This window comes from Acidovorax sp. GW101-3H11 (assembly GCF_001633105.1).
Lineage (GTDB): Bacteria > Pseudomonadota > Gammaproteobacteria > Burkholderiales > Burkholderiaceae_C > Acidovorax.
On sequence record NZ_LUKZ01000002.1, the window covers coordinates 87,678 to 141,338 of the forward strand.

At 67.7% G+C, this 53,661-nt stretch carries 55 protein-coding genes (1 of these 55 cut by a window edge); 35 read left to right on the plus strand and 20 right to left on the minus strand.

Annotated features, from left to right (window positions below; translation table 11 throughout):
• The 10 genes from narJ to A1D30_RS02600 all read left to right on the plus strand — a co-directional run.
• Nucleotides 1-158, plus strand: the 3' portion of a protein-coding gene (gene narJ, locus A1D30_RS02555; protein ID WP_063459407.1) for a nitrate reductase molybdenum cofactor assembly chaperone. 544 nt of this gene lie to the left of the window's left edge; the window shows 158 of its 702 coding nt (coding positions 545-702); its start codon lies off the left edge, out of view; the stop codon is at nt 156-158.
• A complete protein-coding gene (gene narI / locus A1D30_RS02560) occupies nt 155-886 on the plus strand; it encodes a respiratory nitrate reductase subunit gamma (protein WP_063459246.1) in 732 nt (243 codons plus the stop codon). Before narJ ends, narI begins: the two co-directional genes overlap by 4 nt.
• Before the next feature lie 210 nt (nt 887-1,096).
• Nucleotides 1,097-1,873: a peptidylprolyl isomerase gene (locus A1D30_RS02565; RefSeq protein ID WP_242421771.1), complete on the plus strand. Its 777-nt coding sequence runs from the start codon at nt 1,097-1,099 to the stop codon at nt 1,871-1,873.
• A 38-nt stretch (nt 1,874-1,911) separates the two neighbouring features.
• Complete coding sequence (locus A1D30_RS02570) at nt 1,912-2,589, plus strand: carbonic anhydrase (protein WP_063459248.1); 678 nt, start codon at nt 1,912-1,914, stop codon at nt 2,587-2,589.
• 99 nt (nt 2,590-2,688) lie between these two features.
• On the plus strand, nt 2,689-6,276 hold the full coding sequence (locus A1D30_RS02575; RefSeq protein WP_063459249.1) for an LAGLIDADG family homing endonuclease: 3,588 nt from the start codon (nt 2,689-2,691) through the stop codon (nt 6,274-6,276).
• Complete coding sequence (locus tag A1D30_RS02580) at nt 6,273-7,607, plus strand: NnrS family protein (RefSeq protein ID WP_063459250.1); 1,335 nt, start codon at nt 6,273-6,275, stop codon at nt 7,605-7,607. The genes A1D30_RS02575 and A1D30_RS02580 overlap by 4 nt, the downstream gene beginning before the upstream one ends.
• Nucleotides 7,608-7,628: 21 nt before the next feature.
• Nucleotides 7,629-8,306, plus strand: coding sequence for a nitroreductase (locus A1D30_RS02585; RefSeq protein WP_063459251.1), 678 nt, complete (start codon nt 7,629-7,631; stop codon nt 8,304-8,306).
• Between the two features lie 41 nt (nt 8,307-8,347).
• Nucleotides 8,348-8,761: a hypothetical protein gene (locus A1D30_RS02590; protein WP_063459252.1), complete on the plus strand. Its 414-nt coding sequence runs from the start codon at nt 8,348-8,350 to the stop codon at nt 8,759-8,761.
• Nucleotides 8,762-8,849: 88 nt separating this feature from the next.
• Nucleotides 8,850-9,326, plus strand: a complete 477-nt coding sequence (locus A1D30_RS02595) for a hemerythrin domain-containing protein (RefSeq protein ID WP_242421772.1) — start codon at nt 8,850-8,852, stop codon at nt 9,324-9,326.
• A gap of 291 nt (nt 9,327-9,617) precedes the next feature.
• Nucleotides 9,618-10,700 (plus strand): AbrB family transcriptional regulator, encoded by a 1,083-nt coding sequence (locus A1D30_RS02600; RefSeq protein WP_063459253.1) that lies wholly within the window; start codon nt 9,618-9,620, stop codon nt 10,698-10,700.
• 147 nt (nt 10,701-10,847) lie between these two features.
• Here A1D30_RS02600 and A1D30_RS02605 read toward each other — a convergent pair whose 3' ends face one another.
• From A1D30_RS02605 to A1D30_RS02615, 3 genes are all read right to left on the minus strand, one after another.
• Nucleotides 10,848-11,147: a DUF3567 domain-containing protein gene (locus A1D30_RS02605; protein ID WP_063459254.1), complete on the minus strand. Its 300-nt coding sequence runs from the start codon at nt 11,145-11,147 to the stop codon at nt 10,848-10,850.
• 264 nt (nt 11,148-11,411) lie between these two features.
• Nucleotides 11,412-12,578, minus strand: a complete 1,167-nt coding sequence (locus A1D30_RS02610; protein WP_063459255.1) for a DUF3108 domain-containing protein — start codon at nt 12,576-12,578, stop codon at nt 11,412-11,414.
• Nucleotides 12,579-12,599: 21 nt separating this feature from the next.
• Nucleotides 12,600-13,382: an IclR family transcriptional regulator gene (locus tag A1D30_RS02615; RefSeq protein ID WP_063459256.1), complete on the minus strand. Its 783-nt coding sequence runs from the start codon at nt 13,380-13,382 to the stop codon at nt 12,600-12,602.
• A gap of 102 nt (nt 13,383-13,484) precedes the next feature.
• On the opposite strand from A1D30_RS02615, the gene A1D30_RS02620 reads away from it, so the two are divergent.
• Both A1D30_RS02620 and A1D30_RS02625 read left to right on the plus strand, forming a co-directional pair.
• Nucleotides 13,485-14,498 (plus strand): fumarylacetoacetate hydrolase family protein, encoded by a 1,014-nt coding sequence (locus tag A1D30_RS02620; protein WP_063459257.1) that lies wholly within the window; start codon nt 13,485-13,487, stop codon nt 14,496-14,498.
• A 97-nt stretch (nt 14,499-14,595) separates the two neighbouring features.
• Nucleotides 14,596-15,573: a tripartite tricarboxylate transporter substrate binding protein gene (locus tag A1D30_RS02625; protein ID WP_063459258.1), complete on the plus strand. Its 978-nt coding sequence runs from the start codon at nt 14,596-14,598 to the stop codon at nt 15,571-15,573.
• A gap of 101 nt (nt 15,574-15,674) precedes the next feature.
• Here the strand turns inward: A1D30_RS02625 and A1D30_RS02630 are convergent, their stop codons facing one another.
• From A1D30_RS02630 to A1D30_RS02640, 3 genes are all read right to left on the minus strand, one after another.
• Entirely contained in the window at nt 15,675-16,067 is a 393-nt protein-coding gene (locus A1D30_RS02630; protein WP_063459259.1) for a hypothetical protein, read from the minus strand.
• 305 nt (nt 16,068-16,372) lie between these two features.
• Nucleotides 16,373-16,786 (minus strand): VOC family protein, encoded by a 414-nt coding sequence (locus tag A1D30_RS02635; protein ID WP_063459260.1) that lies wholly within the window; start codon nt 16,784-16,786, stop codon nt 16,373-16,375.
• Nucleotides 16,787-16,928: 142 nt separating this feature from the next.
• Nucleotides 16,929-17,951 carry a zinc-binding alcohol dehydrogenase family protein gene (locus A1D30_RS02640; protein WP_063459261.1) on the minus strand — a complete coding sequence of 341 codons (1,023 nt, stop codon included), beginning with the start codon at nt 17,949-17,951 and terminating at the stop codon, nt 16,929-16,931.
• A gap of 128 nt (nt 17,952-18,079) precedes the next feature.
• Here A1D30_RS02640 and A1D30_RS02645 point away from each other — a divergent pair, with 128 nt between their 5' ends.
• From A1D30_RS02645 to A1D30_RS02660, 4 genes are all read left to right on the plus strand, one after another.
• A complete protein-coding gene (locus A1D30_RS02645) occupies nt 18,080-19,003 on the plus strand; it encodes a LysR family transcriptional regulator (protein WP_063459262.1) in 924 nt (307 codons plus the stop codon).
• Nucleotides 19,004-19,203: 200 nt separating this feature from the next.
• A complete protein-coding gene (locus tag A1D30_RS02650) occupies nt 19,204-19,929 on the plus strand; it encodes an alpha/beta fold hydrolase (RefSeq protein ID WP_063459263.1) in 726 nt (241 codons plus the stop codon).
• A gap of 122 nt (nt 19,930-20,051) precedes the next feature.
• Nucleotides 20,052-21,215: an iron-containing alcohol dehydrogenase gene (locus A1D30_RS02655; RefSeq protein ID WP_063459264.1), complete on the plus strand. Its 1,164-nt coding sequence runs from the start codon at nt 20,052-20,054 to the stop codon at nt 21,213-21,215.
• Between the two features lie 162 nt (nt 21,216-21,377).
• Nucleotides 21,378-22,454, plus strand: a complete 1,077-nt coding sequence (locus A1D30_RS02660; RefSeq protein ID WP_242421761.1) for a hypothetical protein — start codon at nt 21,378-21,380, stop codon at nt 22,452-22,454.
• Between the two features lie 97 nt (nt 22,455-22,551).
• Here the strand turns inward: A1D30_RS02660 and A1D30_RS02665 are convergent, their stop codons facing one another.
• A complete protein-coding gene (locus tag A1D30_RS02665; RefSeq protein WP_063459265.1) occupies nt 22,552-24,645 on the minus strand; it encodes a molybdopterin oxidoreductase family protein in 2,094 nt (697 codons plus the stop codon).
• 134 nt (nt 24,646-24,779) lie between these two features.
• Between A1D30_RS02665 and A1D30_RS02670 the strand changes: the two genes are divergently transcribed.
• Nucleotides 24,780-25,928, plus strand: coding sequence for an ABC transporter substrate-binding protein (locus A1D30_RS02670; RefSeq protein ID WP_063459266.1), 1,149 nt, complete (start codon nt 24,780-24,782; stop codon nt 25,926-25,928).
• A 149-nt stretch (nt 25,929-26,077) separates the two neighbouring features.
• Here A1D30_RS02670 and argE read toward each other — a convergent pair whose 3' ends face one another.
• The gene (gene argE, locus A1D30_RS02675) at nt 26,078-27,238 is read right to left on the minus strand and encodes an acetylornithine deacetylase (protein ID WP_063459267.1); all 1,161 of its coding nucleotides are present in this window, start codon (nt 27,236-27,238) and stop codon (nt 26,078-26,080) included.
• Nucleotides 27,239-27,315: 77 nt separating this feature from the next.
• Between argE and A1D30_RS02680 the strand changes: the two genes are divergently transcribed.
• The 4 genes from A1D30_RS02680 to A1D30_RS02695 all read left to right on the plus strand — a co-directional run bounded on the left by A1D30_RS02680 (nt 27,316) and on the right by A1D30_RS02695 (nt 32,838).
• Nucleotides 27,316-28,527, plus strand: a complete 1,212-nt coding sequence (locus A1D30_RS02680) for a M20 aminoacylase family protein (RefSeq protein ID WP_063459268.1) — start codon at nt 27,316-27,318, stop codon at nt 28,525-28,527.
• A 99-nt stretch (nt 28,528-28,626) separates the two neighbouring features.
• A complete protein-coding gene (locus tag A1D30_RS02685; protein ID WP_063459269.1) occupies nt 28,627-29,724 on the plus strand; it encodes a M14 family metallopeptidase in 1,098 nt (365 codons plus the stop codon).
• 238 nt (nt 29,725-29,962) lie between these two features.
• Nucleotides 29,963-30,982, plus strand: a complete 1,020-nt coding sequence (locus A1D30_RS02690) for a helix-turn-helix transcriptional regulator (protein WP_063459270.1) — start codon at nt 29,963-29,965, stop codon at nt 30,980-30,982.
• A 212-nt stretch (nt 30,983-31,194) separates the two neighbouring features.
• Nucleotides 31,195-32,838 (plus strand): tannase/feruloyl esterase family alpha/beta hydrolase, encoded by a 1,644-nt coding sequence (locus tag A1D30_RS02695; protein WP_109790879.1) that lies wholly within the window; start codon nt 31,195-31,197, stop codon nt 32,836-32,838.
• A 66-nt stretch (nt 32,839-32,904) separates the two neighbouring features.
• Here A1D30_RS02695 and A1D30_RS02700 read toward each other — a convergent pair whose 3' ends face one another.
• On the minus strand, nt 32,905-33,372 hold the full coding sequence (locus tag A1D30_RS02700) for a nuclear transport factor 2 family protein (protein WP_063459271.1): 468 nt from the start codon (nt 33,370-33,372) through the stop codon (nt 32,905-32,907).
• A 103-nt stretch (nt 33,373-33,475) separates the two neighbouring features.
• Between A1D30_RS02700 and A1D30_RS02705 the strand changes: the two genes are divergently transcribed.
• On the plus strand, nt 33,476-34,060 hold the full coding sequence (locus A1D30_RS02705; protein WP_063459272.1) for a TetR/AcrR family transcriptional regulator: 585 nt from the start codon (nt 33,476-33,478) through the stop codon (nt 34,058-34,060).
• A 27-nt stretch (nt 34,061-34,087) separates the two neighbouring features.
• Here the strand turns inward: A1D30_RS02705 and A1D30_RS02710 are convergent, their stop codons facing one another.
• Complete coding sequence (locus tag A1D30_RS02710) at nt 34,088-34,468, minus strand: tautomerase family protein (RefSeq protein WP_063459273.1); 381 nt, start codon at nt 34,466-34,468, stop codon at nt 34,088-34,090.
• A gap of 87 nt (nt 34,469-34,555) precedes the next feature.
• On the opposite strand from A1D30_RS02710, the gene A1D30_RS02715 reads away from it, so the two are divergent.
• Complete coding sequence (locus A1D30_RS02715; RefSeq protein WP_063459274.1) at nt 34,556-35,413, plus strand: LysR substrate-binding domain-containing protein; 858 nt, start codon at nt 34,556-34,558, stop codon at nt 35,411-35,413.
• 129 nt (nt 35,414-35,542) lie between these two features.
• Here A1D30_RS02715 and A1D30_RS02720 read toward each other — a convergent pair whose 3' ends face one another.
• The gene (locus A1D30_RS02720) at nt 35,543-37,177 is read right to left on the minus strand and encodes a wax ester/triacylglycerol synthase family O-acyltransferase (protein ID WP_063459275.1); all 1,635 of its coding nucleotides are present in this window, start codon (nt 37,175-37,177) and stop codon (nt 35,543-35,545) included.
• Nucleotides 37,178-37,326: 149 nt separating this feature from the next.
• On the opposite strand from A1D30_RS02720, the gene A1D30_RS02725 reads away from it, so the two are divergent.
• Nucleotides 37,327-37,581 (plus strand): acyl-CoA-binding protein, encoded by a 255-nt coding sequence (locus A1D30_RS02725; protein WP_063459276.1) that lies wholly within the window; start codon nt 37,327-37,329, stop codon nt 37,579-37,581.
• A gap of 64 nt (nt 37,582-37,645) precedes the next feature.
• On the opposite strand, the gene A1D30_RS02730 is transcribed toward A1D30_RS02725, so the two are convergent.
• On the minus strand, nt 37,646-38,566 hold the full coding sequence (locus A1D30_RS02730; protein WP_063459277.1) for a hydroxymethylglutaryl-CoA lyase: 921 nt from the start codon (nt 38,564-38,566) through the stop codon (nt 37,646-37,648).
• A gap of 199 nt (nt 38,567-38,765) precedes the next feature.
• On the opposite strand from A1D30_RS02730, the gene A1D30_RS02735 reads away from it, so the two are divergent.
• Nucleotides 38,766-39,827 carry an ornithine cyclodeaminase gene (locus A1D30_RS02735; RefSeq protein ID WP_063459278.1) on the plus strand — a complete coding sequence of 354 codons (1,062 nt, stop codon included), beginning with the start codon at nt 38,766-38,768 and terminating at the stop codon, nt 39,825-39,827.
• Between the two features lie 20 nt (nt 39,828-39,847).
• Here A1D30_RS02735 and A1D30_RS02740 read toward each other — a convergent pair whose 3' ends face one another.
• From A1D30_RS02740 to A1D30_RS02750, 3 genes are read right to left on the minus strand one after another with little or no spacing between them, the layout of a single operon-like run.
• Nucleotides 39,848-40,552, minus strand: coding sequence for a nitroreductase (locus tag A1D30_RS02740; RefSeq protein ID WP_063459279.1), 705 nt, complete (start codon nt 40,550-40,552; stop codon nt 39,848-39,850).
• 17 nt (nt 40,553-40,569) lie between these two features.
• Entirely contained in the window at nt 40,570-40,977 is a 408-nt protein-coding gene (locus A1D30_RS02745) for a polyhydroxyalkanoic acid system family protein (protein ID WP_063459280.1), read from the minus strand.
• Between the two features lie 11 nt (nt 40,978-40,988).
• A complete protein-coding gene (locus tag A1D30_RS02750) occupies nt 40,989-42,146 on the minus strand; it encodes an aminopeptidase (protein WP_063459281.1) in 1,158 nt (385 codons plus the stop codon).
• An 82-nt stretch (nt 42,147-42,228) separates the two neighbouring features.
• On the opposite strand from A1D30_RS02750, the gene A1D30_RS02755 reads away from it, so the two are divergent.
• A complete protein-coding gene (locus A1D30_RS02755) occupies nt 42,229-42,897 on the plus strand; it encodes a DNA-3-methyladenine glycosylase I (RefSeq protein WP_082836279.1) in 669 nt (222 codons plus the stop codon).
• Nucleotides 42,898-43,102: 205 nt separating this feature from the next.
• On the plus strand, nt 43,103-43,309 hold the full coding sequence (locus A1D30_RS02760; protein ID WP_131798405.1) for a hypothetical protein: 207 nt from the start codon (nt 43,103-43,105) through the stop codon (nt 43,307-43,309).
• A 38-nt stretch (nt 43,310-43,347) separates the two neighbouring features.
• Here A1D30_RS02760 and A1D30_RS02765 read toward each other — a convergent pair whose 3' ends face one another.
• From A1D30_RS02765 to phnF, 5 genes are read right to left on the minus strand one after another with little or no spacing between them, the layout of a single operon-like run.
• Nucleotides 43,348-44,547 (minus strand): MFS transporter, encoded by a 1,200-nt coding sequence (locus A1D30_RS02765; protein ID WP_063459284.1) that lies wholly within the window; start codon nt 44,545-44,547, stop codon nt 43,348-43,350.
• 39 nt (nt 44,548-44,586) lie between these two features.
• Nucleotides 44,587-45,009 carry an arsenate reductase (glutaredoxin) gene (gene arsC, locus A1D30_RS02770; RefSeq protein WP_063459285.1) on the minus strand — a complete coding sequence of 141 codons (423 nt, stop codon included), beginning with the start codon at nt 45,007-45,009 and terminating at the stop codon, nt 44,587-44,589.
• Nucleotides 45,006-45,620, minus strand: coding sequence for a phosphonate metabolism protein/1,5-bisphosphokinase (PRPP-forming) PhnN (gene phnN / locus A1D30_RS02775; protein ID WP_063459286.1), 615 nt, complete (start codon nt 45,618-45,620; stop codon nt 45,006-45,008). Before phnN ends, arsC begins: the two co-directional genes overlap by 4 nt.
• Entirely contained in the window at nt 45,617-46,345 is a 729-nt protein-coding gene (locus A1D30_RS02780; protein ID WP_063459287.1) for a DUF1045 domain-containing protein, read from the minus strand. The genes phnN and A1D30_RS02780 overlap by 4 nt, the downstream gene beginning before the upstream one ends.
• Nucleotides 46,332-47,114, minus strand: coding sequence for a phosphonate metabolism transcriptional regulator PhnF (gene phnF, locus A1D30_RS02785; protein WP_063459288.1), 783 nt, complete (start codon nt 47,112-47,114; stop codon nt 46,332-46,334). The genes A1D30_RS02780 and phnF overlap by 14 nt, the downstream gene beginning before the upstream one ends.
• A 75-nt stretch (nt 47,115-47,189) precedes the next feature.
• Here phnF and phnG point away from each other — a divergent pair, with 75 nt between their 5' ends.
• From phnG to A1D30_RS02825, 8 genes are read left to right on the plus strand one after another with little or no spacing between them, the layout of a single operon-like run.
• Entirely contained in the window at nt 47,190-47,702 is a 513-nt protein-coding gene (gene phnG / locus A1D30_RS02790; protein ID WP_063459289.1) for a phosphonate C-P lyase system protein PhnG, read from the plus strand.
• Nucleotides 47,699-48,340, plus strand: coding sequence for a phosphonate C-P lyase system protein PhnH (gene phnH / locus A1D30_RS02795; RefSeq protein WP_063459290.1), 642 nt, complete (start codon nt 47,699-47,701; stop codon nt 48,338-48,340). The genes phnG and phnH overlap by 4 nt, the downstream gene beginning before the upstream one ends.
• Nucleotides 48,341-48,342: 2 nt before the next feature.
• On the plus strand, nt 48,343-49,446 hold the full coding sequence (locus A1D30_RS02800) for a carbon-phosphorus lyase complex subunit PhnI (RefSeq protein WP_063459291.1): 1,104 nt from the start codon (nt 48,343-48,345) through the stop codon (nt 49,444-49,446).
• Nucleotides 49,443-50,363, plus strand: coding sequence for an alpha-D-ribose 1-methylphosphonate 5-phosphate C-P-lyase PhnJ (locus tag A1D30_RS02805; RefSeq protein WP_063459292.1), 921 nt, complete (start codon nt 49,443-49,445; stop codon nt 50,361-50,363). The genes A1D30_RS02800 and A1D30_RS02805 overlap by 4 nt, the downstream gene beginning before the upstream one ends.
• Nucleotides 50,360-50,821: a GNAT family N-acetyltransferase gene (locus A1D30_RS02810; protein ID WP_063459293.1), complete on the plus strand. Its 462-nt coding sequence runs from the start codon at nt 50,360-50,362 to the stop codon at nt 50,819-50,821. The genes A1D30_RS02805 and A1D30_RS02810 overlap by 4 nt, the downstream gene beginning before the upstream one ends.
• Nucleotides 50,818-51,606, plus strand: a complete 789-nt coding sequence (phnK, locus tag A1D30_RS02815; RefSeq protein ID WP_063459294.1) for a phosphonate C-P lyase system protein PhnK — start codon at nt 50,818-50,820, stop codon at nt 51,604-51,606. The genes A1D30_RS02810 and phnK overlap by 4 nt, the downstream gene beginning before the upstream one ends.
• Entirely contained in the window at nt 51,603-52,337 is a 735-nt protein-coding gene (gene phnL, locus A1D30_RS02820; protein WP_063459295.1) for a phosphonate C-P lyase system protein PhnL, read from the plus strand. Before phnK ends, phnL begins: the two co-directional genes overlap by 4 nt.
• Nucleotides 52,334-53,488, plus strand: a complete 1,155-nt coding sequence (locus tag A1D30_RS02825; protein ID WP_063459296.1) for an alpha-D-ribose 1-methylphosphonate 5-triphosphate diphosphatase — start codon at nt 52,334-52,336, stop codon at nt 53,486-53,488. The genes phnL and A1D30_RS02825 overlap by 4 nt, the downstream gene beginning before the upstream one ends.
• Nucleotides 53,489-53,661: the final 173 nt, after the last annotated feature.

Below are 53,661 nucleotides of genomic sequence, written 5' to 3' on the forward strand. Positions count from 1 at the left end.
CACTCACCCCCGAGCCCGAGATGGACGAGGTGTGGGCCGAGCCCGAAGCGTTTGGGGGTTGCAGCACCCAGGGCCAGTCCAAGCCTGACCAGCCGCAACCCATGCATTTTGTTCGTACCCCCCGCGCCGAGCGGGCACCAGAAGGAGTCTCAGCATGACCACCTGGCTTGATACCCTGTTGTTTGGCATCTATCCCTATATTTGCCTCGCCGTTTTCTTCATTGGCAGCTGGGCCCGGTTTGACCGCGACCAGTACACCTGGAAGAGCGACTCGTCGCAGTTGCTGCGCACCGGCAGCCTGCGCTGGGGCAGCAACCTGTTCCACATCGGCGTGCTGTTCCTGTTCTTCGGCCACACCGTGGGCATGCTCACGCCGCACTTCTTGTATGAGCATTTCATGAGTGCGGGTGCCAAGCAGATCATGGCCATGGTGTCGGGTGGCATTGCAGGCACGCTGGCCTTCATTGGCCTGTCCATCCTGCTGCACCGCCGCCTGTCGGATGAGCGCATCCGCGCCACGTCCAAGACCAGCGACATCCTGATCCTGGTGCTGCTGTGGCTGCAACTGGCGTTGGGCTTGGCGACGATCCCGCTGTCGGCGCAACACCTGGATGGCTCCATGATGATGAAGCTGGCCGAGTGGGGGCAGCGTGTGGTGACCTTCCGCAGTGGTGGCGTGGAGCTGCTGGCCGAAGCCGGTTGGATCTTCAAGGCCCATATGTTCCTGGGCATGAGCATCTTCCTGGTCTTCCCGTTCACCCGCCTGGTGCACGTGTGGAGCGGCTTCGGCACGCTGGCCTATGTGCTGCGCCCCTACCAGGTGGTGCGTGCGCGCCGCCTGAACCTGCCCGCAGGCCACATGCAGTCTCAAGACCGCCGCGCCTGAAGCCCACTGTTTCCCCAGGATACCAAGGAGCACACCATGAGCGGATGTGGAACCGGGAGCTGCGGCTGCAGCTCCACTGACAAGAGCACTGCGGCCCCGGCCAGCACACTGACCCCTGCGCAGACAGCGGCCTACGAGGCCCTGGTTGCAACGATGGCCGATGCGCCCCAGCAGGCCACACCGGCGCCCCAAGCGGGTGCCCTGGGTGGGATGGGCGCGGCGGTGGCCGAGGTGGCGCGTGTCAATGGTGTGGCCCTCAACGCACCACACGAGCTGCTGGACGAAGAGACCCTGCGCCAGCGTGCGTGTACCGAGCTGCTGCGCCAGGCGGCGCAACAGGCCGGTCTGCTGCCCGCCAGCGATGTGCCGGGTGCCCTAGGCGCCATCAGCGTGGAGGCGTCCAACGCCATCGAGCAGCTGCTGGAGCGCGAGCTGGACCTCCCGGACCCTTCCGAAGAGGCCTGCCGCCGTTACCACGAGGCCCACCCTGCGGCCCACGCCCAGGGCGAGCGCGCACAGCTGCGCCACGTGTTGTTTGCGGTCACACCGGGTGTGGATGTCAAACAGCTGCGCCTGCGCGCCGAGGCCCTGTTGATCGAGTTGCGCTGTGCCGACGATGGCGGTGCCCAATTTTCCAAGGCCGCCGCACAGTGGTCCAACTGCCCCAGCGGCCAGCAGGGCGGCGACCTGGGCTGGCTCACCCGCGCCGATTGCGCCCCCGAGTTCGCTCGCGAGGTGTTTGGCGGCGCCGAGATCGGTGTGCTGGCACGCCTGGTGCACAGCCGCTTTGGCCTGCATGTGGTGGAGGTGGTGGCCCGCGACCCCGGGCAACAGCCCTCGTTCGAGGAGGTGCGCCAAGCCATCGCGCTCACCCTGCGCCAACAGGCCTGGGTGAACGCGCTGCGCCAATACCTGCAGGTGCTGGCAGGTGCCGCTGTGGTCGAAGGGGTGGCGCTCGACGCTGCCGAATCACCGCTGGTGCAATAGGCGCGAATAGCCGCGCAGCTTTTTCCGATTGCCACCTTATGCCTGACGAACTGCTGGACCGCCTGCGCCGTTTTCACAACGACGCGTTCCCCCAGTACCGCGAGAAGTTCCAGACGCTGGTGGACGAGGGGCAGCACCCCACCACCTTGTTCATCGGCTGTTCCGACTCGCGCCTGGTGCCTTACCTGCTGACGGGGGCGGGCCCGGGCGAGCTGTTTCTGGTGCGCAATGTGGGCGCCTTCATCCCGCCCTACGACGGATCGCACGGCCACCATGGCACCACGGCGGCCATCGAGTTTGCGGTGCTCAACCTGCAGGTGCACCGCATCGTGGTGTGCGGCCACAGCCACTGTGGGGCTATCAAGGCAATGTATGGTGAGGTCTCGCCCGAGGCCCCCAACCTCAACCACTGGCTGGACCTGGGGCGCGAGGCCTTGCTGCCCATGTCGCCGGGCCCCGAGGTGCTGCGCCGCACCGAGCAGCGCGCCGTGGTGCTGCAGCTGGAGCGCCTCATGGAGTACCCCATGGTGCGCAGCCGCGTGCAGTCGGGCCAGATCAGCCTGCATGGCTGGCATTACGTGATCGAGGAGGGCGAGGTCCATGTGTTCGATGTCAGCACCGGCGGTTTTGTGCCTGCCTCGCGCGCGGACAACAGCGGCACAGGCCCCTACCAGCCCTATGTGGAGCATGACGGGCAAGTGCTGGTGGACGAGTGATAAGTCCCTGCTTGCCAGGAGCCGGCATTCGGAGTGGAATGAGCGCTCCTTGACGGAACGCAACCCCGTTTCAGCCTGAAACCCAAATCATCGGCCCCCATGAAACGCGAACCTCAGCCCCCCCTCCGCACACCATCCGCCCTGCAGCCCATCAGCCTGGATGTGCTGCGCGAAAAATATCTGAAACCGGGCGAGACCACTGCCGACGAGCTGTACCAGCGCGTGGCGCGCGCCCTGGCCTCGGTCGAAAAGCCGGAGCTGCGCGAAAAATACGAAACCCTGTTTCTGGCCAACCTCCAGGCGGGTGCCATTGGCGCGGGCCGCATCATGAGCGCCGCAGGCACCGACATCCAGGCCACGCTGATCAACTGCTTCGTGCAGCCCGTGGGTGACTGCATCCAGGGCGTGGACGACGAGGGCTTCCCCGGCATCTACGAAGCGCTGCGCGAAGCGGCCGAGACCATGCGGCGCGGCGGCGGTGTGGGCTACGATTTCTCGCGCATCCGGCCCAAGGGCGCGCATGTGAAGGGCACGGCCTCCATGGCCTCGGGGCCGTGCAGCTACATGAACGTGTTCGACCAGTCCTGCTCCACCGTGGAGAGTGCGGGCGCACGCAGGGGCGCGCAGATGGGCGTGCTGCGCATCGACCACCCCGACGTGCAGGAATTCATCACCGCCAAGCGCACACCGGGGCGATGGAACAACTTCAACGTGTCGGTGGGCGTGTCGGATGCCTTCATTGAGGCCGTGCAGAACGATGCCCCGTGGGAGCTGGTGCACAAGGCGGCCCCGGGCGCCGCGCTGTTGGCACAGGGCGCCCACCAGCGCGCCGACGGCCAGTGGGTCTATGCCACCGTGCAGGCGCGGCAGCTGTGGGACACGATCATGAAGTCGGCCTACGACTTCGCCGAGCCCGGCATCCTGTTCCTGGGGCGCATCAACGAAGACAACAACCTGCACTACTGCGAGGACATCGCGGCGACGAACCCTTGCGTGACGGCAGACACCTGGGTGATGACCAGCGACGGCCCGCAGCAAGTGGCTGACCTTGTGGGCAAGCCGTTTGCAGCCGTGGTGGATGGGCGCGCCTACCGTGTGGAAAGCCAGGGTTTTTTCAAAACTGGCACCAAGCCCGTGCTGGAGCTACAAACCCGGGAGGGGCATGCCCTGCGCCTCACTGCGGACCACCGCGTGCGCCGCGTGGCGCGCAAGACCCGCTATTGCCTGGAGGTGGAATGGACGCCAGCCGCGCAGCTGCAGCCCGGCGATGAGGTGCTGCTGCACGACCACCGGGCTTTTGCGGGCTGGGGCGGTGCGGGTACGCAGGAGGAGGGCTATCTGCTCGGCCTGTTGATTGGCGACGGAACGCTGAAGGCTGACAAGGCCGTGATTTCGGTGTGGGCCCCTGAACTCAAAGCCGTGGGGCAGGGCACCGTGGCTTTTGCCGCCACCGGGGCGGACGGCATCATGCGGGCCGCCACATCGGCGGCGGCCACGTTGTCGCACCGTGCAGATTTCAAAGGCTTTCAGCGGCCTGTGGCGGGGCGGGGCGAGGCTCGCCTTGCCAGCGCAGCGATCTGGAAGCTTGCGCACGATATGGGCATGGCGCCAGGCCACAAGACCATCACGGCCACCATGGAGCAGCAGTCGTCAGCCTTTGTGCAGGGGCTGCTGTCTGGCCTGTTCGATGCTGATGGATCGGTGCAAGGTGCGCAGGACAAAGGTGTGAGCGTGCGTTTGTCACAGAGCGATGAGGCGCTCCTGCAAACCGTACAACGCATGCTGCTGCGCATGGGGATCGTGTCCACGCTGTACCGTAACCGCCGCCTTGCGGGAGCGCGTGACTTGCCCAACGGCAAAGGAAGCACGCAGCCCTACCTCACCCGGGCGCAGCACGAGCTGATCATCAGTGGTGACAACCTCGCGTGGTTTGCCGAGCGTGTGGGCTTTTGCGACACAGAAAAGTCAGCGCGCCTGCAGGAAGGGCTGGCGCAATACCAGCGCGCGCTCAACCGAGAACGTTTTACCGCCACCGTGCAGGCGCTGGTCGATGCGGGAACGGAGGATGTGTACGACGTCACCGTGGCCGATGTGCATGCCTTTGATGCCAATGGCCTCGTCGTACACAACTGCGGCGAGCAGCCACTTCCGTCCTACGGCTGCTGCGACCTCGGCCCCATCATCCTCACGCGCTTCGTTCGCCACGCCTTTGGCTTCGGCGGTGTGGCATCGTTTGATTTCGACGCCTTCACGCAGGCGGTGGCGCTGCAGGTGCGGGCGCTCGACAACGTGCTCGACGTGACCTTCTGGCCGCTTGCGCAGCAGCGAGACGAAGCCATGGCCAAGCGGCGCATTGGAGTGGGTTTCACGGGCATGGGCAACACGCTGGCCATGCTGTGCCTGCGCTATGACCTGCCCGAGGGGCGCACCATGGCCGCGCGCATTGCCGAGGGCATGCGCGATGCGGCCTATGCGGTGTCGGTGGAGCTGGCACGCGAGAAAGGCGCGTTTCCGAAGTTCGATGCCCGGGGCTATCTGGCGGAAGGCACCTTTGCCAGCCGTTTACCCGAGTCGCTCAAGGCGTCGATCCGTGAGCACGGCATCCGCAACAGCCACCTGCTGTCGATTGCCCCCACGGGCACGGTGAGCCTGGCATTTGCCGACAACGCCTCCAACGGCATAGAGCCGCCGTTTTCGTGGATGTACAAGCGCAAGAAGCGCGAGTCCGATGGCAGCACCACCGAGTACGCGGTGGAAGACCATGCCTGGCGCCTGTACCGCGAGCAGGGCGGTGATGTGAACGCGCTGCCGGACTACTTTGTGTCGGCGCTGGCCATGTCCGCGCAGGACCACATCGCGATGATGGAAGCGGTGCAGCCCTTTGTGGACACGGCCATCTCCAAGACCGTGAACATCCCGGCGGATTACCCCTACGAGGGCTTCAAGGACCTGTACCTGCAGGCCTGGCGCGCGCGGCTCAAGGGGCTGGCCACCTACAGGCCGAACAGCATCCTGGGCTCGGTGCTCGAAACCCATGCGGAGCCTGCGCCAGCGCCTGCTGCAGTGGCAGCGCCTGCGCCCGCCGCGCCGCCTGTGGACCCGATGCGCACCGTGATCGAAAGCCGCCCGCAGGGCGGCCTCTCGGCCGTGGCCGAAAAGCTTGAGTACTGGACGCAGGAAGGCCACAAGACCCTGTACCTCATCGTCTCCTTCCTGCCCGTTCCCACCGGTGTGAGCGGCCGCACCGTAGACCGCGCGATCGAGTTCTTCATGCCCGTGGGCCAGAGCGGCGAGTCGCAGCAGTGGATCACCTCCAGCATGCGCATGCTCTCGCTCGCAGCACGCGGCGGTTTCCTGGAGCGGGCCCTGAGCGACATGCGCAAGGTGGCCTGGGACCGGGGCCCCGTGCGCCTGGGCCAGCACCGCAAGGACGACGGCACGCTGGTGCCGATGTGGCACGACTCCGAAGTGGCGGCCATGGCCTATGCCATCCAGAACATCCTGTCGCGCCGTGTGGCCGACCCGGTGCAGCAGCTGCTGCCGCTGGACGAGCCCGCACCGCCGCCCGTGGCCGTGCCGCAGGCCATGGCGGGCAAGAAGTGCAGCGAATGTGGTGCCCATGCGGTGATCCGCAAGGACGGCTGCGACTACTGCACGCAGTGTGGTCACCTGGGGAGCTGTGGGTGACGCCCCCCCGCACCACCATTCCCCTGGGGGTCGTTGCGGGCAAGCCCTCGGCCGAGGCGCTGGCGCAGCTGGACCGGCATTGGCGCTGGCGCCATGTGATGCTGGCGCCCCACCGGCTGGGCTTTTTGCTGGCCATGGTGGTGCTGGTGGCCTCGGGGGTGTGGTGGGCGCTGGTGCAGCTGGACCGTTCCACCGGGTGGCTGGGCCTGGCCTGGGCGCTGCCGCCCCCGCTGGTGCACGCGGCGGTGATGGTGTTCGGTTTCATCCCGCTGTTTTTCTCGGGCTTTCTGTTCACGGCGGGCCCCAAGTGGCTCGGGGTGGATCCTTTGCCTCCGCAGGCGCTGCGCGGCCCCTTGCTGGCGCAGGCCGTGGGCTGGCTGCTGTGGCTGGCTGGGGCGCACCTGCATGCGGTGGTCGCGCTGGCTGGGCTGGCGCTGGCCTGGGGCGGGCTGGTGGCGATGACGCTGCAGTTCTGGGGGCGTGTGCGATTGAGCGAGGCGCAGGATCAGCTTCACGCCCGGGTGATCGCGGGGGCTTGCACGCTCGGTGCCATCAGCGTAGGGGGGCTCTGGCTCAGCCTGGCATGGGGAGCACCGGCCCTGGCGCGGGTCTGGGTGTTCTCCGGGCTGTGGGGGTTTGTGGTGGTGGTCTATGTCACGGTGGCGCACCGCATGATTCCGTTTTTCACCTCCAGCGCCATGCCCATGGTGCAGGCCTGGCGGCCGTTTTGGGTGCTGTGGCTCATGCTGGGCGCGGCGCTGCTGCAGGTGCTGGCGGCGTGGCTCGACTGGGCGGGCGTGCCCGCCAGCGCTGCAGGCCCGGCCTGGGGGTTCGCGCACGGCGCGCTGCAGCTGGTGGTGGGCGGTGTGCTGGTCTGGCTGGCCTGGGTGTGGGGGCTGGTGCAAAGCCTCAAGAACCGGCTGCTGGCCATGCTGCACATTGGCTTTCTGTGGCTGGGCGTGGCCTTCCTGATCGGTGGTATGTCGCAATGGCTGGCCTGGGGGCTGGGCATGGGGGCGCTGGGGCTCGGGGCCTTGCATGCGCTCACCATGGGCTGCCTGGCTTCGCTGATGCTGGCCATGGTCACGCGCGTGTCGTGCGGCCACAGTGGCCGCGCGCTGGTGGCCGACCGCATCGCCTGGACGCTGTTCTGGCTGCTTCAGGCGGCCACGCTGCTGCGCATCGCTGCGGCGGTGCCGGGCGTGCCCGGGGTGGCGTTGCCCTGGCTGCTGTTGCTGGCTGCAGGCCTGTGGGCTGGCACCATGGGGGCCTGGGGCGTGCGCCTGGGCCGCTGGTATGGCTGCCTGCGGGCCGATGGGCGCCCTGGTTGAGCCCTTTGAAGGATTGTTGTCATGGCTGTCATCCCCTGGCCTCTGAGCCCTGCTTCCAAACCTGCATCCGCCGCGGCGCGTGCACCGGTGTCCGACGATGTGGCAGGCATGGCGGCGGCGCTGATCCAGTCGCGCCAGACCATCCTGCCCAAGCGCCTGGGCGCGCCGGGCCCCAGTGTGGCCGAGCTGGCGCAGATCCTGAGCGCTGCCGCGCACGCCCCCGACCACGGCCAGCTGGTGCCCTGGCGCTTTGTGTTGGTGCCTGAGGCATCGCGCACGCCGCTGGCCGATGTGTTTGTCCAGGCCCTGCTGGAGCGCGACCCCGCCGCCACGCCCGAACAGGCCGAGCAGGCGCGCGAGAAGGCCTACCGCTCGCCCGTGCTGCTGCTGGCCGTGGTGGATGCCGAACGTGGCGACGCCGACATCGACCTGGCCGAGCGCACCGTGTCGGCCGGTTGTGCGGTGCAAAACATGCTGCTCATGGCCACGGCGCAGGGCTACGGCTCGGCGCTCACCAGCGGCAAGGCGCTCAAGGCCGACAGCCTGCGGGCGTTGTTCCAGCTGGCGCCGTCCGAGTTGGCCCTGTGTTTCGTCAGCATTGGCACCGTGTTGTCGCGCAAGGCCGTGCGCGCGCGGCCCGTGGCCAGTGCCTATGTGAGCACGCTGGACGCCAGCCGGGGCGTGGTGCCCGGCTTTTGACTTGATTGCTTTGATCTGTTTTTTGACTGCGAGACTTTGTGATGGAAATTGCCAGCTTTGACGATCTGCTGCATGCCGCCCGCATGCAACCCGAGCCCCAGCGCCTGTTGTTTGTGTTTGCCGCCGCCGAGCTGCCCGACGACGCCACCCCCGCGCAGCGCACGCGTTTTGAAGCCGGGCAGGGCGGTGCGCTGGTGCCGCTGATGTGCGTGGACAAAACACCGCAGGAGCTGGCCTCGTTCAGCGCGCTGGTGGAAGAGGCACAGCAGTTCACCGCCCCGGGCCACGACTGGGCCATGGTGTTTGCGGCGGCGCTGCCCGGCACCTTGAACCAGGCGCCCACCAGCGCCGATGCCGAGGCGCCCCTGCAGCGCATGGTGGACGCCATCAAGGGCGGCGCACATGGCGCCTACATCCCCTTCAACCGCCAGGGCCAGCCTGTGCGCCTGGGCTGAGGCCGTGTCCGCCACCCCTTCGGGCCCCACCGCCCGCCACCTGCCGGGCTTCAGCGCCCCGGCCGTGGGTTTCGAGCAGCCCTTTGCCATGCTGGAGGCCTGCCACGAACGCGTTCAGCGCACCCTGGCCCTGCTCGCACGGCTGCGCGCCCATGTGCGCCAGCACGAGGCCGACACCGATGCCCGCCAGGCCGCGCGCGATGTGCTGCGCTACTTCGACATGGCCGCACCGCTGCACCACCAAGACGAAGAACTGCATGTGTTCCCGCTGCTGCGGGCCCAGGCCAGCCCCGAGGTGCAGGCGCTGGTGCAGCGGCTGCAGCAGGACCATCTGGCGATGACGGCCGACTGGGCGGCGGCGCGTGTGCCCTTGTTGGCGCTGGCCGAGTCTGCTGTGGCCCCGTTCACGCCCGGGGACGAGGCTGCACTCGACCGGTTTGCCCAGCGCTACGCAGACCACATCGCGGCGGAAGAGGGCACGGCCTACCCCGCCGCGCAGGCGCTGCTGGCCCCCGCTACGCTGGGGGCCATGGGGCAGGAGATGGCTGCGCGGCGCGGTGCCTGATGTTTGCTATAAAAAATATAGCTATAAGGGTATGTTGGTCGCGCGCAGAGGCCTGTTTTTGCTTGAAGTAGCCGCCTGAAAAGCAGGCGCCGCAACGGTTTCTTTCTGGCGATGCCTGCCATGCTGCCTGGGCAGGGCCCGGCAGCGGTGGTGCCAAGGCGGTGGCGCGATACTTGGGAGCATCGGTTGCCGCGCGCGAAGACACCGGCCCCGGCAGGGGGGCTGCTGGATCACGGCGCGGCTTCGCTGCTCACCGTCCGCTTTCCACCCCCAGCCCACCGCCCTGTCCGTATGCGTTTCCCTTTTGTTGCCCGTGTCCTTGCCACGCTGGCCCTGGCCTGGGCGGCAGCCGCCGCCTGTGTCGCGCTTCACACCCCGCTGCCCTGGATGATCGGCCCTCTGCTGGCCACCTCGCTGGTGTCGATCGCTGGCGGGCCCACCGAAAGCTGGGGCCCGCTGCGCAATGCCGGTCAGTGGACCATTGGCGCGGCCCTGGGCCTGTACTTCACGCCCGAGGTGGTGGCGCTGATTGGGGGCCTGTGGTGGGCCATCGTGCTGGGCATTGTGTGGGCGCTGCTCCTGGGCTGGCTGTTTGGCGCGTGGCTTTACCGCGTGCACGCACCGCGCATGCATGGTGTGCCCGCGCCCATGCTGCGCGCCACCAGCTACTTTGCGGGCGCGATTGGGGCAGCGTCCGAGATGACCTTGCTGTCCGAACGTGAAAACGCGCGCACCGACCTGGTGGCGGCGAGCCACAGCCTGCGCCTGCTCATCGTCACGGTGACGATTCCGTTTGCATTGCAGTGGAGCGGCTTACACGGCCTCGATATCCTGCCGCCCACGCTGCGGGTGGTGAGCTGGCCTGGGCTGGCGTTGCTGGCGCTGATGACCGGCGTGGGGGCGGTGGTGATGGACCGGCTGGGCCGCGCCAACCCCTGGTTCATGGGCGCGATGCTGGTGTCCATGGGGCTCACCATGGCGGGCCTGGGTCTGTCGGCGGTGCCACAGGGGCTGGTGAATGCGGCGCAGCTGGTGATTGGTGTGAGCCTGGGCGTGCGTTTTCGCCGGGAGTTCTTGCACACCGCGCCGCGCTGGCTGGCCTCGGTGGCCGTGGGCACGCTGGGGCTGATGGGGGTGTGTGCGTTGTTCGCCGGGGCGCTGGCCTGGGCCACGGGCCTGCCCTGGGTCACCTTGCTGCTGGGGACTTCACCGGGTGGCATCACCGAAATGGCCATCACGGCCAAGGTGCTGCAGCTGGGCGTGCCGGTGGTCACGGCGTTTCAGGTGTGCCGGTTGATTGCGGTGCTGATGCTGGTGGATCCGTTGTACCGGCGGATCTATCCCAGGGGCGAACACCAGGCACTCAAGGTTTGAAAAGAAGAACTGCACGACAAAACCGGCGCGCCCAGGGCCAGGGATGTCAAGCAAGGGCCGCCCCGCAGCGAGGGCATCGTCCCCCTGCCCGCGAAGCGCAGCGTAGCGAGAGCGGGGGGAAGCCGCGCAGCGGCTCAGGGGGGTGTCTTAGTGCACCACCACCGGGTTCTGCGCCAGCCCCGCATAGCGGTCCAGCGCGTCTTCCACTTCTTCCTGTGTGGGGGTGTCGCGTTGCCAGGCCAGGATCTGCTCCTGGAACATCTCGGCCCAGGAGCCGTCCAGATACACCTCTTTGCCCGAACGCTTGTCCACAATTTCGAAGCCGTGGCGGGCGAGCTGGGGAATGGCGGGGGCGGTGTCGTTGAGTGCCTGGGCGCTCTTTTTCTCCACGGCGTCGGGCAGCATGTGGACCACCACGAAGGATTCTGAGTCGTAGAGCATGTGCATCGTGTTCCCCTGGTTGATTTGAAATTCAGATGACACCAGTCACGCAGAGTTCAAGCCCCGGGGGCGGCTTGCGGGGTATCCCGGCGGTGGGGTGGTGTCTTGCCAGACCCTGAGAAGGCCTGCCGACCAGAACACCTGCCGCACCGCATCAACCCTGTTGCAACCAGTATTTCACGAAAACCGCAGTGCGCCGGGCTCGCGGGGCTTTTTTGCCCCGGTGGTGTGCGGCCGCAACACTTGGCGCGGGATCCGGTCTGGCGCCGTTCAGGGCGCGCCGCTCTCGCGCAGCAGCAGGTCGGCAAAGTCGCCATTGGCCTGGGTGAGCTTGATGCGCACCGGCAGGTAGCCCAGCGCCGGGGCCACCCACAGCTCGGCCTTCTGGTCGTAGTCCTTGCGGGGCAGGCGCTGCAGCTTGAGGGCCGGGGTGGCGCCCGAGGGCAGGTCCAGCGTTTCGGGGCCTTCGATGGTGAAGGTCCAGCGGTCGGCGCTGCGGGCGCTCACGGTGGTGAGGGTGATCTGGGTGCCGGGCACAAACCGCCCCGGGTCGGCCGCCAGCAGCGCGCCGAGCTGGATGAACACGCTCAGGCGGTCCTGCACGCCGGGGCTGGCCGGGGCCTGCGGGGTGTTGGCGCTGAAGGTGACGCGGCCCTGGGCGTAGTCGAAATGCGCGGCCTGTTCGCTGCGGGATTTGTCGGAGAACTTCTCGGGCAACAGCCCCTGGGCCGTGATGGCGCCCACGCTGCGCTGCGTGCGGGTGCCCACCAGGAAGGCGCTGATCTCCTGCCGCGCCTCGTAGCGGTTGCCGTCGTGTTGCCACAGCAGCTCGGCACGGGCGTTGTAGGCAAACTTTTTGGCCTGCCCGCTCACGTCAAACGCGAGCCGCGTGGGCGGCGGCAGGCGGGCGGGGGGCGGTGGCTGCGGGGGCGTCTGGCCGGTGCCTGCGCCCGGCGGGGTGATGTCCACCCCGGTGGTGGCTTCGGCCGGGGAGGCGGGGGGCGCGGCGGCAGATGCGGGGGCATCGGGGGCGGCCGCCGCTACTTCGGCGGGGGGCGCTGGTGAATCGGTGGCAGTGTTTGGCGCTGTGTCAGTGCCCACTTCGGTGCCGGTGCCGGTGCCGGTGCCTGTGGCCATGGCTTCGGCGGGCAGTGGCGGCGCAGCGGGTGTTGCGGCGGGGGAGGGGGCAGGCGTGGTGCGGGCCGGTGTTTTTTTGCGGGCGGCGGGTTGCGGCGCCGCGGCTGGGGCGGCCTTGGCTGCTGGTGCTGTGGCCACCGTGGGCACGGCAGCGGGCGGCGGGGCGGCAACGCTGCGGGTGCTGAACACCTGGCCCGTGGGCTGCGCCGGGCTGTCCCAGGCCAGCGGCACGCCACTCAGCACCAGCCAGTGCAGGGCAAGCACCAGGGCGGTGATGGCAACCAGCGTGCGGCGGGGCATGCGGTGCGGTGGCGGCGCAGGTCAGGCGCTGCCCGCGCCCAGATCGCGCGAGAGCTGGCCAGCGGCCGCACGCAGCGGCGCGTCAATGGCGCCGCCCCATTCGGGGTCGAAGGTGGCAATCGAGCCCAGCGTGGTGATGCCCAGCTCCAGGTGGCCGTCCGAGTCGAACACCGGTGCGCAAAAAGCCACGATGCCGGGCAACAGCGTATCGACCACGCGCGCGGCGCCGCGTTCGCGCACCTCGGCCAGCAGGGTTTTCACCTCGGCCATGGTGGCGGGCAGGTCGGTGCGGCGCATCTTCACGGCGCGCGCCAGTTCTTCCTTGATCAGCGGCGCCACCACCTCGGGCGACATGAAGGCCGCAAAACACCGCCCCGTGGCCGACGACAGCAGTGGCATCACGTCGCCCAGGCGCAGGTTGGCGGTCACGGCCTGGGGCGATTCCTCCCAGTGCACGATGGTCGGGCCATGGTTGCCCCACACCGCCAGCGCCAGCGTGTGGCCAATGGTTTCCATCAGCGCGGGCATGCGCTCGCGGGCCAGGCGCACGGCGTCCAGCCGGGCCAGCGATGCCAGCCCCAGCTTGAGGGCCGCCGGGCCCAGGTCGTAGCGCGCGGTGCGCGGGTCTTGTGTGACCAGGCCCAGGCGCTGGAAGCTCACCAGATACCGGTGCGCCTTGGCCGCGCTCATGCCGGCCGAGGCCGCCACATCCTTGAGCATCAGCGGTCCGCGCGAGCGTGTCAGCCCCTCCAGCAGGGCAAAACCCACCTCGACCGATTGAATTCCTGCACGTTCTTTGTCCATGTGCACTAAAATTTGCGAGTTTTGTTTAGTTAAATCAATTTACCCAAGCGTAATTCGTGTTGGGTGAAGCCTTCAACCTCTTGAGACAAAGGTCCTGCCACCATGAAACTCGCTACCTACAAAGACGGCTCGCGCGACGGCCAACTGGTTGTCGTCTCCCGCGACCTGGGCACAGCCCATTATGCGACCGGCATTGCCAGCAAGCTGCAGCAGGTGCTGGACGACTGGGGCTTCCTCTCGCCCCAGCTGCAGGACCTGTACGACCAGCTCAACAGCGGCCGCGCGCGCCACGCCTTCCCGTTCGACCCCGCCCAGTGCATGGCCCCGCTGCCCCGCGCCTACCAGTGGGCCGACGGCTCGGCCTACATCAACCACGTGGAGCTGGTGCGCAAGGCGCGCAACTCCGAAGTGCCCGAGAGCTTCTACACCGACCCCCTGATGTACCAGGGCGGCAGTGACGACTTCATCGGCCCCTGCGACGACGTGGTGGTGCCCAGCGAAGCCATGGGCATCGACTTCGAGGCCGAGATCGCCGTGGTCACGGGCGACGTGAAGATGGGCACCAACGCCGACCAGGCGCTGGACGGCATTCGCCTGGTGATGATTGCCAACGACGTGAGCCTGCGCAACCTGATCCCGGCCGAGCTGGCCAAGGGCTTTGGCTTCTTCCAGAGCAAACCCGCCACCGCTTTCGGCCCCGTGGCCGTCACGCTGGACGAGCTGGGCGACGCCTGGGACCATGGCCGCGTCAACCTCACCGTGCAATCGACCTGGAACGGCCGCAAGGTCGGCATGTGCGATGCGGGCCCCGAGATGACCTTCCACTTCGGCCAGCTCATCGCCCACGTGGCCAAGACGCGCAACCTGCGCGCGGGCTCCATCATCGGCAGTGGCACCGTGAGCAACAAGGGCATCACTGACGCCAACGGCCGCACCGAATGGCCCAAGGGCTACAGCTGCATCGCCGAAAAGCGCTGCATCGAAACCATCCAGGACGGCAAGCCCAGCACCGACTTCATGAAGTTCGGCGACACCATCCGCATCGAGGTCAAAGGCAAGGACGGCGCCAGCATCTTCGGCGCCATTGACCAAGCGATTGCAGCCCCGGCTGCCTGAGCACTCGATCGGCAAAAAATTGAATAAAAAAGGCTGCTTGCGCGCGATGGATAAGCGCAAGCAGCTATCAAATCAATAGTATCAAGGAGACAGCCTCATGCAACGCAGAACCCTCTTGTCCGCCCTGGCCGCCGCAGGCGCCACCACCGCCGCGCCCTGGGCCGCTGCCCAATCTGGCTGGCCCGACCAGCCCCTGCGCTGGGTCGTGCCCTACCCGGCAGGCGGCGGCACCGACGTGCTGGCCCGCACCGTGGCCGAAGCCATGCGCCAGACGCTGGGCCAGCAGATCATTGTGGACAACCGCCCCGGCGCCTCCACCAACATCGGCGGCCAGGCCGTGGCCACCGCCAAGCCCGACGGCAACACCTTCATGTCGGCCGACAACGCCATCCTGGCCTACAACGAACACCTGTTCACCAAGCTGCCGTTCAACCCCGAAAAGGACTTCAGCTACGTGGGCGGCATCAGCCGCTTCCCGCTGGCGCTGGTGGTGCACCCGTCGTTCGAAGCCAAGACGGTGAAGGAATTTCTGGACTACGTGCGCGCCAACCCCGGCAAGCTCAACTACGCATCGCCCGGCAACGGCTCGCCGCACCACCTGGCGATGGAGATGTTCAAGCACCGCACCAAGAGCTTCATCACCCACATCCCCTACCGCGGCGCCGCGCCCGCGCTGCAGGACGTGATGGGCGGCCAGGTGCCCTGCATGTTCCTGGACCTGGCCGCCGGCCTGCCCGTGATCACCTCGGGCAAGGTGCGCGCCCTGGCCATCGGCTCGGCCAAGCGCGTGGCCGCGTTGCCGGACGTACCCACCCTGGCCGAAGCCGGTGTGCCCAACACCGAGGTGTTCGCGTTCCAGGGCATCCTGGCGCCCGCAGGTCTGCCCGCCGCGATCACCACGCGTTTGAATGCCGAGCTGAACAAGGCCCTGCTGAACCCTGCCGTGGTCAAGCGCATGACCGACTTCGGCATGGAAGCATTGCCCGGCACGCCCGAGCAGTTCCGCGCCATGGCGCGGGCGGAGTCCAAGCGCTGGGGCGAGATCATCAAGGCGGCAGGCGTGAAGCTGGACTGATCCAGGTTGATGGCGCAGGCCTGGCTCGCTGCCGGGCCTTGCAATGTCAACGACGGCAGTTGGTGGGGCCAGGCATCCGAGGCCTTGGCCACACGTCATTCCTACCTGTTCACAGTCGCTTCCACCTGTGCTTCCGCGTCTGGGTCCAATGGCATGCCGGAACCGGCGAATGGACGGGTGAAGGGCGTGCCGTTGAAGGTGTGGGTGCAGCATCGGCACAGTGGTACCAAGCTGGACGGGCCGACCAGCGGATCGACCTGCTGCAGTGTCCCCGCCTCATCCACATACAAACCGTTGTAGAAACTGGACTCGCCGATCAACACATAGCGCCGTCGCTCATGCGGTTGTCGCGCCACCAGCCAAAAAATCGGGTCGGGGCGGTCCAGCCGCGCTACGGCTTCGCTAAACACGTCGTCCCAGCGAGTGCCGACCTTCGATATCAGGAACCGGAATAGTGGGGTGTAGTCGAGCCCCAGCTTGCGCCGCCCGTGCATGGGGCTGCGAGCCGTCTCATCGGTCTTAGTGGTTCACGTATTCCGGTCATCGCTGAAGTCGCCACCCTGGCCATGGTGCACGCGGTGTGCGGTGGTGTTCACCTTGCGGTATAGCGGCTCCTTCTTGCGCGGCCGCCTGTGGGTTCTCTCGTCGGGGTTCATCGTTGGGGGGCCTCCTCGGGTTGCCGCTGCTGGCGGCGCCGATTGTGACCTTTCCCGGCAAAACGCGGCCGTCCTTACTGTCTGGCAGGGGCGCGCACCGGGCGACTTGTTGAGGTTCACCGTTCTAAGCGGTGCCGCTCCGCCTACTCCGGCAGGTGGCACACCGCCTCAATGTTGTTGCCTTCCGGATCAATCACGAAGGCGCCGTAGTAGTGTGCGTGGTAGTCGGGCCGGAGGCCCGGGGCGCCGTTGCCCTTGCCGCCTGCTGCGATGGCGGCGGCATAGAACGCATCCACCTGCGCCCGGTTCTGGGCGCGCCAGGCCAGGTGGCAGCCTGTGGTGGCGGGCGGGCCGCCGTAGGGCGAGGGGCCGTCGATGAACCACACATCGGCTTTTTTGCCGTCAGGCTCAGCAGGGTCCGGGTAGGCAAAGCCCAGCATGTTGGCGCCGTAGTTGCCTTCAAAACACAGGCTGTAGCCCAGCGGCGCAAGGGCGGCGGTGTAGAACGCCTTGGCGCGGGTGATGTCGGTGACGCGGAAGGTCATGTGGTCCAGCATGGGAGGGGCTCCTGGGGTTGTTGTGTCCGGTTTTATAGCTGAAATACTGATATTAAACACAGTATTTTTCACCGGGATACAGAACCCACCGCGCCTCAGAAGCCGTCCCGCCGCTGCCTCGGACTCAGTGGGCTGGCATCCTTCAGTTCCACCCTTCCAGCACCAGCTTGCCCCGCGCCTTGCCGCTCTCGATGAGCGCATGGGCCCGCTTCAGATTGGCCGCATTGATGGTTCCAAACCGCTGGTCCAGCGTGGTGCGGATCAGCCCCGCGTCCACCAGCTGCGCCACCTCGGTCAGCAGGCGGTGCTGGCCGATCATGTCGGCGGTGCCGAACAGCGCGCGGGTGAACATCAGCTCCCAGTGCAGCGACACCGACTTGCGCTTGAACCTCGTCACGTCGAGCGACACGGGGTCGTCGATCAGCGCGAACTGGCCTTGCGGCGCGATGGCCTCCACGATCTGGTCGAAGTGCGCGTCGGTCTGCGTGAGGCTCACGATGATGTCCACCGTGGGGTGGCCGATGCGCGCCAGCTCTTGCGTCAGCGGCAGGCTGTGGTCGATGACGTGGTGGGCGCCCAGGTCGCGCACCCACTGCTGGGTTTCGGGGCGTGATGCGGTGCCGATCACCGTAAGGCTGGTCAGCCGCGCCGCCAGCTGCGTGAGGATGGAGCCCACGCCGCCGCTTGCGCCGATGATGAGCAGGGTCTTGTTCGTGGGCTGCTTGCCAGCGGCCACGCCCAGGCGGTCAAACAGCAGCTCCCACGCGGTGATGGTGGTCAGCGGCAGCGCGGCGGCCTCGGCAAAGTCCAGCGACCTCGGCGCGTGGCCCACGATGCGCTCGTCCACCAGGTGCAGCTCGCTGTTGGTGCCGGGGCGCGCGATGGAGCCCGCATACCAGACGCGGTCGCCGGGCTGGAACAGCGTCACCTCCGGCCCCACGGCGCGCACGATGCCGCTGGCGTCCCAGCCCAGCACCTTGTAGTCGGGGCCATCGCCGCTGCGCGAGCTGCTTTTGCGCACCTTGGTGTCCACGGGGTTCACCGAGACGGCATGCACCTCCACCAGCAGATCGTGGCCGGTGGCCACGGGGTCGGGTTGGGTGATGTCGAGCAGCGCTTCGGGGTGGTCGATGGGGTGGGCGGTTTGGTAGCCGATGGCTTTCATGGCGGGTCCTGGGTCTGAAAGGAGATGCCCCGATGATTGGCCTTGTGGATCTATTTTTAAATAGGTGAAGAGTTGAATGAATATTCAATCAATGTTTGAAAATAAGGCCAGTACCACCCCCAACCGCCATGAAAAGCCTGCAAGACCTCGACATCTTTGTGCGCACCGTGGACAGCGGCAGCCTGTCGGCCACGGCCCGTGCGCTGGACCTCACCCCGGCGGCGGCCAGCGCGGCGCTCAAGCGGCTGGAGGCCGAGCTGGGCGTGCTGCTGTTCGTGCGCTCCACCCGCAGCCTGCGGCTCACGCCCGAGGGCGCGTTGTTTCTGGAGCACTGCCGCCCCGCGCTGGCCGCGCTGCAGCAGGTGCAGGGGCAGCTGGCCAGCGGCCGCGCGGGTGCGCTGAGCGGCACGCTGCAGCTGGCGGCGCCGTCGGACCTGGGGCGCAATGTGCTGCTGCCCTGGCTCGATGCCTTCCAGACCGAGCACCCGGGCATCACCGTGCGTTTGCAGCTGTCAGACCGCATGGCCAACGTGTACAGCGAGCCGGTGGACGCCGCCTTTCGCTATGGCAAGCCGCAGGATTCGGGCCTGGTCGCACTGCCGCTGGCGGCCGAGCACCGGCGCGTGCTGTGTGCGGCTCCGGCTTACCTGGCGGCCCACGGCGCGCCCCCCACGCCGCATGCGCTGGTGGACCACGACTGCCTGTGCTTCATGCTGGGCGAGGATGTGCACGACCGCTGGCACTTCTGGGACGCGGCGGGCCAGGAGGCGCAGGTGCGCGTGCGCAGCCACAACGTGGCCAATGACGGCGACGCCGTGCGCCGCTGGGCCGTGCTGGGGCGCGGCATTGCCTACAAGTCGTACTTTGACGTGGCGCACGACCTGGCCGCAGGCCGCCTGGTGCCACTGTGCCCTGGCTGGACCACCGAAGCGGTCCCGCTGTTCCTCGTGGCCCCCAGCCGCAGGCAGCTCACGCCGCTGGTGCGCGCGCTGCGCGACTTCATGGCCGCGCGGCTGCAGGCGCTGCTGCTGCAGCAAGAGGGCGCCTCCTGATCTTGGTCTTTAGCGGGCGGGGGAGGAGAGGGGCGGGGATGGGGCGCACCACCGGCCGCCAATCGGTGGTCCGGATTCAGCGAGTGCCCGGGGCGGGGCGGTTTTACGCTCCTGCCGGAGTGGGGCGCCAAGCCATCGCTCGCCCGGCTGGTGGCGCATCTGGCGCCCGGCACTTCTCTTCAAGACCCAAAGGCATTTTCATGAATATCGTTCTTTTGCACGGCAGCTGGCACGGCGCCTGGTGCTGGCACAAAGTGGTCCCGCTGCTGCAGGCCCGGGGGCACCAGGTGCATGTGCCTGACCTGCCCGCCCATGGTCGCCACTGGCGGGTGGCGCGCGGGCGCACCACGCTCTCGGCCATGGCGGCGCATGTGTGCCGGGTGCTCGATGCGCTGGACGGCCCGGCGCTCATCGTGGCGCACAGCCGGGGCGGCATTGTGGCGTCCACGGTGGCTGAGCTGCGACATCACAAGCTGGTGGGCGTGACCTACCTGGCGGCCTACATGCTGCGCCATGGCGAGCGGGTGACGGACTTCTTCCGCCAGGACAAGGCCTCGCTGGTGGGGCGCCACATCCATGTCAGCCGCAGCACCTTGACCGACCACCTGGCGCCCGAGGCCTACCGCCCCGCGCTGTACGCCGATTGCTCGGACGCCGATGTGGCGCTGGCCCAGGCGCTGCTCACGCCCGAGCCCTCTCTGCCCGCGCTCACGCGGCTCAGGCTGACAACGCCGCGCTACGGCAGCGTGCCCCGGCACTACATCGAGCTGACGCAGGACCGGGCCGTGACCATCGACCTGCAGCGCAAGATGATCGCGGCCTCGCCCTGCGCCACGGTGTCGTCCATCGAGGCGAGCCACTCGGCGTATTTCTCGCAACCCCAGCGGCTGGCGGACACCGTGCACCAGATCGCCGGTTTTCGCTGACGGGCCCGGGATGAGCGCGGCGGCCGCAGGGCTATCGCCCACGCGACGCCGCCGGGGCGCGGGTGCGCCGCACAATGCGACCCCCCACGGCGCATGCGCCGGCCCTGCCCAGAAAGACCCCCATGCTGAATTTCGACTTCCACAACCCCACCCACATCGCCTTCGGCCAGGGCCGCATTGCCGACCTGGCCAAGCTCGTGCCCGCAGCCGCCAAGGTGCTGATCCTGGTGGGCGGCGCCAGCGCCGAGAAGACCGGCACCCTGGCCGAGGTGCGCGCCGCGCTGGGCGAGCGCCCGCACGCCACCTTCAGCGGCATCGAGCCCAACCCGAGCTTTGAGACCTCCATGAAGGCCGTGGCGCAGATCCGCGAAGGCGGCTTTGACTTTCTGCTGGCCGTGGGCGGCGGCTCGGTCATCGATGCCGTCAAGTTCATTGCGGCCGCCGTGCGCTTCGAGGGCGATGACCCCTGGGCCATCCTCGAAAAACATGGCCGCAACATCCAGGACGCCATGCCCTTCGGCGCCGTGCTCACGCTGCCCGCCACGGGGTCGGAGATGAACAATGGCGGCGTCATCACCCACCGCGCCAAGGGCGCCAAGCTGGCGTTTGGCAGCCACCACACCTACCCCGTGTTCTCGGTGCTCGACCCCACCAAGACCTACACCCTGCCGCCCCAGCAGCTGGCCAACGGCGTGGTCGATGCGTTTGTGCACACGGTGGAGCAGTACCTCACCTACCCCGTCAACGCGCCCGTGCAGGACCGCTTTGCCGAAGGCATCCTGCAGACGCTGATCGAGATCGGCCCGCGCCTGCTGACGGCGCAAGAGCCGGTGTACGACGACCGCGCCAACCTTATGTGGGCCGCCACCATGGCGCTCAACGGCCTGATCGGCGCAGGCGTGCCGCAGGACTGGGCCACGCACATGATCGGCCACGAGCTCACAGCGCTGCACGGCATCGACCATGCGCGCACGCTGGCCATCGTGCTGCCCGCGCTGCTCAACGAACGCCGGGTGGCCAAGCGCGCCAAGCTGCTGCAGTACGGCGAGCGCGTGTGGGGCATCACCACCGGCACCGACGACGAACGCATCACCGCCGCCATCGAGCGTACGCGCGACTTCTTTGAAAGCATGGGCATCGCCACGCGCTTGTCGGGCTATGGCCTGGGCGGTGACACCGTGAACGCCGTGGTGGCGCAGCTCGAAGCGCACGGCATGGTCACACTGGGCGAGCAGCGCGAGATCACACCCGCCGTGAGCCGCCGCATCCTCGAAGCCGCGCTGTAACCCGGTGCGGGCAGGGGCGGGGCGGGCATCCGCTCCCGCCTTCCGTTCTGCATTTCGCGCCGCACAGCCGCGTTTCGTCGCAGGGCGCTGGAGCCTGCAGCGGGCGCTGCCTACAGTGCCGTCAAGCCGCCACCCCGGGCGGCCATTGACGAAAGGCGCACCGTGATCCTCATCCTTCTCCTGGCCCTCCGCACCACATGGCGGTTTGCCCGTGCCCCGCTGCTGGCAGCCTTGGTCGCGCTGCTGGCCTGGGCCGCCCCCGCATCGGCGCAATACGCCGGGCTGCGCACCCTGGTGGTCCCGGGCGCCGAGCCCGTGACCGTGGCCTTGTACTACCCCACCCCCGCCGTGGCGCGCACCCAGCCCATGGGCCCGTGGCGGCCCGTGGTCACGCCGGGCGCGCCGGTGGCCGCAGCGCCGCTCAAGGGCCTGATTCTCATCTCGCACGGCACGGGCGGCCATGAGCTGGGCCACCACAACCTGGCCACGCGCCTGGCGGCCGATGGCTACCTGGTGGCCGCGCCGCGCCACCCGGGCGACAACTGGGAAGACCGGTCGATGATCACCTCGGGCCGCTACTTCAGCGAACGCCCGCGCCAGGTGAGCCGCGTGCTGGACGCGTTGCTGGCCCACCCCGAATGGGGCCCCCGCATTCCTGCCGGGCGCATCGGCGCCGTGGGGCACTCGGCTGGCGGCTACACCGTGCTGGCCCTGGCCGGTGCCCAGGCCGAACCCGCCCGCGCCGCCCAGCATTGCCGCAGCGTGGCGGATGACACGGGCTTCTGCAGCCTGGGCAAACTTTCCTCGGGCCGGGGCGACAGCAGCCCCTCTGCCCCGCCCGCTACACCGGGTGCTGCACCGGCGGGTGCGCAAGATGGCCCGCTGGTCTCGGTGGCCGACCCCCGCATCCGCGCCGTGGTGGCCCTCGCGCCCATGGCCGTGGTCTTGACGCCCCAGAGCCTGGCCGCCATCACCGTGCCGGTGAAAGTGATCATGGCCGAGCGCGACGTGGTGCTGCAGGGCAAGTACCACGGCCAGCATGTGGCGGCCCATGTGCCCGGGGTGGACGCGAGCACCGTGCCGGGCGCCGGGCACTTTGCCTTCATGGCCCAGTCCGTCTGGCCCCTGGTGTCAGACGCAGGCGACGCCGCCGCCAACCCCGAGGGCTTCGACCGCGTGGCCTACCACGCCACGCTGGAGAACCAGGTGGCGGAGTTTCTGGGGCGGCAGTGGCGGTGAGTGCAGCGGATTTTTAAGCAAAAAAGGCCGTCTGCGCGCAATGGGTGTGCCTTTTAAGCTATAAAAATAGTAGCAAACTGAGGGCCGCCGCAGCCACTCAGGCAGGGAGCGCCGCCTCGGTGGGGCGGGCCTCCACCTCCACCAGGCAGTCATAGAACGTGGGCGCCCGCCCCAGGTCGGTCAGCGCCTGGCTGGTCACCTCGTTCACGTTGGTGCCTTCCAGCCCCATCTTGCGCCACCAGATGCCCAGGCCGTTGACCACACCGGGCCGTGCGCGGCGCGACACGGTGGCGTGGCACAGGTAGCTGCCCCGGTCGTTGAACACGCGCACCACGGCGTCGTTGGCGATGCCACGCGCCTCGGCGTCGTCGGGGTGGATCTCCAGTACCGGGCGGCCTTCGATGTTGCGCAGGCTCTGCACATTAACGAAGGTGGAATTTAAGAAGTTGCGCGCTGGCGGCGAGATCATGGCCAGCGGGTAGCGCGCATCCGTGCCCTGCAGCTCGTAGTTGGGCAGGTGGTCGGGCAGGCCGTCCAGGCCCTGTGCGGCCAGGCGGGCGCTGTAGAACTCGCATTTGCCAGAAGGGGACGGGAAGTGGCCCTCGGCAAACGGCGCATCGGGAATGGCCAGCGTGGCAAAACCCTGGGTTTCGAGCAAAGCGTAGTCCACCGCGTCGCCAAACGCCTGGCGGCACAGGGCTTCGTCGCTGTCGGCAAACCCGGGCTCGGTGAAGCCCATGCGCGCCGCCAGGTCGCGGAATATCTGCGCATTGCTGCGTGCCTGGCCCTGCGGTGCAATGGCCGGGCGGTTGAGCAGCACGTCGGTGTGGCCGTAGCTCAGGTGCACGTCCCAGTGTTCGAGCTGCGTGGTGGCGGGCAGGATGTAGTCGGCGTAGTCGGCCGTGTCGGTGCGGAAGTGCTCCAGCACCACGGTGAACAAATCTTCGCGCGCAAAGCCCTGCACCACCTTGCCGGAGTCGGGCGCCACGGCCACGGGGTTGCTGTTGTAGACCACGATGGCCTCGACCTGGGGGCCGAACGCGGGCGAGGCCGCGCGCAGCAGGTCGTCGCCAATGGTGGACATGTTGATGGTGCGCGGTGTCTTCGCGGGCATCAGTTCGGGCATCTGCAGCACGCCGCGCTGCGCGGGGAACTGGCCTGAGCTGGACAGCAGCACGCCGCCCGCGCGGTGGCGCCAGGCGCCCGTGAGCGCGGGCAGGCAGGCCACGGCGCGCACCGCATTGCCGCCGCCGCGCACGCGCTGCATGCCGTAATTCAGGCGGATGGCGGCGGGCTTCGTGGTGCCGTAGTCCTGGGCGAGCTGGCGGATCTGCTCCACCGGAATGCCGCAGACCTCGGCCGCGCGCTCGGGCGGCCACTGCAGGGCGCGTTCGCGCAACTGCTCCCAGCCCAGCGTGTGGCGCGCGATGTAGTCGTGGTCCAGCCAGTCGTGGGCGATCAGCTCGTGCATCAGTGCCAGCGCCAGCGCGGCGTCGGTGCCGGGGCGCAGGGCAATGTGTTCGTGGCACTTGTCGGCCGTCTCGCTCTTGCGGGGGTCGATGCACACCAGCTTGGCGCCATTGCGTTTGGCCTGCTGCGCGTAGCGCCAGAAGTGCAGGTTGCTGCCGATGGAGTTGCTGCCCCAGATGACGATGAGCTGCGATTCGGCAAAAAACTCCACCTTCATGCCCACCTTGCCGCCCAGGGTCTGGATCAGCGCCTCGGCCCCGGCGGACGCGCAGATGGTGCGGTCGAGCTGCGATGCGCCCAGCTTGTGGAAGAAGCGCCGGTCCATGCTCTCGCCCTGCACCATGCCCATGGTGCCCGCGTAGCTGTAGGGCAGGATGGCCTCGGGCGCGCGCGCGGCGATGGTTTGCAGGCGCTGGGCGATGTTGCTCAAGGCTTCGTCCCAGCTGACCGGGGTGAATTGGCCGCTGCCCTTGGGGCCGCTGCGCTTGAGCGGGGTGAGCACACGCTCGGGGTGGTAGCTGCGCTCGGTGTACTTGCTCACCTTGGCGCACAGCGCGCCGTCGGTGTGGCGGTGGTCGGGGTTGCCCTGCACGCGGGTGGCCACGCCCTGTTCGTCCACCGTGGTCAGCAGCGCGCAGGTGTCGGGGCAGTCGTGCGGGCAGGCGCCGCGCACCTGAATCGGTGTGGTTTGAATGGGATTGGCGGCGGAGGGCGTGGACATATGCGGGCTGATCGTTAAACTGCCATCGGGGTTGGAACCGGCGTGCATACCCTTGCGGCTGGGCCAAGGAGGCTGCCTACCGGCAGCGCAGAGGGATCGCCCTCGATTCACAGCAGAGAGAGCAGGATTTCACCATGAAGCAAATGGCACTGGGGCGCAGACAGTTTTCCGTGGGCCTGGGGGCGGCTGCGCTGGGGGGCTTCCACCTGGCCCGGGCGCAAAGTGAGGGCCGCATCGTGCTGGGCCAGTCGGCGGCCTTCACCGGCCCGGCCGCCCAACTGGGCGTGCAGTTCAACCAGGGTGCCAAACTGTTTTTTGACCAGCTCAACGCCCAGGGTGGCGTGGGCAAGCGCATGGTCGAGATCCGCACGCTGGACGATGGCTACGAGCCCGACCGCTGCGCCGAGAACACCAGGAAGCTGATCGCCGACGAGGTGTTTGCGCTGTTTGGCTACATCGGCACCCCCACCAGCCTGGCGGCCATGCCGCTGTTCAACCAGGCCAAGGTGCCGTTTTTTGGCCCCTTCACCGGCGCCGAGGCGCTGCGCCAGCCGTTCAACCGGCTCATCTTCCATGTGCGGGCGTCTTACTACGACGAAACCGCGCTCATCGTGCGCCAGCTCACCAACCTGGGGCTCAAGAAGATCGCGGTGTTCTACCAGAACGATGCCTACGGCAAGGCCGGGCTGGACGGGGTGACCAAGGCGCTTACCGAACTCAAGCTCGCCCCCGTGGCCACGGCCACGGTGGAGCGCAACTCGGTGGACGTGAAGGCGGCCGTGGACAAGCTCGTGCCCGCCATGCCCGACGCCATCGTGCAGATCACGGCCTATGCCTCGGCCGCCGCGTTTGTGCGGGCGGCGCGCAAGGCGGGGTTTGGTGGCACGTTCTACAACGTGTCGTTTGTGGGCACGCAGGCGCTGGCCGACGAGCTGGGCAAAGACGGCGCCGGTGTGGTGGTGTCGCAGGTCGTGCCTTCGCCCTACCAGCCTTCGCGCCAGATCACGCGCGAGTTTCTGGAGGCCATCAAGAAGGGGGGCGACAAGGTGCAGGCCAACTACTCCAGCATGGAAGGCTATGTGGCTGCCCGGGTGTTCACCGAGGGCCTGCGCCAGGCCCAGGCCAGCGGCAAGATCACGCGCGAGAGCTTCATCACCGGCACCGAGTCCATCGGCAGCCAGGTGATCTCGGGCTTTCCGGTGTCGTTCAGCGCCACCAGCCACGCGGCGTCGAAGTTTGTCGAGATGTCGATGCTGACAGGGGATGGCCGGGTGCGGACGTAGCCCCCTGAGCCGCTTCGCGTCTTCCCCCTCAGGGGGACGCCACCGGTGGCCTGGCAAAGCCAGTTCCACGGTGGCACGGGTCTGCATCGCGCCCAGCGCAACCCTCGCGCGCCTTGCGTTGGCCTGACCTGCTAGACGCTGGCCGCGAGTCAGCCGAACGACTTGGTGCGCGCCAGCCCCTGCATGAACGCCTCGCAGCGCGCGAGCTGCTCCAGGCTCACATACTCATCCGGCTGGTGCGCCTGCTGGATGCTGCCGGGGCCACACACCACGGTGGAGATGCCCGCATTCTTGAACAGCCCCGCTTCGGTGCCAAAGGCCACCAGCGTGGTGCTCTTTTCGCCCGACAGTTCTTGCGCCAGGCGCGTCACGGGGTCGTCCTTGCTGCCCAGAAAACTCGGGATTTCGCAGATGGTCTCGAACGCGAAGCCTGCGGCAGGCGCCACCTTCTTCATGGCGGGTTCCAGCGATTTGGCGTAGGCCACCACTTCGGCCTGCATCTGCGCGGCGTTGGCCGTGGGCAGGTCGCGGAACTCGTAGCGGAACTCGGCGTCGCGCGGCACCACGTTGTCGGCAATGCCACCGTGGAACTGGCCCACGCTGCTGGTCGAGAACGGCACGTCAAAGCCCTCGAAGCGGGGCTCGTTCTTCTCAAAGCCTTCCGCCATGTCGCGCACCCGGCCCACCACGCGGGCAGCCATCTCGATGGCGTTGACCGAATGGGGCGTGAGGGAGGAATGCGCCTCCTTGCCGCGCACGCAGCACTTGTAGCGGTACACGCCCTTGTGCGCGATGGCGGGGACCATGCTGGTGGGCTCGCCCACGATGCAGGCCAGGGGCTTGATATTGGCGTCGCGCAGGTCGGCGATGAGTTCCTTCACGCCAAAGCAGCCAATCTCTTCCTCGTAGCTGAACGCCAGGTGGATGGCGAAAGGCGCATCGCTGTGCAGGAACTGCTCGGCGTGCGAGACGGCAATGCCGATGAACGCCTTCATGTCGGCGCTCCCGCGCCCGTACAGATTGCCGTCTTTCACCAGCGCGCTCAGCGGGTCCATGGTCCAGTCCTGCCCGTCCCACGGCACCGTGTCGGTGTGGCCCGAGAGGATGATGCCCGCTGGCTTGCCCTCGCCCAGCGTGGCGAACAGGTTGGCCTTGGTCTTGTCCTCGTTGAAGGTGAGGCGGCTTTTCACGCCCAGCTTGGCGAGGTGGTCGCGGATGAAATGGATCAGCTCCAGGTTGGAGTGGTGGCTGACGGTGTTCATGCGCACCAGGGTTTGCGCAAGTTCGAGGGCGTGCGGGGAGAGTGTCATGTTGCAGTGCAAATAAACCCGGAGTGGCGCAAGGGACGGCCTGCGGGCTAGACTGTGAGATCGTAAGGACACATATCATGAACGTTATTGACTCCATCGTCACCCAGGCGGCCAGTATTGCAGCGGTGCGCCGGGACATTCACGCCCACCCCGAGTTGTGCTTTGAAGAGGTGCGCACCGCCGATGTGGTGGCGGGCAAGCTCACCGAATGGGGCATTCCCATCCACCGCGGCATGGGCACCACGGGGGTGGTGGGCATCGTGAAGGGGCGCGATGGGGGCGCCAGTGGCCGTGCGATTGGCCTGCGCGCCGACATCGACGCGTTGCCCATGCAGGAGTTCAACACCTTCGCCCACGCCAGCAAACACCAGGGCAAGATGCACGCCTGCGGCCATGACGGCCATGTGGCCATGCTGCTGGCCGCAGCGCAGCACTTTGCCAAGCACCGCAACTTCGACGGCACCGTGTACCTGATCTTCCAGCCCGCCGAAGAAGGCGGTGGCGGTGCGCGCGAGATGATCAAGGACGGCCTGTTCGAGCAATTCCCCATGGAGGCCGTGTACGGCATGCACAACTGGCCCGGCATGCCCGTGGGCCAGTTTGCCGTGAGCCCCGGCCCGGTGATGGCGTCGAGCAACGAGTTCAAGATCACCATCCGGGGCAAGGGCAGCCATGCCGCGCTGCCGCACAACGGCATCGACCCCGTGCCGATTGCCTGCCAGATGGTGCAGGCCTTCCAGACCATCATCACCCGCAACAAGAAGCCGGTGGATGCGGGCGTGATCTCGGTCACCATGATCCACGCGGGCGAGGCGACCAACGTGGTGCCCGACAGCTGCGAGCTGCAGGGCACGGTGCGCACCTTCACGCTGGAGGTGCTCGACCTGATTGAAAAGCGCATGCAGCAGATTGCCGAGCACACTTGTGCCGCGCATGACGCCGTGTGCGAATTCGAGTTCGTGCGCAACTACCCGCCCACCGTTAACTCCGCCCCCGAGGCCGAGTTTGCGCGCGCGGTCATGGCCAGCATCGTGGGCGAATCCAACGTGCTGGCGCAGGAGCCCACCATGGGCGCCGAAGACTTCGCCTTCATGCTGCAGGCCAAGCCAGGCGCCTACTGTTTCATTGCCAACGGCGACGGCGCCCACCGCGAGATGGGCCATGGCGGCGGCCCCTGCACGCTGCACAACCCCAGCTACGACTTCAACGACGACCTGATCCCGCTGGGCGCGACCTACTGGGTCAAGCTGGCCGAAGCCTGGCTGGCCCAGCCCGCCAAGGCGGCCTGATACCCGTCGAAATCCATCGAGCCTCTCCACCCGGGCGCACGCAGCGCGCGTGCCCGGGTTTTCTTTGCCTTCCCCCACTGATCCCTGAAAGCCACGTCCATGATCGGAATCGTTGAAGCCTTCTCGCCCAGCTACGCCCAGGCGCGCAAGAAGTTTCTGGAGGCCGCCGCAGCCGCCGGCCTGCCCATCGAATCGCACGCCCATCCGCTCAAGGGCCGGGACGGTGAAGACCTGGCGATGGACGTGGTGCGCGACGGCCCGGCGGATGCCAAAAAGCTGCTCGTCGTGAGCAGCGCCTGCCATGGCGCCGAAGGCTACTGCGGCAGCGGCGTGCAGGTGTTTGCACTGCACGACCAGGAGTGGCGCGACAAGGCGCATGCGGCGGGTGTGGCCACGCTTTATATCCATGCGCTCAACCCCTACGGCTTCTCGCATGTGCGCCGCTTCACGCACGAGAACGTGGACCTGAACCGCAACTTCCAGGACTTCAGCCAACCCCTGCCCGTGAACACTGCCTACCGCGAGGTGCAGCCCCTGCTGCTGCCCGAGCAGTGGCCACCCGGCCCCGACAACCTGGCCGCTGTGCAGCAGTACATCGACACCAAGGGCGAGGCCGCGTGGCAGGCCGCCATCTCGCAGGGCCAGCACGAGTTTCCGCAGGGCATCTTCTTTGGTGGCACCGAGCCCACCTGGAGCAACCGCACGCTGCGCCAGGTGCTGCGCCAGCACGGCGCGGGCGCATCGCACGTGGCCTGGATCGACCTGCACACGGGCCTGGGCCCGAGCGGCCATGGCGAGCGCATCTATGCCGGCAAGGACGACGCCGTGGCCGTGGCCCGTGCGCGCACCTGGTGGGACGGCGGCGGCGCCACGCCCGTCACGTCGATCTATGACGGCTCGTCCACCTCGGCCTTCCTCACCGGGCTGATGTGGACCGCCATCTACGACGAATGCCCCCATGCCGAATACACCGGCATTGCCATGGAATACGGCACCGTGCCCGTGCTCGACGTGATGAACGCCATCCGCGCCGAGCAGTGGCTCAACCTGCACCCCGGCGCACCCGCCGAGCAGCATGCACAGATCAAGGCCCAGATGCTCGCCGCCTTCTACACCGACACCGATGTGTGGAAGGGCCAGATCGTGAGCCAGGCCCGGCAGTCGATGTTCCAGGCGGTGGATGGCCTGGCTGGTTGAATGGCAGAGAAATGTGCATAAAAATGGCCTTCTGCGCGCGTCTATCAAGGGCTTTTAGCTCCTGAAAAGATAGTAACTGTCTCCCGGTGCACCAGGCGGCACATGCCGGGGTGGTGGTAGGGCGGTGCCCCGGTGGCGGCTACCATCGCCCAAAAAAACCAGGAGACACCATGGCCCTTGCATCCCACGCGCTCTGCGACCCCTCCGCCCCCCGGGTGGTCGCCAAACGCACAGGCCCATGAGCCCGCGCACCGCCCTGCAGGTGCCGCCTGCCGACCCGCTGCGTGCGCTCAGCCGCAGCCTGCTCCTGCTGTCCGAACAGGCCCAGCAGGCACCACCGCAAGACCTGCTGCACCAGGCGCTGCAGACGCTGCGCGGGCTGGTGCCTTTTGATTCGGCCTGGTGGGGCGAGGTGTCAGCCGGTGAGTCTGGCGCAGGGGGTGAAGCGCAGGCCGCACCGCGCAACTGGCTGCACGGCAGCATCGGCCTGGCCCGCGGCTTTGCCGACGAATGGAATGCCCTGGCAGCGGTGGACGACTTTGGGCTGGAGTCCATGCGCCGACTGGGCGAAGTGATCCGCGAGCGCGACGTGGTGGGTGTGGCGCCCGAGGATCCGCAGGTCGTGGCCTTCTCTGAGCGGCATGGCTTGTACCACTGCATGGCCCTCACGGCCGAGCTGCCGCACAGCGGGCTGCTGTTTTTTGTCTCGGTCTACCGCCCGCAGACACGCACCGAATTCACCGACGCCGAAACCGTGCTGTTCGGCGAGTTTGCGCTGCACCTGCTGCAGCACTGGCACCACCGGCTGCAGCGGCTGCAACACGAGTCGCCCCGCCGCCCCTGGGACAGCTTTGCGCTGGCCCAGCCCACGGGCGAGCTGCTGTTTGCAGGCCTGCGCATCAGCCAGGCCTTGCGCGCTGCCTGCCCCGATTGGACCGGCACCCGCCTGCCCCCGGCCGTGGTGCAGGCGCTGCCGGGCGCACCTTGCAACCTGGTGCTGGGCAAGGCCTGCCGCCTGCGGCTGGAGCCCTGCGGCCCGCTGGTGGCGCTGAGCATCGCATCGCGCCAGCACAAGCAGGCGCTGGCCCCGCGCGAGCTGAGCGTGGCCATGCTCTATGCCCAGGGGCAGTCGCACAAGGACATTGCGGCCACGCTGGGCCTCACGCCCGCCACGGTGCGCACCTACCTGCGCACCGCCTACGCCGCGCTGGGCGTGCGCAACAAGCTGGAGTTGGTGGCGGCGCTGCGCAACGCGTAGGGCGGTGGCCCGCCGCTGCGCGGGCTTAGGGGTTTCCCGCTCCCTCTGCATTTGCAGAGGCTGCAGCAGCGCCTTCTTTTTCTATCGTCCGCACCGGAGCCATGGGCGCCTTTGCACGGTGATTCGTGCTGAGGATTCCTATGGGCTGCGGCGCAGATCGGGCCGCGAAGCCCGGGCTCCTGAAAAAAACACCACCACAGGAGACTTTCCGCATGTTCCCGACCCCCACCCGCGCCGCCCTGGCGCCCACCGATCGCGCCGTGCACCCCACCGGGCGATGGGCCACCCGCACCCTGGCGACGGGCCTGGGCACCATCGCTGCCCTCGCGCTGACCGCCTGCGGCGGCGGCAGCGACGCCCCCGCGCCTTTGGCGAGCAAGCCGATGGCCGAGGCCTGTGCCGCCTACACCTCTACCGCCTTGCCCCATGGCGCCAAAGTCATCCGCACCGAGCTGCGCAAGGCCGAGGGCACCTTGCCCGACGTGTGTATCGTGCGCGGCCAGATCGTGTCCTCGCCCGACTCCACCATTCACTGGGCGGTGGAGCTGCCGACGCTGGCGCAGTGGAACAGCAAGACGCTGACCATCGGCGGTGGCGGCTTCGACGGCTTCATCCCCACCGACGACCCGTGGTACCAGCAGCTGGTGGGCCCGTCGGCCAATCCGTACGTGAAGATCAGCTCTGACTCCGGCCACCAGATCCAGGGTTTTGCCTGGGGCAAAAGCGATGTGGCGCTGCGCAACCATGCGTTCGACGCCAACCATTTTGTGCTGGAGGTGGGCACGGCGATTGCCACCGAGTTCTACGGCAAGCGCCCCGTGCTGCGCTACCACATGGGCCATTCCAACGGCGGGCGCTCGGGCCTGATCTCCACGCAGAAGTACCCCAAGGACTACGACGGCGTGGTGGCCATGGAGCCCGCCATCGCCCAGCAGGCGCACCAGGTCAACCTGGGCCCCACGGTGCTGCGCCACATCTTCAAGAGCCGCGAGAACTGGATGAGCCCCGCCAAGATCGCGCTCTACGCCAAGGCCGAAACCGCAGCGTGCGACGGCCTCGACGGCCTGAAGGACGGCATCATCGGCAACGCCTTGGCCTGCAACTACGTGCCCACCGACCTGCTGTGCCAGGGCGCGGACAACGACAGCTGCCTGACTGCCGGGCAGATCGAATCCATCCGCCTCATCTACAGCGACCACAAGACGCCCGCGACCCTGTCGCGCGGTGCGGTGGGCTATCCGCGCTTTGGCCTGGGCGGCGCGTCCACGTCCGATTGGCAGTCGTACATGTTCGGCACCAGCTTCGATGCCCCCGATTCGTTCAACCACATGGCCGTGACGGCGGCTGCGCGCCTGGTGGAGGGCAACCCCAACGCCAACATCCTGAGCCACGACCCCACGCAGTACCAGGCGCAGTACAGCCGCCTGGCCGAGATGATCGACGGTACCGACCCGGACATTGCTGCCTTTGCCGACAACGGCGGCAAGCTGCTGATCTGGTACGGCGCGGGCGACACCTGCGTGTCGATGTACCGCACGGTGGAGTACCTCGACACGGTGAAGCAGCGCCTGGGCGCCAGCAAGGTGCAGAGCTTTGCGCGCATGGTCACCTCGCCCTCCAACGGGCATGACCTGGATGGCGTGGGTACCGAGCCCCGCTCCATCGACCTGCTGGCCGCCATGGATGCCTGGGTGGAAAAGGGCGCGGCGCCCGACAAGCTGGTGGCCACCAAGTTCGCACCCGGTACCACCACGCCCGTGGCCCAGCGCCCGGTGTGCGAGTACCCCAAGTTCCCGCGCTACAACGGCACGGGTGACGTGAGCAAGGCGGAGAGCTTTACCTGCTCGGCGACCTGAGGGTGCACGGGGCGGATGGCGGGCTGCGCTGCGGGTGTTCTGCAGCGCAGCCTGCGATCTGGAGGCTCATAGCCCCAGGTCGCTCAGCCCCGGATGGTCGTCCGGCCGGCGCCCCAGGGGCCAGAAGAACAGCCGGTCTGCCGCCTGGATGGGGCGGTCGTTGATGCTCGCGTGGCGCACGGCCATCAGACCATCGTCGTTGAACTCCCAGTTCTCGTTGCCATAGCTGCGGTACCACTGGCCCGCGTCGTCATGCCATTCGTAGGCGAACCGCACGGCGATGCGGTGGCCGCTGAACGCCCAGAGTTCCTTGATCAGCCGGTAGTCCAGCTCGCGCGCCCACTTGCGCTCCAGCAGCTGCCGGGCGGCCTCGCGGCCCACGGGGAACTCGGCGCGGTTGCGCCAGCGCGTGTCCTCGGTGTAGGCCAGGGCCACGCGCGCGGGGTCGCGCGAGTTCCAGCCGTCTTCGGCCAGACGCACTTTCTGGATGGCGGTTTGCAGGGAGAAGGGCGGAAGAGGCGGACGGGTTTCCATGGGCAGCACCTTGGGGGAATAGGTCGATAGGGTTGAGGGTGTAGACAGATCTGTCTACATCGCATCATAACGAAATGTAGACAGACTTGTCTACAATGCCCGCATGATTCCCCTGCCGCCTTCTGACTGGAAAGACTTGCCCGCCCGCGACCGACTGCTGCAGACCGCGCATGCGCTGTTCTACCGCGACGGTATCCGTGCCACGGGCATCGACCGCGTGATCGCCGAGTCGGGGGTCACCAAGGTCACGTTCTACCGGCATTTCCCCAGCAAAAACGATCTCATTTGCGCCTACCTCGAATACCGCCACGCGGGCTGGATCGCATGGTTTGCTTTGGCCCTGGAGCGCCACGGGGCTGCAAAGCGTGCTGGTGCAGCAGGCCTGAATGCGCTGGTGGCCACGCTGGCCGAATGGTTTGGCCGCGATGACTTCCGGGGCTGCGCCTTCATCAACAGCGTGGGCGAGCTGGGCGGCACGGTGCCGGAGGTGATGGAGATTGCACAGCGCCACAAGCGGGAGATGACGGACCTTCTGGCCACCCTGCTGCCCCCCGGCGCCCACCGGGCGCAGGCCGCGCAGGCCGTGACCCTGGTGGTGGAGGGCGCCATCGTGCGTGTGCAGATGGGCGAGCCGGTGAAGGCGGTGCTGGGCAGCATGGAGCGCCTGCTGGCGGGCCTGGCCGCGTAGCCTGCCTGCCCGGCGCTGCGCATCACCTCATGCGTATTGCGCCAGGCCGTGGCCGAAGGACCAGTTCTCCTTGGCCACTTCGACGATGTTGATGAACACGTCCTCGGGCCGCAGGCCCGGCCTCTCGCCCAGCAGCTGCGCGGTGCGCGCAAACAGCGCCTTTTTCTGCTCCAGGCTGCGCGTGTTGTTGGCGGTGATCTGGATGAACACCACGTCGTCGCTGCGGGCCACGCCCAGGTAGGTGGGGCTGTAGCGGAAGTTGGCGGCGTCGTGCTCGGTGATGGTCATGAACTGGTCGTCCTCGGGCACGTTGAAGGTCTCGCGCAAGGCGCGGTACAGCGTGTCAAAGATCGCCTGCCGGTAGGCCTCGGGCTTGCCGGCATGCATGGCAATGTGGATGAGGGGCATCGCAAGATCCTTTCTGAACAAGATGCTGGCGAAATCCTATCCATATGAATATGCTATGGATATCTATTTCAGAAATATCAAATTCAAATGGTTGAGCGATCCCTGGACCTGGACGCCGTCGAGGCCTTTGTGCGCATTGCCGAGCTGGGCAGCTTCACGCGCGCGGCCGAAGCCATGGGCACGGTGCAGGCCGCGATGAGCCTGAAGCTCAAGCGGCTGGAGGACCGGCTGGGCTGCAGGCTGATCGAGCGCACGCCGCGCCACGTTCAGCTGTCGGCCCGGGGTGCGGCCTTTCTGGAGCACGCACGGGGGCTGCTGGCCGCGCACGACCGGGCGCTGGCCACGTTCGCTCAGACCCGCCAGCGCCTGACCATCGGCATCAGCGACCATGTGGCCGGGCCGGAGCTGCCCGCGCTGATCGCCCGCATGAACCAGCAAGACCCGCAACTGCTCATCGAGATCCGCATCGGCTCGTCGGGCGACCTGCTGCAAAGCTACGACCGGCGTGAGCTGGATGCGGTGCTGGCCCGCATGCATGTGGGCCGCAGCGATGGAGAGCTGCTGGCCGAAGAGCCCTTTGGCTGGTTTGCCGCCCCCGGCTGGCAGCACCGTGCGGGCGAGCCCTTGCCCCTGGCCACGCTGGCCGAGCCTTGTGGTGTGCGGGCGATGGCAGGGCAGGCGCTGGATGCGGCGGGAATGGCCTGGGCCGAGGTGTTTGTGGGCGGAGGTGTGGCTGCCGTGGCGGCGGCCGTGATGGCCGGGCTGGGCGTGGCGGCACTGGCGCCGCGCATGCTGCCGCTGGGGGCAGTGGATGTGGGTGCCCGCCTGGGGCTGCCCGCGCTGCCGCGCCTGCCGGTGCTGCTGCACACACGCAATCAGGGAGGTCGCCCGCGCGATGCGCTGGCAGCGTTGTCGGCGGCCTTTCGCAGTGCGGTGCGGGGTTAGTTCACCGAATCAAAGAAATCGGCGGCGCGCCGGGGGCGCGGACGTAGGGGCTCCCGCGTTCGGCGTGCTGGGCGTCCTAGCGCGGCAGGCGATGCCCGCTTGCGCACATCCACTGCCGTGGCGCCCCGCTCACTCGCCCCAGGGCAGCATCAGCGTAAGCAGCGACAGCTGATCAAACTCGGGTGCAAAGGCGTCGATGATCTGCTGCGGCTCGGGGCACAAGGTGGTGTCGGTGATCACGCCAAACTGCACGCCGCCGCCGTAGCTGAGGATGGACACCCCCAGGCCAATGTCGCCGGACTGCGGCACCCAGAACATGCACTGCGTGACGCGCGATCCGCACAGCGTGAGCTGCTCCTTGGGGCCGGGCACATTGGTCATCACGGCCGTGGTCTTGCGGCCAAACAGGTTGAGCAGTGCGTCCTGCGCGGGCTTGATCATCAGGCCCGCCACGGCCAGCATCGCAAACGCCAGGATGGGCTGGGTGCTGCCTTTGAGCGCGTTCATGCGCTTGCGCACTTCGTACACGCGCTCGATGGGGTTGGCCACGCCAATCGGCAGCACCAGCGGCACCAGGCCAAAGCGGTTGCCCAGCTTCCAGGCCTCTTCCATGGGACGCAGGTTCACGGGGATCATCGCGCGGATCTCCTGGCCTGTCGGGTCGTCGCCCTGGCCGCGCAGGTAGCCGCCGATGGCGCCCGCCACACAGGACAGCAGCACATCGTTGATGGAGCAGTTCAGTGCCTTGCCAATGGCCTTGACCTCTTCGAGCGGGATCGGCGGGCACCAGGCCACGCGCTTGGCGCTGCCGGGCTGGCCCTTGAGGCGCGTGGGCGAGTCGTCGGGCATGAGCGCCAAGGCCGCCGCATCGCTGACAAGCTGGTAGGCCACGCGGGCCATGTCCACCGTGCCTGCCAGACCGTTGTGCATGGCTTTTTCAGGGTCGCCCAGCATCTGCAGCGACTTGGCCGCGCTGTCGCCCGCCAGGTCCAGCGCCTTCACAGTGAGGCCGGTAAAGGGCTTGATGAGCGCGTCGGCAATCCAGTCCTCGGCCGTTGCACCGTCCTTGTCGGCGCGGGGTTTGCGCTTGGGGGGCTCGGAGCCGCCATCGACCAGCGACATGGTCACCGAAATGAGGGCGATGCCATCGGCGATGCAGTGGTGGATGCGCACGATGAGCGCGCTGCCCTTCGCGCCGTCGTCACCCACAAAGTCTTCGATCAGGTGCATCTGCCACAGCGGGCGGCGGGTATCGAGCGGCTGCATGGCAAGCTCTCCCACACGGTCCTGCAGCGCGCGCTGCATGCTCTGGCCCTTGTGGTGGGGCAGCTTCTCGCGCAGCACATGGGCGGCAATGTCGAAGTTTTTATCCTCCACCCAGGTGGCGCCTGCGGCGTCTTCCACCACACGCTGGTGAAAGCGCGGGTACTGCAGCAGCCGTTGCTGCACGCGTTCGCACAGCGCCTCCCAGGTGATGCCGGGCGAGAGGGTCCACACGCCGTTGATCATCATCAGGTTGCTGCTCGAATCCATGCGCAGCCAGGCGGTATCGACCTTGCTCATGCGTTCGCCGGACAGGCCCAGCATGCCCGTGGCCGCGCGGCGCACGTTCTTCTGCACCACAGTGGCGGCTTTGCGGGCTGCGGGGGGCAAGGCCTGGGCGGCCTTGCGTGCCACCTCGGGGGCCTGGTCGCGCACCGCGCGCAAGGGGTTTTGGCCAATGCCGGGCGCGGCTTTGCCGGGGGCTGAAATGCGGGTCACCATCAGATGTACACCTATTGTTTGATTTTTGGGGGCTTGCCTCTATGGATTGAGCGGCCCCGGGCCGTGCTCAGCCCGTAAGATACAACGCAGCAAACCCTTGCCGATACCGTTTTTTCCCTCCCCCCAAACATTCCCAGGAGCACACTGACATGGCCGACCTCAACGCCACCTTCGAAGCCGCTGTGGCCAATTCCAAGAACCTGAGCGAGCGTCCCGACAACGCCACGCTGCTCAAGATCTACGCGCTGTACAAGCAGGCCACCGCAGGGGACAACAGCGAGAAGAAGCCCAGCTTCTCCGACATGGTGGGCCGCGCCAAGTGGGACGCCTGGGAAAAGCTCAAGGGCACGGGCGCCGATGAGGCCAAGCAGCAGTATGTGGACCTGATCACCTCGCTGAGCTGATACGGCGTTCTGCCCAAAGAAAAAGGCGACCTCGGTCGCCTTTTTCTTTGGGGACAACGGCGGTCTAACGCTGAACCCACCCCTTGGGCAGCCCGGCTTCCGGCGTCATGCCGTAAACCGGCTCGCCCGGCAGCCCCGCCTGCAGCGGCGCGCGTGCGGCCATCAGGCGCTCCAGGTCCACCCCCGTGGTAATGCCCATGGCCTCGAACATGAACACCAGGTCTTCCGTCACCACGTTGCCCGACGCGCCCGGCGCATAGGGGCAGCCGCCCAGGCCGCCCAGCGACGCATCAAAGGTGCGCACCCCCACGTCGTAGGCCGCCAGGCAATTGGCCAGGCCCAAGCCCCGGGTGTTGTGCATGTGGGCTGCCCCGGCTTTGGCGCCCAGTTCGGCGCGCAGGCGCGTGAACAGGCGGCGCACCTGGGCCGGGTTGGCCATGCCGGTGGTGTCGGACAGCCCCACCTCGTCCGCCCCGGCCTCGGCGCACAGGCCAGCGAGCCAGAGCACATCGTCCTCGGGCACCGCGCCTTGCAGCGTGCAGCCAAAGGCGGTGGACAGCCCCACCTCCACCAGCGTGCCGGGTGCCTGCGCGTCGCGCAGTTGGGCCACGGCGCGCACCTCTTCGACCATGGCCTCGCGTGTCTTGCGCACATTGGCCAGCGAGTGCGCAGCACTGGCCGACACCGGCAGCGTGACCTTGTGCACCCCGGCCGCCAGCGCCGCCTCGGCCCCGCGCAGGTTGGGCGCCAGCGCCATTACGGTGATGCCGGGGTGGGTGAGGGCGTGGCGCACGACCTCGGCCACATCGGCCATCTGGGGTAGCAGGCGGGCGGGCACGAACGAGCCGACTTCGATCTCGCGCAGCCCGGCGGCCACCAGGGCGTCGATCCAGCGCAGCTTGTCGGCCGTGGGCATGGTGGCCTGGACGGACTGCAGGCCGTCGCGCGGGCCGACTTCGCTGATGAGGATTTCTGGGGGCGTCATGGTGCGGGGCGAATCAAGCCGCAGAGGATAGCGCGGGGCGGCTCCGGGAGCCGTCCTGGGCTTTTGAGCAAAGTGGCAATTTCGGCTGACATACCGGCAAACGGCCTTGCAATAAGTAGCATTTTGAGCGATTCCTATTGTTTTTGCGCTTCGGGACACTGCCTGGAGACACATTCATTCGCATCCGGAGACAAACACCATGGCTGCCCCTCAGCACTTTTCCACCCTGTACCTCAGTGCCCCCGATGTCATCGCGCTGGTGCAGCGCAAGGGCATCGAGCCCTGCCTGCGCGGCATCGCCGACTACATCCATGCCGACTTTCTGCGCTGGGGGGCCTTCGACAAATCAGCGCGCGTGGCCAGCCACTCGCGCGACGGCGTGATCGAACTCATGCCCATTGCCGACGGTGAGACCTATGCGTTCAAGTACGTCAACGGCCATCCCAAGAACACACGCTGGGGTTTGCCCACCGTGATGGCGTTTGGCGTGCTGGCCGATGTGGCCACGGGCGCGCCGCTGCTGCTGAGCGAGCTCACGCTCACCACCGCGCTGCGCACCGCCGCCATGTCGGCCGTGGCCGCCCGCGCCCTGGCGCGGCCTGGCAGCCGCACCATGGCGCTGATCGGCAACGGCGCCCAAAGCGAGTTCCAGGCGCTGGCGTTCCACCACCTGTTGGGCATCGACACGCTGCGACTGTTCGACACCGACCCGGCCGCCACCGCCAAGCTGCAGGCCAACTTGAAAGGCACGGGCCCGCGCACCGTGGCCTGCACTAGCACGGCCGAGGCCGTGCGCGGCGCCGACGTCGTGACCACGGTGACGGCCGACAAGACCAACGCCACCATCCTCACCCCCGATATGCTCGCGCCCGGCATGCACATCAACGCCGTGGGCGGCGACTGCCCCGGCAAGACAGAGCTGCATGCCGACGTGCTGCGCCAAGCGCAGGTGTTTGTGGAGTACGCCCCGCAGACGCGCATCGAAGGCGACATCCAGCAACTGCCTGCCGACTTTGCTGTGACCGAGCTGTGGGAGGTGCTGGCAGGTCAGCACGGCGGACGCGCCAGCGATGCCGCAGTGACAGTGTTCGACTCCGTGGGCTTTGCGCTGGAGGATTTTTCTGCGCTGCGGTTCTTGCGCGATGCAGCGGCCGAGCTGGGCATGGGCCAGCCCATCGAGCTCATCCCTCAGCTGTCAGACCCCAAGAACCTGTTTGGGCTGCTGCACACCCGCAGCCCCTTGCTGCGCGTCGTGGCCTGACGCCTGATCAATCACCGTTTTCAGTCCCGCCACACCACGCTGCTGGCCGGATCGGCGCGCGTGGTGCGGAAATGGTTGGCTGCGTGCGCGGGGTCTGCCCTGCCAAACGAGATGCCACACACGATGCTGCGGTCCTCGCCAATGCCCAGCACATCGCGCAGCACGCCCGGGTAGGAGGCGAGTGCGGCCTGTGCAATGGAGCCCACGCCCAGGCTGTGCGCCGCCAGCATGAAGTTGCTCACGTACGCGCCGCAGTCCACCGCGCCATACACGCCCAGCGCCTCGTCGCTGGTGACGACGGCCACATGCGGTGCGCCAAACATGGTGAAGTTCTGCGCTGCCTGGCGGGCCGAGGCTTCGCGGTCGCCCTTGGCAATGCCCAGGGCTTCGTACAGGCCCCAGCCGCATTCGCGCCGCCGCTCCTGGTACACGCCCCGGTATTCGCGGGGCCAGGGCAGGTCGGGCTGGGGCGCAGCGGCGAGCATGAGGGACTGTAGGGCACTGCGCAGGCGCTCCAGCGTGGCACCGCTGGCAATGGTGAGCTGCCAGGGCTGCGCGTTGCACCACGAGGCCGTGCGCTGCGCGGTGGTCAGGATGGCTTCGATGGTGCTGCGTGGCAACGGCTCGGGCAGAAACGCGCGGCAGCTGTAGCGCGTATGAAGCAGCGTGGAGAGGGTGTCAAACGCCGGGCTGTGGGCGCTGGCCGCGTTCGCGGGGGATGTCATGGCGGTGGCCCGGGCTGCTAGGCCTTCTTGGCCTTGGCGGTGGGCTTGGCCGCAGCCTTGGGGGCTGGCTTGCCAGCATTCGAGTCTGCCGCCGGTGTCTTCTTGTCGGCGGCGGGCTTCTTGGCGCCGGGGTGGGGCGCATTGAGCAGCGCGTCCAGCTGTTCGCCAATCTCTGCCTCGATGCGGTCCTTGAAGGCGCCCAGCAAAAAGCCCAGCTGGGCTTTCATCTCGAACTGGTGGGCATCCACCAGCAGCGTGCCTTTGACGCCGGTACGCGTGAAGGTGAGCAGGTCTTCTTTCTCGCCCTCTTCGTAGGTGCATTCCATGTCGAACTTCTCTTCGGCTTTTTCGGCCCAGGAGAAGGCCACTTTGCGGGCCTCCTTGAAGCCCAGGTGGTGGTCGCGGTGGATGTGGATGTCTGGCATGGGGTGTCTCCTTATGAGGGCGTTGTCTGGGGTGGCCGCAGTGCGCGCAAGGCCTCGTGGCGTTGTGGCTGGGGCTGCTGCGTCAGTTGTCGTACGGCATCATAAAACCGGGGCCAGTCGCGGCCCTCGCGTTCAAACAAGGCCTCGAATGCGGGCACCAGTTCGTCGTAGGCGGCCTGGGCCGCAAAGCTGGCGTTGTTGGCCTGGGCCACCCAGCGGTCGTAGCCCGCCACCTGGGCGGTGGTGGCCTGGGGCGCGGCGCCGCCCTGTGGTTGCAGCCAGCGCTCGCGCAGCGCAGCGTAGTCCGCTCTGAAATGCTGCATTGCTTCACTTTTGATAGCTACTAAGGCTTGCTCATCGCGCGCAGAGGCCTCTTTTTGTTCATAAATGGCAGCCAGGTGGGCGCGTGTGGCGCGTGTCAGGGCGCGAAAGGCGCCGCGCCGTGCCTCGCTCGTAGCATACGCCTCGCGCGCGGCGGGGGTGGACTGCGTAGCCAGCCACTGCGCTACACCGATGCGCTCCACTGCCGTGGCAAAGGACTCGTTGAACAAGGTGTCGTTCTTGGCGTACACCACCTGATGCGCCAGCTCGTGGAACAGCAGGCGCACAAAGTCGCCCTCGGGCCAGGCGATGAAGGTGGACAGCAGCGGGTCGCCGCCCGCCCAGTTCATATAGCCCAGTGTGGAATACGCGGGCACGCCGTACACCTCCACTTCCAGGCCCTGTGTGGTCAGCTCGGCCGCCTCGGCCTGCGCAGCGGCTTCGGTGAAATAGCCCCGGTAGCCAATGCAGCCCGTGACCGGAAAGCACCAGGTGTGCAGCGTCAGCGAATAGGGCGGCGCGGCGACCACGTTCCACACGGCGGCGGGGCGCTTCAGGTCGGCATAGCGGCGGTAGCTGGCGTTGTCGGGCAGGCCGAGTTCTGCCACTGCAAAGGCCCGCGCACGTTGCGCCAGCTGCAGCCGCTCGCGCAGGGCGGGCGAGATGTCTTTGCGCGCCACCCAGTCGTCAATGGGTTCTGCGGCATGCAGGATCTGCATGTGCCCGCGCAGCGACTGCCAGTAGTAGCCCAGCGCGTTGGAGGGGCCGGTGGTGCTGGCGCAGCCGCCCAGCACCAGGCAAAACATCAGGCTGACAGTGGCTCGCAGGCGGGTAAGTGGCTCACGCATGCAGTGCAGTTTATGGGCAGATTGGGCCCTTGGTGCTCGCCCTGTCAGCAGCCTGGCTGTGGTGCTTTCTAGAATGCCGCGCATGACCCCTCCGACTGCTCAAGATCCTGCTCGCCCACCCGCACTGGCCGACGGCCTGTTTGCTGACGAAGCCGGTTGCCCGCGTTGCACCTGGTGCCAGGCCACGCCGCTGTACCGCCACTACCACGACACCGAGTGGGGCTTTCCGGTGGCGGATGACCGCAGGCTGTTCGAGAAGATCTGCCTGGAGGGTTTCCAGTCCGGCCTGAGCTGGCTCACCATCCTGAACAAGCGCGAGGGTTTTCGCGCAGCGTTTGCGAACTTCGACGCCGAGCAGGTCGCCGCCTTCGGCCCGGCTGACGTCGAGCGCCTGGTGCAGGACGCGGCCATCGTGCGCCACCGGGGCAAGATCGAGTCCACCATCAACAACGCGTGCCGTGTGCTGGAGCTCAAGCGCGAGTTCGGCTCGCTGGCGCACTACGCCTGGCGCTACGAGCCTGCGGCTGCCGACCGGCCCGAGCGCATCACGCGCGAAGTGGCGCGCACCCTGTCCACTTCGCCCGCGTCGATTGCCATGTCCAAGGACCTGAAAAAGCGCGGCTGGAGTTTTGTGGGCCCCACCACGGTGTACGCCTTCATGCAGGCGATGGGGCTGGTCAATGACCACCTGGAGGGGTGCCATTCGCGCGTTCTCGCTCTGAAAGCCCGGGCAAAGTTTGTGGCTCCCTGAAGGGGCAGGGCACTGTTGATCTAGCATGGCAGGCCAACCATCCCCCGCCAGCATGAAGCACCTTTGCCCCCACTGCCAGAAACCCGGCGTAAGCAACGCAGCGCTGCGCTGGTCCACGCGAGAAAGCCCTGCGCAATGCGGTGGATGCGCAGGGCTTTCGCATGTGTTGGCCAGTACGTCCAGCGGCATTGGCGTGTTCACGTGGATGACGTTGCTCGTTGGCCTGGTACTGGGTGTGAGCCTTTCGTCTTGGTTGATCGTGGCGGCGGGGCTGCTGCTAGCGGTTTTCGGCAATATATGGATGTGGCGCCGGTGCGAGTTGTTTCCGATTGACAGAAAGACTGCAAAAACGGCCCATCGCGTCGGCTGGGTGGCCACGATTTTTGCTGTGGCGACGGCATTTTTCGGTTGACCCCGTCGCCGGTTGGAACGGGTTCTTGCCACCTCTGCCTATGGCCGCGCTACCGGCCGCAGCACCCACAGTGCCGCCAGCGCCGTGAGCCCCAGCACTGTGGTGGCCCACAAGGCCGCAGCGCCCATGCGATCGAGCAGCATGCCAAACAGCACCGGCGCAAATGCCTGCGCCACACGGGCGGGCACCATCATCAGGCCCTGGCGCGCGCCATAGCCCGCAGGGCCAAACAGCACCAGCGGCAGCGTGCCCTTGGCAATGGTCAGGATGCCGTTGTCCGCGCCATGCAGCAGGGTGAACACCGCCGCCGCAGGCCCGCCCAGCACCATCAGCAGGCCCGCGCCCACGGGGTGTGCGGCGGCAGCCAGCTGGGCCGACAGCAGCGGGTGCAGGCGGCGCAGCAGGCCAAACTCCAGCAGGCGCGCTGCCACCTGTGCCGGGCCCACCAGCGCGGCCAGGGCCACTGCCGCCTGCAGCGACGTACCGCTGGCCTGCAGCAGGCGCGGCAGGTGGGCCGCCATGGCGGTACTGGTGAACCAGGTGACCGCAAACACAAACGACAGCAGCACGGTGGTGCGCAGCGGGTGGGCTGGAGTGGGCGGGGCGGATAAGGCCGGTTCCGCTGTGGGCGTCGCGGTGGCGTCCGTTGATGGTTCAGGGGCCTTTTCAGCAGCGCCAGCGCGCGGCAGCCAGCCGTTGAGCGGCACGCCCACCAGCAGGTGCAATGCGGCCCAGCCCGCGCACGCTCCGCGCCAACCCCACTGCGTCTCCATCCAGGCCGACAGCGGCCAGCCCACGGTGCTGGCAAACCCCGCGATCAGCGTGATGCCGGTGATGGCGCTGCGCGCGCCCTGGCCGTACAGGCGCACCAGCGTGGCAAACGCAGCCTCGTACAGGCCAGAACCCATGGCCACACCCATCAACACCCAGGCGGCAAACAGACCCACGGGGCCTTGCGCCAGCGCCATGCCCGCCAAGCTGGCGGCAAACAGTAGGTTGGAGCCCACCAGCACCGGGCGGCCGCCGTGGCGGTCGATGGCGCGGCCCGCGAAAGGGCCGAGCAGCGCCGACACGATGAGCGCCACCGAAAACGCTGCGAACACGGTGGGTGTGGTCACACCCAGGTCGCGCGCCATGGGCGCGGCCAGCATGGCAGGCAGGTAGCAGGACGAGGCCCAGGCCAGCGTCTGGGCCGTGCCCAGGCGCGCCACGGTCCAGCGTTGTGACGCGGCGCTCATGCCGCGCGGTGGGCCATGGCGGGGGCGCGCGAGGTTGCCTTAGACACGCTGGCCCTGCGCGTTGATGACGACTTCGCCATCCTCCTTGGTGAAGGCGCCCTGCAGGGGGGCGGGCAGGATGTCGAGCACCTTCTCGGACGGGCGGCACAGCCGCGTGCCCAGGGGCGTGACCACGATGGGACGGTTGATGAGGATGGGGTGCTGCAGCATCGCGTCGATGAGCTGTGCGTCGGTGACGCCCGGCGCGTCCAGCTGCAGCTCGGTGAAGATCGCCTCCTTGGTGCGCACGGCGTTGATCACCGGCTCGCCCGTGGCGGCAATCAGCGCCACCAGCGTGGCACGGTCGGGCGGGGCTTTCAGGTATTTGATGACCTCGGGCTCCAAGCCGCTGTTGCGGATCATGGCGAGGGTGTTGCGGGACGTGCCGCACTTTGGGTTGTGATAGATCGTGATGGTGGTCATGGCGTGCTGGAAAGTACGGAAACAATGGGCGAAAGTTTGCCACTGCGCTGGGGCCAACCCGGTAAATTTTCCAAAGCATTCAGCAGCCGCAGGCCCGCATTGCCCAGCGCGCCGTCGTTGTGCACCTCCAGGCTGGCGGCACCCGGGGGCGGCGTGTAGGCCAGCGCGCGTTGTACCCGGGCTTCCACTTCATCGCGCGTCTCGCGGCCCCGTGCCAGCAGCCGCGCGCGCAGCACCTGCGGGCTGGCGGTGATGTGTACAGCCACTAGGTTCGGGAACCGTGCCAGGGCCTCGGGTAGGTAGGCGCGCGATCCATTGAGCAGCACCCAGTGGCCCTGCGCCAGCGGCGCCAGTTGCGCATGCCGCACGCCGTAGCCCAGGCCATTGGCCTGCCAGTGCAGGGCAAAGGCGTGTTCGCTGCACAGCGCTGCAAACGCTTGGGGGGAAACGCTTTCATGCGCTTCGCCGCCGGATGTCGCGGCACGGCTGATGGTGCGCTGCGCCCAGTGCACGGGGCAGGGCTGGGGCAGGTGCGCGCGCAGCCAGTCCAGCAGGCTGTCTTTACCCGCACCCGAGGGGCCTATGCAGTAGACCAGCCGACCGGTGGTCATGCGCCCATCTCCAGGTGGTCCAGCAGCACAAAGTCCGCGCCGGGCGTGGGCTCTGCGAACAAGGCGAGGCTGTTGAACTTCAGGATGGGCAGGTCCGAGAAGAACTCCTGCGCGGCCTCGAACACCAGCGACTGCGTGGGTGCGTCCACCTGCGCCAGGCTGCCAGTGAGCGACATGTGAAAGCGGAACTCATCCAGCACAAACGGGTAGCCCCATTGCTGCAGCAGCGCGTCCTGCCGGGCGGTGAGCCCGGCCGCACGGCGACGGGCGAGGTCGGCGTCGGACAAGGGTGCGGCCAAGGGCTGCAGCGCCGTCACGCAGGTGGCGGCGGTCTCCTGGATCTGCGCATTGGCGGGGTGCAGCGCCGGGGGCACCAGCGCCAGAAAGTCGTCGATGCGTTGCACCTGCAGGGGCGGAAGCACAAAGGGTTGCAGCCCGCGCGCCACGGACTGCACGGCCTGGTGCAGCGCGATCCAGTCGGTGCCGGGCGCCAGTGCAAACGGCGCCTTGAGCGTGGCGTGCCAGCCGTAGCGGCGGGGCGCCGCCGTCAGGCGGTGCAGGTCGTCCGCCGCCACGCCGTCGATGGCGAGCTGCTGCAGCGGCTGCAGCAGCGCGGCGCAGCGCCCCAGCCAGTGGCTGCCGGCCAGCCAGCCCAGGCTGCCCGGGTTGGGTGCGAAATAGACCGCATAGCGGTGGTGGGTGGGTGGCATGTCAGGCGTGTTCATCGTGGTCAATGGTCAGTTTCACGCGGTCGCCCGCAAACCAGGCGCGCGCCCATTCGATGGGCGTGCCTGCCAGGTCCACGTTCAGGCTCTCTACCTGCAGCACGGGGCGTGAGGTGGGCTGGCGCAACTGGGCGGCCACTTCGGCGCTCGGCAGCTCGGCGGTGATGCGGCTTTCGCGGCGCGTGTAGTCGGCCACGCCGTGGACGGTGAAGCCTGCGGTGATGGAGCCCGTTTCGCGCACCACGGCCGCCAGGTTTTCAAATCGGGGCAGGGGAAAGTAGCGCTCGCTGATGTGCAGGGGCTGGCCTTCGGCGTCGCCCCGCACGCGCAGCGCCAGCAGCGGGCTGCGCGCGGGCACTTGCAGCGCCTTCGCCAGCGCCGCCGTGGCGCGCGTGGTCTGGGCCTGCAGCACCACCAGGCTGCCGCGCAGACCGGCCTGTGCCAGGCCCTGCTGGTGGCGCGTGCGCTTCCCTAGCACCAGGTCCACCGCAAAGTCTTCCACATAGGTGCCGCTGCCCTGCGTGATGCGCACCAGCCCCTGGCTGCACAGGCTGGCGAGCGAACGGCGGATGGTGTGGCGGTTCACGCCGAACTGCTCGGCCAGCGCGTGTTCCGAGGGCAGTCGCTGGCCGGGCGGATAGACGCCGCTGCCGATGGCCTCGGCCAGCTCGGCGGCTATGCGCGTCCAGAAGCTGTCGCGCGCAGGGCGCAGTGGTGGTGCTTGCGGGACCTGTAGCGGGGTCGTGAGAGAGGTGGTGCTGGCTGTCATGAAACCTACATGCGCGCTCTTTAAGCTGGCGCCAGTTGTTCAATTTGTCTATACAACTTTCAGGGTACCACTTCCATGTTTCAAGCCTTTGACAACCCGGGACCGGGCCGCCCCCTGGGCCGCGCGCAGTGGATGGCGCTGCTGGCCCGGGCGCCGCTGGGGCTGCTCGAATCTGCCTTGCACGCGCATGCCACGCGCCCCGCGCGCTGGCTGCGTGCGCCAGAGACCGGCCTGATGATGGTGCAGGGCCGCGCCGGTGGCACGGGCGAGCGCTTCAACCTGGGCGAGGTCACCGTCACCCGCTGCGCGCTGCGCGTGGCCGACGCATCGGACGCCGCCGAGGCCACTGTGGGTGTGGCCTACGTGCTGGGCCGGTCGCACCGCCAGGTGCAGCTGGCGGCCTTGGCCGATGCGCTCCTGCAAGACCCTGTTCAGCAACCGGTGCTGGACGCACAACTGCTCGAACCCGTCCGCAACCACCTGCGCAACACCCAGGCCGAGCGTCAGGCGCGTGCTGCCAGCACCAAGGTGGACTTCTTTACCGTGGCGCGCGAGAGCGGTGCCTACAACGACGAGGACACCGAATGAGCACGACCCCCTTGGCATCGCTGGGTGCCGGATTCTCGAACGAAGCCTTTGGCAGCCAGGCGGTGTTCCGCGCCGTGCTGCAGGCGCTATCGCACCCCGGCCGCACGGTGGCGGTAGAACACGACGCGCAAGCTCCTGCCGTGGGGCACGCCGCCTCGGCGGCCGTGCTGCTGGCGCTGCTCGACAGCGACTGCACCTTGTGGCTCTCGCCCAAGCTGGCAGCCAGTGATGCCGGTGCCTGGCTGCGCTTTCACACAGGGTGCACCTTGGTGACCGATCCGGTGCAGGCCCGCTTTGTGTGGGTCGCGCAGGGCGACGAATGGCCAGCGCTCGGCAGCCTGGCCTTGGGCACCGACGTCTACCCGGACCAATCGGCCACCTGCGTGGTCGATGTACCGCGCGCCACCGCCACCACGGCGGACGCCATCAATGCGTGGCAATTGCGCGGGCCGGGAATTCAGGAGATGGCGGCCTTGCAGGTGGACGGCTTGTCCGACGACTTCGAGACCCAGTGGTCTGCCAACCACGCAGCGTTTCCGCGCGGTGTGGACTTGTTGCTGGGCACCCCAGACCACATCGTGGGCCTGCCACGCACCACGCTGGCGACGCGCAGCGCCGCAGCCCTTCAGGAGGCCTGAGCATGTACGTAGCCGTCAAAGGCGGAGAAGCCGCCATTCTCAACAGCTACCAGTTGCTGGCTCGCCAGCGCCGGGGCGATGCCGCACAGCCTGAACTCTCTGTGGCGCAGATCCGCCAGCAGCTCAAGCTGGCGGTGGACCGCGTCATGACCGAGGGATCGGTGTACGACTCCGAGCTTGCGGCCCTGGCCATCAAGCAGGCAGCAGGCGACCTGGTGGAAGCCATCTTTTTGCTGCGCACCTACCGCTCCACGCTGCCGCGCCTGGGCACCACCTGCGCGCTGGACACCAGCCGCATGGCGCTGGACCGGCGCATCTCCGCCACCTTCAAGGACCTGCCGGGCGGCCAGGTGTTGGGCCCCACCTACGACTACACGCAGCGCCTGCTCGACTTCAAGCTGCTGGCCGAAGGCCCGGTGGCGCCGCCTGCCGCTGCGGCAGCGGCGGTGCCACCCGGCCCCACGCCGCGCGTAGTGGACCTGCTCAACCAGGAAGGCTTGATCGAAACTCGCCCCGTGCCCCCGGGCGACCCGGCGCCCACAGACCTGACCCGCGAGCCACTGCGCTTCCCCGCCAACCGCGCCACACGCCTGCAAAATCTGGCGCGCGGCGATGAGGGCTTCCTGCTCGCCATGGCGTATTCCACGCAGCGCGGCTATTCGCACTCGCACCCGTTTGTGGGCGAGGTGCGCTTGGGCACGGTGGCGGTGGAGATCGAACCCGAAGAGCTGGGCTTTGCCATCGACATTGGCGACATCGAGATCACCGAATGCGAAATGGTGAACCAGTTTGCAGGCAGCAAGAGCCAGCCCCCGCAGTTCACGCGCGGCTATGGCCTGGCGTTTGGCCACAGCGAGCGCAAGGCGATGGCCATGAGCCTTGTGGACCGCGCCCTGCGTGCGGATGAGCTGGGTGAGCCGGTGGAGTCGCCCGCGCAGATGCAGGAATTTGTGCTGAGCCACAGCGACAGCCTCGAAGCCTCGGGCTTTGTGCAGCACTTGAAGCTGCCGCACTACGTGGACTTTCAGTCCGAACTGGAGCTGGTGCGCAAGATGCGCGCCGCTGCCGCCCAACCCTCAACCCCTATCGACGAGGACGCCGCATGAACGCGCCCATGGAGCCCGCCGTGATGGGCCTGCCCGCCGACGCCGCGCCGGTGGACGGCCACTTCAACTTTGCCTACCTGGACGAGCGCACCAAGCGCATGATCCGCCGCGCCATCCTCAAGGCCGTGGCCATCCCCGGCTACCAGGTGCCGTTTGGCTCGCGCGAAATGCCCCTGCCCTACGGCTGGGGCACAGGCGGCATCCAGGTCACCGCGTCCATCATCGGCCCGCAGGACTGCCTCAAGGTCATTGACCAGGGATCGGACGACACGGTCAACGCGGTCAACATCCGCCGCTTCTTTGAGCGCACTACCGCTGTGGCGACCACCACCCGCACGCGCGAGGCCACGCTGATCCAGACGCGCCACCGCATCCCTGAGACGCCGCTGGCCGAAGGCCAGGTCATCGTGTACCAGGTGCCGGTGCCCGAGCCCATGCAGCGCCTGGAACCGCGCGAGACCGAAACACGCACCCTGCACGGCCTGGCCGAGTACGGGCTCATGCACGTCAAGCTCTACGAAGACATAGCGCGCTATGGCCACATCGCCACCACGTATGACTACCCCGTGCTGGTCAATGGCCGGTACGTGATGGCGCCGTCGCCCATCCCCAAGTTCGACAACCCCAAGATGCACATGAACCCCGCGCTGCAGCTGTTTGGCGCGGGCCGCGAAAAGCGCATCTACGCCGTGCCGCCCTACACGCCGGTGGAGAGCCTGGGCTTTGAGGACCATCCGTTCGAGGTGCAGCGCTGGGACGCCGAGTGCGCGCTGTGCGGCGCCACCGACAGCTTTCTGGACGAGGTCATTACCGACGACCAGGGCGGGCGTATGCATGTGTGCTCCGACTCGGACTACTGCCAGGAGCGCCAGGCGCAGCAGGCTGAGACTGCGCAGGTGGAAGGCGGCGCCGCATGAGTACCGCGCACATCCGCGAAGCCCGGCAGGCCGACCTGGAGAGCGTGCTGGCGTTGTATGCCGCCATTGAAGACAGCCCTGCCGACGTGCTGACCCTGGAAGAAGCCCAGGCCGTGTGGGCCCAGTTCGCCAGCTACCCCAGCTACCGCCTGTGGGTGGCCTGTGACCCTGCGCAGCACGGCGCGGTGGTGGGCACCTATGCACTGCTCATCATGCACAACCTGGCACACCAGGGCGCGCCCTCGGCCATCGTCGAAGACGTGGTGGTGGCGCAGGACCAGCAGGGCCGTGGCATTGGCCGCCAGATGATGGCCCACGCCATGCAGCAGGCACGCGACGCGGGCTGCTACAAGCTCGCGCTCTCGTCCAACGCCCTCCGCCAGGGCGCGCATGCCTTCTATGAATCCCTGGGCTTTGCACAGCATGGCCTGAGCTTTGTTGTCGAGACCCTCACATGAACCACCCCGATCCTTCTGCGCCGCTGCTGAGCGTGCGCAACGTCAGCAAGCGCTATGGCGACCGCGTGGCGCTGCAGGGCGCGTCCTTTGACCTGTGGCCCGGCGAGGTGCTGGCCGTGGTGGGTGAGTCGGGCTCGGGCAAGTCCACGCTGCTCAACGCCATTGCGGCGCGCAGCGCGCCGGACGAGGGCACGGTGCAGTTCCGCCAGCGCAGCGGCGAGCTGCAGGACATCTACGCCATGACCGAAGCGCAGCAGCGCCTTTTGGCCCGGACCGACTGGGGCTTTGTGCACCAGAACGCGGCGGATGGCTTGCGCATGGATGTGTCTGCCGGTGCCAACGTGGGCGAGCGCCTGATGGGCCTGGGCGAGCGTCACTACGGCCGCCTGCGCGCCACCGCCACGGAATGGCTGCAGCGCGTGGAGATTGACGCTGCACGCATTGACGACGCTCCGCGCACGTTTTCGGGCGGCATGCGCCAGCGCCTGCAGATTGCGCGCAATCTCGTCACCCAGCCACGCCTGGTGTTCATGGACGAACCCACCTCGGGCCTCGATGTGTCGGTACAGGCGCGCCTCCTGGACCTGCTGCGCCAGCTCACGCGGCAGATGCAGCTGGCAGCCATTGTGGTCACGCACGACCTCGCCGTGGCGCGCCTGCTGGCGCACCGCATGGTGGTGATGCAGCGCGGCCGCGTGGTGGAGGCTGGCCTGACCGACCAGGTGCTCGACGACCCGCAACACCCCTACACCCAGCTCCTCGTTTCTTCGGTACTGCAGCCATGAACCAGTCTCCTTCCATTGCGCCCATTCTCCAGATGCAAGGGGTGGCCAAGCGCTTCACCCTGCACCACCAGAACGGCATCGAACTGCCCGTGCTCGCCCAGGTGGACCTGGCCGTGCAGCCCGGTGAATGTGTGGTGCTTGACGGCCCCTCTGGCATGGGCAAGAGCACGCTGCTGAAAATGATCTACGCCAACTACCGCGCCAATGCGGGTCGCATCACCGTGCGCTCGGCCGATGGCACCGTGGTGGATGTGACGCAGGCCACGCCGCGCGCACTGGTGCAGCTACGGCGCGACACCGTGGGCTATGTGAGCCAGTTCCTGCGGGTCATCCCGCGTGTGTCAGCGCTGGATGTGGTGGCCGAGCCACTGGCCGAAGACGCGGGTGACGATCCTGCGGGCATCGAGGCCGCCCGCGAGGCAGCCCGCCAGTGGCTGAACCGCCTGCGCATTCCTGAGCGGCTGTGGCACCTTCCGCCCGCCACGTTCTCTGGGGGCGAGCAGCAGCGCATCAACATCGCCCGCAACATGATCAAGCCCAAGCCCCTGCTGCTGCTGGACGAGCCCACCGCATCGCTCGACGCGGCCAACACAGAGACCGTGATCGCCATGATCCGCGAAGCCGTGGCGCGCGGCGCGGCCCTGGTGGGCATTTTTCACGACGCGCAGGTGGGCGCCGCCGTGGCCACGCGCCGCGTGAATGTAGGCGACTTCCGGGGGGTATCGGCATGACCGCGACCGTGTTCAAGAACGCCCGCATGGTGCTGCCGGGTGAAGTGGTCCAGGGCAGCCTGCAGGTGGAGGGCGGGCGCATCGCGTCGCTGGACAGCGGGGCCACCTCAGCTTTGCAAGGCATCGATCTGAGGGGCGACTACCTGCTGCCCGGGCTGGTCGAAATCCACACCGACAACTTTGAGCGCCACCTGATGCCGCGCCCCAAGGTGCAATGGGCCGAGATGCCTGCGCTGCTGGCGCACGACGCCGAGATTGCGGCCGCAGGCATCACCACCGTGCTGGACGCGCTGGGCGTGGGCGAGGCCGATGTCGACAGCCTGCGCGGCAGCGCCTGGAACCGTGTGCTCGACACCATCGACACCTGCACCGAGCGCAACCTGCTGCGCGCCGACCACCACCTGCATGTGCGCTGTGAGCTGCCCGCGCCCAACACCATTGACCTGTTCGAGCCCTTCCACGGCCACCAGCGCCTGTCGCTGATCTCGCTGATGGACCACACCCCGGGCCAGCGCCAGTGGGAGAACATCGAGCAGGCGCGTACTTACTACACCGGCAAGAAGGGCTGGAGCGCCGAGAAGTTCGAGCGCCAGGTGGCGCACGCCGCCACGCTGCAGGCGCAGTACGCCGAGCCGCACCGCGCGTATTTTGTGGATTACTGCCGCACGCACGGCATCTCGCTGGCCAGCCACGACGACACCACGGTGGCGCATGTGGAGCAGGCCCATGCGGAAGGGGCCGCGATGTCGGAGTTCCCGACCACACTGGCCGCAGCCCAGGCCGCGCACGAGCGGGGGCTGCTCACCGTGATGGGCGGGCCCAACGTGGTGCGCGGTGGCTCGCACTCGGGCAATGTGGCTGCGGCTGATCTGGCGCGCAGGGGCTTGCTGGACATCCTCTCGTCCGACTACGTGCCCGGCAGCCTGCTGAGCGCGGTCATGCGACTGGTGCAGGACGACATCCTGCCCCTGCCGCAGGCTGTGGCTACCGTCACCCGCAACCCGGCCAAGGCGGCGGGCATGGTGGACCGGGGCGCGCTGGCGCCCGGCCTGCGCGCCGACCTGGTGCAGGTGCACATGGCGGAGCTGCCCGATGGTGGCCGCCAGGCCGTGGTGCGTGGCGTGTGGCGCGAAGGGCAGCGGGTGCTCTAGGGCCACCTCTGACATCCAAACTTCTCCCAACTGTCAAAGCACTGTCACGCCCAGCAACCACACTCCGGTTGTCTAGACGACTTATTCCGTTTCCAAATCATCCGTGTCGTTGTTGCTTCGCCTTGCCGTGCTACAGCACTGTCTGCGGCTTCGCGCCTAGACACGAATGATTT

Excerpts from the sequence above, each read along its gene's own strand:
- A1D30_RS02755 (WP_082836279.1), top strand. The coding sequence starts at position 42,229 with ATGACCCCTCCGACTGCTCAAGATCCTGCTCGCCCACCCGCACTGGCC.
- A1D30_RS02600 (WP_063459253.1), top strand. The coding sequence starts at position 9,618 with ATGCGTTTCCCTTTTGTTGCCCGTGTCCTTGCCACGCTGGCCCTGGCC.
- A1D30_RS02575 (WP_063459249.1), top strand. The coding sequence starts at position 2,689 with ATGAAACGCGAACCTCAGCCCCCCCTCCGCACACCATCCGCCCTGCAG.
- A1D30_RS02765 (WP_063459284.1), bottom strand. The coding sequence starts at position 44,547 with ATGAGCGCCGCGTCACAACGCTGGACCGTGGCGCGCCTGGGCACGGCC.
- A1D30_RS02780 (WP_063459287.1), bottom strand. The coding sequence starts at position 46,345 with ATGAACACGCCTGACATGCCACCCACCCACCACCGCTATGCGGTCTAT.
- A1D30_RS02595 (WP_242421772.1), top strand. The coding sequence starts at position 8,850 with ATGCTGGAGGCCTGCCACGAACGCGTTCAGCGCACCCTGGCCCTGCTC.
- A1D30_RS02680 (WP_063459268.1), top strand. The coding sequence starts at position 27,316 with ATGAACGTTATTGACTCCATCGTCACCCAGGCGGCCAGTATTGCAGCG.
- phnK (WP_063459294.1), top strand. The coding sequence starts at position 50,818 with ATGAACCACCCCGATCCTTCTGCGCCGCTGCTGAGCGTGCGCAACGTC.
- A1D30_RS02670 (WP_063459266.1), top strand. The coding sequence starts at position 24,780 with ATGAAGCAAATGGCACTGGGGCGCAGACAGTTTTCCGTGGGCCTGGGG.
- A1D30_RS02825 (WP_063459296.1), top strand. The coding sequence starts at position 52,334 with ATGACCGCGACCGTGTTCAAGAACGCCCGCATGGTGCTGCCGGGTGAA.
- A1D30_RS02715 (WP_063459274.1), top strand. The coding sequence starts at position 34,556 with ATGGTTGAGCGATCCCTGGACCTGGACGCCGTCGAGGCCTTTGTGCGC.
- A1D30_RS02655 (WP_063459264.1), top strand. The coding sequence starts at position 20,052 with ATGCTGAATTTCGACTTCCACAACCCCACCCACATCGCCTTCGGCCAG.
- narI (WP_063459246.1), top strand. The coding sequence starts at position 155 with ATGACCACCTGGCTTGATACCCTGTTGTTTGGCATCTATCCCTATATT.
- A1D30_RS02760 (WP_131798405.1), top strand. The coding sequence starts at position 43,103 with ATGACGTTGCTCGTTGGCCTGGTACTGGGTGTGAGCCTTTCGTCTTGG.
- A1D30_RS02645 (WP_063459262.1), top strand. The coding sequence starts at position 18,080 with ATGAAAAGCCTGCAAGACCTCGACATCTTTGTGCGCACCGTGGACAGC.
- A1D30_RS02800 (WP_063459291.1), top strand. The coding sequence starts at position 48,343 with ATGTACGTAGCCGTCAAAGGCGGAGAAGCCGCCATTCTCAACAGCTAC.
- A1D30_RS02730 (WP_063459277.1), bottom strand. The coding sequence starts at position 38,566 with ATGACGCCCCCAGAAATCCTCATCAGCGAAGTCGGCCCGCGCGACGGC.
- A1D30_RS02570 (WP_063459248.1), top strand. The coding sequence starts at position 1,912 with ATGCCTGACGAACTGCTGGACCGCCTGCGCCGTTTTCACAACGACGCG.
- A1D30_RS02685 (WP_063459269.1), top strand. The coding sequence starts at position 28,627 with ATGATCGGAATCGTTGAAGCCTTCTCGCCCAGCTACGCCCAGGCGCGC.
- A1D30_RS02805 (WP_063459292.1), top strand. The coding sequence starts at position 49,443 with ATGAACGCGCCCATGGAGCCCGCCGTGATGGGCCTGCCCGCCGACGCC.
- A1D30_RS02710 (WP_063459273.1), bottom strand. The coding sequence starts at position 34,468 with ATGCCCCTCATCCACATTGCCATGCATGCCGGCAAGCCCGAGGCCTAC.
- arsC (WP_063459285.1), bottom strand. The coding sequence starts at position 45,009 with ATGACCACCATCACGATCTATCACAACCCAAAGTGCGGCACGTCCCGC.
- A1D30_RS02585 (WP_063459251.1), top strand. The coding sequence starts at position 7,629 with ATGGCTGTCATCCCCTGGCCTCTGAGCCCTGCTTCCAAACCTGCATCC.
- A1D30_RS02605 (WP_063459254.1), bottom strand. The coding sequence starts at position 11,147 with ATGCACATGCTCTACGACTCAGAATCCTTCGTGGTGGTCCACATGCTG.
- A1D30_RS02725 (WP_063459276.1), top strand. The coding sequence starts at position 37,327 with ATGGCCGACCTCAACGCCACCTTCGAAGCCGCTGTGGCCAATTCCAAG.
- A1D30_RS02650 (WP_063459263.1), top strand. The coding sequence starts at position 19,204 with ATGAATATCGTTCTTTTGCACGGCAGCTGGCACGGCGCCTGGTGCTGG.
- A1D30_RS02625 (WP_063459258.1), top strand. The coding sequence starts at position 14,596 with ATGCAACGCAGAACCCTCTTGTCCGCCCTGGCCGCCGCAGGCGCCACC.
- A1D30_RS02635 (WP_063459260.1), bottom strand. The coding sequence starts at position 16,786 with ATGCTGGACCACATGACCTTCCGCGTCACCGACATCACCCGCGCCAAG.
- A1D30_RS02590 (WP_063459252.1), top strand. The coding sequence starts at position 8,348 with ATGGAAATTGCCAGCTTTGACGATCTGCTGCATGCCGCCCGCATGCAA.
- phnF (WP_063459288.1), bottom strand. The coding sequence starts at position 47,114 with ATGACAGCCAGCACCACCTCTCTCACGACCCCGCTACAGGTCCCGCAA.
- phnH (WP_063459290.1), top strand. The coding sequence starts at position 47,699 with ATGAGCACGACCCCCTTGGCATCGCTGGGTGCCGGATTCTCGAACGAA.
- A1D30_RS02720 (WP_063459275.1), bottom strand. The coding sequence starts at position 37,177 with ATGGTGACCCGCATTTCAGCCCCCGGCAAAGCCGCGCCCGGCATTGGC.
- phnG (WP_063459289.1), top strand. The coding sequence starts at position 47,190 with ATGTTTCAAGCCTTTGACAACCCGGGACCGGGCCGCCCCCTGGGCCGC.
- A1D30_RS02810 (WP_063459293.1), top strand. The coding sequence starts at position 50,360 with ATGAGTACCGCGCACATCCGCGAAGCCCGGCAGGCCGACCTGGAGAGC.
- A1D30_RS02640 (WP_063459261.1), bottom strand. The coding sequence starts at position 17,951 with ATGAAAGCCATCGGCTACCAAACCGCCCACCCCATCGACCACCCCGAA.
- A1D30_RS02695 (WP_109790879.1), top strand. The coding sequence starts at position 31,195 with ATGTTCCCGACCCCCACCCGCGCCGCCCTGGCGCCCACCGATCGCGCC.
- A1D30_RS02615 (WP_063459256.1), bottom strand. The coding sequence starts at position 13,382 with ATGGACAAAGAACGTGCAGGAATTCAATCGGTCGAGGTGGGTTTTGCC.
- phnL (WP_063459295.1), top strand. The coding sequence starts at position 51,603 with ATGAACCAGTCTCCTTCCATTGCGCCCATTCTCCAGATGCAAGGGGTG.
- A1D30_RS02620 (WP_063459257.1), top strand. The coding sequence starts at position 13,485 with ATGAAACTCGCTACCTACAAAGACGGCTCGCGCGACGGCCAACTGGTT.
- A1D30_RS02565 (WP_242421771.1), top strand. The coding sequence starts at position 1,097 with ATGGGCGCGGCGGTGGCCGAGGTGGCGCGTGTCAATGGTGTGGCCCTC.
- phnN (WP_063459286.1), bottom strand. The coding sequence starts at position 45,620 with ATGACCACCGGTCGGCTGGTCTACTGCATAGGCCCCTCGGGTGCGGGT.
- A1D30_RS02700 (WP_063459271.1), bottom strand. The coding sequence starts at position 33,372 with ATGGAAACCCGTCCGCCTCTTCCGCCCTTCTCCCTGCAAACCGCCATC.
- A1D30_RS02705 (WP_063459272.1), top strand. The coding sequence starts at position 33,476 with ATGATTCCCCTGCCGCCTTCTGACTGGAAAGACTTGCCCGCCCGCGAC.
- argE (WP_063459267.1), bottom strand. The coding sequence starts at position 27,238 with ATGACACTCTCCCCGCACGCCCTCGAACTTGCGCAAACCCTGGTGCGC.
- A1D30_RS02665 (WP_063459265.1), bottom strand. The coding sequence starts at position 24,645 with ATGTCCACGCCCTCCGCCGCCAATCCCATTCAAACCACACCGATTCAG.
- A1D30_RS02745 (WP_063459280.1), bottom strand. The coding sequence starts at position 40,977 with ATGCCAGACATCCACATCCACCGCGACCACCACCTGGGCTTCAAGGAG.
- A1D30_RS02735 (WP_063459278.1), top strand. The coding sequence starts at position 38,766 with ATGGCTGCCCCTCAGCACTTTTCCACCCTGTACCTCAGTGCCCCCGAT.
- A1D30_RS02690 (WP_063459270.1), top strand. The coding sequence starts at position 29,963 with ATGAGCCCGCGCACCGCCCTGCAGGTGCCGCCTGCCGACCCGCTGCGT.
- A1D30_RS02630 (WP_063459259.1), bottom strand. The coding sequence starts at position 16,067 with ATGCACGGGCGGCGCAAGCTGGGGCTCGACTACACCCCACTATTCCGG.
- A1D30_RS02750 (WP_063459281.1), bottom strand. The coding sequence starts at position 42,146 with ATGCGTGAGCCACTTACCCGCCTGCGAGCCACTGTCAGCCTGATGTTT.
- A1D30_RS02740 (WP_063459279.1), bottom strand. The coding sequence starts at position 40,552 with ATGACATCCCCCGCGAACGCGGCCAGCGCCCACAGCCCGGCGTTTGAC.
- A1D30_RS02610 (WP_063459255.1), bottom strand. The coding sequence starts at position 12,578 with ATGCCCCGCCGCACGCTGGTTGCCATCACCGCCCTGGTGCTTGCCCTG.